51 protein-coding genes and 3 pseudogenes (1 of these 54 running past the window's edge) are annotated in these 55584 nt (G+C 64.7%); 37 read left to right on the forward strand and 17 right to left on the reverse strand.

Annotated features, from left to right (window positions below; translation table 11 throughout):
* The 3 genes in view from PSEEN_RS12610 to PSEEN_RS12620 are tightly spaced (each overlapping or abutting the next) and all read left to right on the forward strand, a layout consistent with a single transcriptional unit that may run on beyond the window.
* A protein-coding gene (locus PSEEN_RS12610) for a non-ribosomal peptide synthetase (protein ID WP_011533900.1) crosses the window boundary here: on the forward strand, window positions 1-7518 show its 3' portion. 1515 nt of this gene lie to the left of the window's left edge; the window shows 7518 of its 9033 coding nt (coding positions 1516-9033); its start codon lies beyond the left edge, outside the window; the stop codon is at window positions 7516-7518.
* Complete coding sequence (locus tag PSEEN_RS12615; RefSeq protein ID WP_158020252.1) at window positions 7508-8182, forward strand: hypothetical protein; 675 nt, start codon at window positions 7508-7510, stop codon at window positions 8180-8182. Before PSEEN_RS12610 ends, PSEEN_RS12615 begins: the two co-directional genes overlap by 11 nt.
* Window positions 8164-9033, forward strand: a complete 870-nt coding sequence (locus PSEEN_RS12620; protein WP_011533902.1) for a TauD/TfdA dioxygenase family protein — start codon at window positions 8164-8166, stop codon at window positions 9031-9033. The genes PSEEN_RS12615 and PSEEN_RS12620 overlap by 19 nt, the downstream gene beginning before the upstream one ends.
* A 141-nt stretch (window positions 9034-9174) precedes the next feature.
* Here the strand turns inward: PSEEN_RS12620 and PSEEN_RS12625 are convergent, their stop codons facing one another.
* The 3 genes from PSEEN_RS12625 to PSEEN_RS12635 are packed head-to-tail and all read right to left on the reverse strand — an operon-like array spanning window position 9175 to window position 11422.
* Window positions 9175-9897 (reverse strand): hypothetical protein, encoded by a 723-nt coding sequence (locus PSEEN_RS12625; protein WP_158020253.1) that lies wholly within the window; start codon window positions 9895-9897, stop codon window positions 9175-9177.
* Window positions 9866-10900, reverse strand: coding sequence for a GSCFA domain-containing protein (locus tag PSEEN_RS12630; protein WP_011533904.1), 1035 nt, complete (start codon window positions 10898-10900; stop codon window positions 9866-9868). The genes PSEEN_RS12625 and PSEEN_RS12630 overlap by 32 nt, the downstream gene beginning before the upstream one ends.
* Window positions 10901-10903: 3 nt before the next feature.
* Window positions 10904-11422 (reverse strand): GNAT family N-acetyltransferase, encoded by a 519-nt coding sequence (locus PSEEN_RS12635; protein ID WP_011533905.1) that lies wholly within the window; start codon window positions 11420-11422, stop codon window positions 10904-10906.
* A 265-nt stretch (window positions 11423-11687) separates the two neighbouring features.
* Here PSEEN_RS12635 and PSEEN_RS26645 point away from each other — a divergent pair, with 265 nt between their 5' ends.
* The 8 genes from PSEEN_RS26645 (at window position 11688) to PSEEN_RS12675 (ending at window position 19466) form a co-directional block, all read left to right on the forward strand.
* Entirely contained in the window at window positions 11688-12413 is a 726-nt protein-coding gene (locus PSEEN_RS26645; protein WP_011533906.1) for a hypothetical protein, read from the forward strand.
* Window positions 12414-12588: 175 nt separating this feature from the next.
* Complete coding sequence (locus PSEEN_RS12645) at window positions 12589-13791, forward strand: DUF3142 domain-containing protein (RefSeq protein WP_011533907.1); 1203 nt, start codon at window positions 12589-12591, stop codon at window positions 13789-13791.
* Window positions 13778-15925 carry a hypothetical protein gene (locus PSEEN_RS12650; protein WP_011533908.1) on the forward strand — a complete coding sequence of 716 codons (2148 nt, stop codon included), beginning with the start codon at window positions 13778-13780 and terminating at the stop codon, window positions 15923-15925. Before PSEEN_RS12645 ends, PSEEN_RS12650 begins: the two co-directional genes overlap by 14 nt.
* Window positions 15926-15971: 46 nt before the next feature.
* Window positions 15972-16394: a PA0061/PA0062 family lipoprotein gene (locus PSEEN_RS12655; protein WP_011533909.1), complete on the forward strand. Its 423-nt coding sequence runs from the start codon at window positions 15972-15974 to the stop codon at window positions 16392-16394.
* A gap of 146 nt (window positions 16395-16540) precedes the next feature.
* Window positions 16541-17149, forward strand: coding sequence for a dTMP kinase (locus PSEEN_RS12660; RefSeq protein ID WP_011533910.1), 609 nt, complete (start codon window positions 16541-16543; stop codon window positions 17147-17149).
* Between the two features lie 132 nt (window positions 17150-17281).
* A complete protein-coding gene (locus PSEEN_RS12665) occupies window positions 17282-18289 on the forward strand; it encodes a zinc-binding alcohol dehydrogenase family protein (protein WP_011533911.1) in 1008 nt (335 codons plus the stop codon).
* A gap of 65 nt (window positions 18290-18354) precedes the next feature.
* A complete protein-coding gene (locus PSEEN_RS12670; protein WP_011533912.1) occupies window positions 18355-18681 on the forward strand; it encodes a putative quinol monooxygenase in 327 nt (108 codons plus the stop codon).
* 176 nt (window positions 18682-18857) lie between these two features.
* Window positions 18858-19466, forward strand: a complete 609-nt coding sequence (locus PSEEN_RS12675) for a glutathione S-transferase (protein WP_011533913.1) — start codon at window positions 18858-18860, stop codon at window positions 19464-19466.
* A 78-nt stretch (window positions 19467-19544) separates the two neighbouring features.
* On the opposite strand, the gene PSEEN_RS12680 is transcribed toward PSEEN_RS12675, so the two are convergent.
* Complete coding sequence (locus tag PSEEN_RS12680; RefSeq protein ID WP_011533914.1) at window positions 19545-20183, reverse strand: DsbA family protein; 639 nt, start codon at window positions 20181-20183, stop codon at window positions 19545-19547.
* Window positions 20184-20294: 111 nt separating this feature from the next.
* Between PSEEN_RS12680 and PSEEN_RS12685 the strand changes: the two genes are divergently transcribed.
* Complete coding sequence (locus tag PSEEN_RS12685; RefSeq protein ID WP_197533007.1) at window positions 20295-21194, forward strand: LysR family transcriptional regulator; 900 nt, start codon at window positions 20295-20297, stop codon at window positions 21192-21194.
* Window positions 21195-21198: 4 nt separating this feature from the next.
* Here PSEEN_RS12685 and PSEEN_RS12690 read toward each other — a convergent pair whose 3' ends face one another.
* Entirely contained in the window at window positions 21199-21969 is a 771-nt protein-coding gene (locus tag PSEEN_RS12690) for an SDR family NAD(P)-dependent oxidoreductase (protein WP_011533916.1), read from the reverse strand.
* A gap of 109 nt (window positions 21970-22078) precedes the next feature.
* On the opposite strand from PSEEN_RS12690, the gene PSEEN_RS12695 reads away from it, so the two are divergent.
* The 6 genes from PSEEN_RS12695 to PSEEN_RS12715 all read left to right on the forward strand — a co-directional run bounded on the left by PSEEN_RS12695 (window position 22079) and on the right by PSEEN_RS12715 (window position 26772).
* The gene (locus PSEEN_RS12695) at window positions 22079-22621 is read left to right on the forward strand and encodes a chalcone isomerase family protein (RefSeq protein ID WP_011533917.1); all 543 of its coding nucleotides are present in this window, start codon (window positions 22079-22081) and stop codon (window positions 22619-22621) included.
* A 2-nt stretch (window positions 22622-22623) separates the two neighbouring features.
* Window positions 22624-23160 carry a DUF3833 domain-containing protein gene (locus tag PSEEN_RS12700; RefSeq protein ID WP_044488791.1) on the forward strand — a complete coding sequence of 179 codons (537 nt, stop codon included), beginning with the start codon at window positions 22624-22626 and terminating at the stop codon, window positions 23158-23160.
* A 55-nt stretch (window positions 23161-23215) separates the two neighbouring features.
* Window positions 23216-24742 carry a cryptochrome/photolyase family protein gene (locus PSEEN_RS12705; RefSeq protein ID WP_044488083.1) on the forward strand — a complete coding sequence of 509 codons (1527 nt, stop codon included), beginning with the start codon at window positions 23216-23218 and terminating at the stop codon, window positions 24740-24742.
* Window positions 24739-24894: a DUF2256 domain-containing protein gene (locus PSEEN_RS26150; protein WP_083789176.1), complete on the forward strand. Its 156-nt coding sequence runs from the start codon at window positions 24739-24741 to the stop codon at window positions 24892-24894. Before PSEEN_RS12705 ends, PSEEN_RS26150 begins: the two co-directional genes overlap by 4 nt.
* 170 nt (window positions 24895-25064) lie before the next feature.
* Window positions 25065-26198: a pyridoxal-phosphate-dependent aminotransferase family protein gene (locus PSEEN_RS12710; RefSeq protein ID WP_011533921.1), complete on the forward strand. Its 1134-nt coding sequence runs from the start codon at window positions 25065-25067 to the stop codon at window positions 26196-26198.
* A gap of 22 nt (window positions 26199-26220) precedes the next feature.
* The gene (locus PSEEN_RS12715; protein WP_011533922.1) at window positions 26221-26772 is read left to right on the forward strand and encodes a YdeI/OmpD-associated family protein; all 552 of its coding nucleotides are present in this window, start codon (window positions 26221-26223) and stop codon (window positions 26770-26772) included.
* A gap of 271 nt (window positions 26773-27043) precedes the next feature.
* On the opposite strand, the pseudogene PSEEN_RS26160 reads toward PSEEN_RS12715, so the two are convergent.
* A pseudogene (locus PSEEN_RS26160) lies at window positions 27044-27190 on the reverse strand (LysR family transcriptional regulator); the annotation flags it as partial.
* A 212-nt stretch (window positions 27191-27402) separates the two neighbouring features.
* Here PSEEN_RS26160 and PSEEN_RS12720 point away from each other — a divergent pair.
* The 3 genes from PSEEN_RS12720 (at window position 27403) to PSEEN_RS12730 (ending at window position 30031) form a co-directional block, all read left to right on the forward strand.
* Window positions 27403-28386: a DUF1852 domain-containing protein gene (locus PSEEN_RS12720; RefSeq protein WP_011533923.1), complete on the forward strand. Its 984-nt coding sequence runs from the start codon at window positions 27403-27405 to the stop codon at window positions 28384-28386.
* A gap of 27 nt (window positions 28387-28413) precedes the next feature.
* Window positions 28414-29442, forward strand: a complete 1029-nt coding sequence (locus PSEEN_RS12725; RefSeq protein ID WP_011533924.1) for a methionine synthase — start codon at window positions 28414-28416, stop codon at window positions 29440-29442.
* Between the two features lie 85 nt (window positions 29443-29527).
* Complete coding sequence (locus PSEEN_RS12730; protein WP_011533925.1) at window positions 29528-30031, forward strand: flavin reductase family protein; 504 nt, start codon at window positions 29528-29530, stop codon at window positions 30029-30031.
* Here the strand turns inward: PSEEN_RS12730 and PSEEN_RS12735 are convergent.
* The 3 genes from PSEEN_RS12735 to PSEEN_RS12745 all read right to left on the reverse strand — a co-directional run bounded on the left by PSEEN_RS12735 (window position 30023) and on the right by PSEEN_RS12745 (window position 34118).
* Window positions 30023-31498 carry a PepSY domain-containing protein gene (locus PSEEN_RS12735; RefSeq protein ID WP_044488792.1) on the reverse strand — a complete coding sequence of 492 codons (1476 nt, stop codon included), beginning with the start codon at window positions 31496-31498 and terminating at the stop codon, window positions 30023-30025. The genes PSEEN_RS12730 and PSEEN_RS12735 overlap by 9 nt on opposite strands.
* Window positions 31499-31503: 5 nt before the next feature.
* Entirely contained in the window at window positions 31504-33657 is a 2154-nt protein-coding gene (locus PSEEN_RS12740) for a TonB-dependent receptor (RefSeq protein WP_011533927.1), read from the reverse strand.
* Window positions 33658-33728: 71 nt separating this feature from the next.
* Window positions 33729-34118 carry a DUF2946 family protein gene (locus PSEEN_RS12745; RefSeq protein ID WP_011533928.1) on the reverse strand — a complete coding sequence of 130 codons (390 nt, stop codon included), beginning with the start codon at window positions 34116-34118 and terminating at the stop codon, window positions 33729-33731.
* 275 nt (window positions 34119-34393) lie between these two features.
* Between PSEEN_RS12745 and PSEEN_RS12750 the strand changes: the two genes are divergently transcribed.
* Genes PSEEN_RS12750 through PSEEN_RS12780 form a run of 7 tightly spaced genes read left to right on the forward strand, consistent with a single transcriptional unit; the run spans window position 34394 to window position 40670 of the window.
* Window positions 34394-35071, forward strand: coding sequence for a thermostable hemolysin (locus PSEEN_RS12750; RefSeq protein WP_011533929.1), 678 nt, complete (start codon window positions 34394-34396; stop codon window positions 35069-35071).
* Window positions 35061-36524 (forward strand): AMP-binding protein, encoded by a 1464-nt coding sequence (locus PSEEN_RS12755; RefSeq protein ID WP_011533930.1) that lies wholly within the window; start codon window positions 35061-35063, stop codon window positions 36522-36524. Before PSEEN_RS12750 ends, PSEEN_RS12755 begins: the two co-directional genes overlap by 11 nt.
* Window positions 36525-36532: 8 nt before the next feature.
* Window positions 36533-37213, forward strand: coding sequence for an iron-containing redox enzyme family protein (locus tag PSEEN_RS12760; protein WP_011533931.1), 681 nt, complete (start codon window positions 36533-36535; stop codon window positions 37211-37213).
* Window positions 37200-38006 carry an SDR family oxidoreductase gene (locus PSEEN_RS12765; protein ID WP_011533932.1) on the forward strand — a complete coding sequence of 269 codons (807 nt, stop codon included), beginning with the start codon at window positions 37200-37202 and terminating at the stop codon, window positions 38004-38006. The genes PSEEN_RS12760 and PSEEN_RS12765 overlap by 14 nt, the downstream gene beginning before the upstream one ends.
* Window positions 38003-38644, forward strand: a complete 642-nt coding sequence (locus tag PSEEN_RS12770) for a tetratricopeptide repeat protein (RefSeq protein ID WP_011533933.1) — start codon at window positions 38003-38005, stop codon at window positions 38642-38644. Before PSEEN_RS12765 ends, PSEEN_RS12770 begins: the two co-directional genes overlap by 4 nt.
* 2 nt (window positions 38645-38646) lie before the next feature.
* Window positions 38647-39309 carry a response regulator gene (locus PSEEN_RS12775; protein ID WP_011533934.1) on the forward strand — a complete coding sequence of 221 codons (663 nt, stop codon included), beginning with the start codon at window positions 38647-38649 and terminating at the stop codon, window positions 39307-39309.
* Window positions 39306-40670, forward strand: a complete 1365-nt coding sequence (locus tag PSEEN_RS12780) for a sensor histidine kinase (protein WP_011533935.1) — start codon at window positions 39306-39308, stop codon at window positions 40668-40670. Before PSEEN_RS12775 ends, PSEEN_RS12780 begins: the two co-directional genes overlap by 4 nt.
* Window positions 40671-40901: 231 nt before the next feature.
* On the opposite strand, the pseudogene PSEEN_RS26165 reads toward PSEEN_RS12780, so the two are convergent.
* Window positions 40902-41077, reverse strand: a pseudogene (locus tag PSEEN_RS26165) (potassium channel family protein); the annotation flags it as partial.
* A gap of 505 nt (window positions 41078-41582) precedes the next feature.
* On the opposite strand from PSEEN_RS26165, the gene PSEEN_RS12790 reads away from it, so the two are divergent.
* The 3 genes and pseudogenes from PSEEN_RS12790 (at window position 41583) to ku (ending at window position 43555) form a co-directional block, all read left to right on the forward strand.
* The gene (locus tag PSEEN_RS12790) at window positions 41583-42488 is read left to right on the forward strand and encodes an SDR family oxidoreductase (protein ID WP_011533937.1); all 906 of its coding nucleotides are present in this window, start codon (window positions 41583-41585) and stop codon (window positions 42486-42488) included.
* A gap of 83 nt (window positions 42489-42571) precedes the next feature.
* Window positions 42572-42709, forward strand: a pseudogene (locus PSEEN_RS27180) (PSPA7_2676 family Cys-rich small protein).
* 9 nt (window positions 42710-42718) lie between these two features.
* Window positions 42719-43555 carry a non-homologous end joining protein Ku gene (gene ku / locus PSEEN_RS12795; protein WP_011533938.1) on the forward strand — a complete coding sequence of 279 codons (837 nt, stop codon included), beginning with the start codon at window positions 42719-42721 and terminating at the stop codon, window positions 43553-43555.
* A gap of 12 nt (window positions 43556-43567) precedes the next feature.
* On the opposite strand, the gene PSEEN_RS12800 is transcribed toward ku, so the two are convergent.
* From PSEEN_RS12800 to ligD, 6 genes are read right to left on the reverse strand one after another with little or no spacing between them, the layout of a single operon-like run.
* On the reverse strand, window positions 43568-44233 hold the full coding sequence (locus PSEEN_RS12800; protein WP_011533939.1) for a glycosyltransferase: 666 nt from the start codon (window positions 44231-44233) through the stop codon (window positions 43568-43570).
* Window positions 44230-44829, reverse strand: coding sequence for a class I SAM-dependent methyltransferase (locus PSEEN_RS12805; RefSeq protein WP_011533940.1), 600 nt, complete (start codon window positions 44827-44829; stop codon window positions 44230-44232). The genes PSEEN_RS12800 and PSEEN_RS12805 overlap by 4 nt, the downstream gene beginning before the upstream one ends.
* Entirely contained in the window at window positions 44826-45596 is a 771-nt protein-coding gene (locus PSEEN_RS12810; protein ID WP_011533941.1) for a PIG-L deacetylase family protein, read from the reverse strand. Before PSEEN_RS12810 ends, PSEEN_RS12805 begins: the two co-directional genes overlap by 4 nt.
* Window positions 45593-46633, reverse strand: a complete 1041-nt coding sequence (locus tag PSEEN_RS12815; protein WP_011533942.1) for an acyl-CoA dehydrogenase family protein — start codon at window positions 46631-46633, stop codon at window positions 45593-45595. The genes PSEEN_RS12810 and PSEEN_RS12815 overlap by 4 nt, the downstream gene beginning before the upstream one ends.
* Window positions 46630-46878: a hypothetical protein gene (locus PSEEN_RS12820; RefSeq protein WP_011533943.1), complete on the reverse strand. Its 249-nt coding sequence runs from the start codon at window positions 46876-46878 to the stop codon at window positions 46630-46632. The genes PSEEN_RS12815 and PSEEN_RS12820 overlap by 4 nt, the downstream gene beginning before the upstream one ends.
* Window positions 46878-49340, reverse strand: a complete 2463-nt coding sequence (gene ligD / locus PSEEN_RS12825; RefSeq protein ID WP_011533944.1) for a DNA ligase D — start codon at window positions 49338-49340, stop codon at window positions 46878-46880. Before ligD ends, PSEEN_RS12820 begins: the two co-directional genes overlap by 1 nt.
* Window positions 49341-49493: 153 nt before the next feature.
* Here ligD and PSEEN_RS12830 point away from each other — a divergent pair, with 153 nt between their 5' ends.
* Both PSEEN_RS12830 and PSEEN_RS26170 read left to right on the forward strand, forming a co-directional pair.
* Window positions 49494-49955 carry a hypothetical protein gene (locus PSEEN_RS12830; RefSeq protein ID WP_044488087.1) on the forward strand — a complete coding sequence of 154 codons (462 nt, stop codon included), beginning with the start codon at window positions 49494-49496 and terminating at the stop codon, window positions 49953-49955.
* Window positions 49955-50185 (forward strand): metallothionein, encoded by a 231-nt coding sequence (locus tag PSEEN_RS26170; RefSeq protein WP_011533946.1) that lies wholly within the window; start codon window positions 49955-49957, stop codon window positions 50183-50185. The genes PSEEN_RS12830 and PSEEN_RS26170 overlap by 1 nt, the downstream gene beginning before the upstream one ends.
* Window positions 50186-50703: 518 nt before the next feature.
* Here the strand turns inward: PSEEN_RS26170 and PSEEN_RS12835 are convergent.
* Window positions 50704-51000: a hypothetical protein gene (locus tag PSEEN_RS12835; RefSeq protein ID WP_011533947.1), complete on the reverse strand. Its 297-nt coding sequence runs from the start codon at window positions 50998-51000 to the stop codon at window positions 50704-50706.
* Between the two features lie 288 nt (window positions 51001-51288).
* On the opposite strand from PSEEN_RS12835, the gene PSEEN_RS12840 reads away from it, so the two are divergent.
* The 4 genes from PSEEN_RS12840 (at window position 51289) to PSEEN_RS12855 (ending at window position 55522) form a co-directional block, all read left to right on the forward strand.
* Window positions 51289-52206 carry an AraC family transcriptional regulator gene (locus tag PSEEN_RS12840; protein ID WP_011533948.1) on the forward strand — a complete coding sequence of 306 codons (918 nt, stop codon included), beginning with the start codon at window positions 51289-51291 and terminating at the stop codon, window positions 52204-52206.
* A gap of 463 nt (window positions 52207-52669) precedes the next feature.
* Window positions 52670-53569, forward strand: a complete 900-nt coding sequence (locus PSEEN_RS12845; RefSeq protein ID WP_011533949.1) for an alpha/beta hydrolase — start codon at window positions 52670-52672, stop codon at window positions 53567-53569.
* A 43-nt stretch (window positions 53570-53612) separates the two neighbouring features.
* Entirely contained in the window at window positions 53613-54551 is a 939-nt protein-coding gene (locus PSEEN_RS12850; RefSeq protein ID WP_011533950.1) for an alpha/beta hydrolase, read from the forward strand.
* 56 nt (window positions 54552-54607) lie between these two features.
* Window positions 54608-55522, forward strand: coding sequence for an AraC family transcriptional regulator (locus PSEEN_RS12855; RefSeq protein ID WP_011533951.1), 915 nt, complete (start codon window positions 54608-54610; stop codon window positions 55520-55522).
* Window positions 55523-55584: the final 62 nt, after the last annotated feature.

Here is a 55584-nt window from a genome sequence, read left to right on the forward strand (position 1 = left end):
GTCGAAGAGGGTGGGTACTCGCCAGCCCTGGCCTGGCTGCTGGAGCAAGCGCGTACGCTGCTTGGGCAACCCGCGATCGGTGGCCAGGACGACTGGTTGGGCAGCGGCGGCGATTCGCTCCAGGCCATGCGCCTGCGTTCGGCGATCCGTGGCCGCTGGGAGCAAGAGATCAGCATCGCGACATTGCTCGCCGAGCCGTTCGCGGCGCTGGCCGAGCGTCTTGAACAGGGGCAGGGCGCAAGCCCGGACTATCCACCGGCTCCGGCGCCGTCGAGCGCATTGCGTGGGCCCGCCAGCGCCGAGCAGCGCCGCCTGTGGCTGGAGCAGCAGCGCGTCCCCGGCTCGACTGCCTACAACGTGCCCTTGGTGCTGCATCTGGCGGCCGGCGCGGAGCCACAGGCACTGGCCGAAGCACTGCGTCGCCTGGTGGCACGCCATCCCGCCTTGCGCACCGCCTTCGTGGCGGGCAACGACGGCCCGGAGCAGGTGGTTACCGAACAGGCGGCGGTATGCCGGGTACTGGCACCGGGGGCGTTGGGCCAGGACAACTGGCAGGCTTTCGCCAGCCTGGTGTTCGACGAGCCGTTCGACCTGGCCAGCCCGACCCTGTTGCGCGCCTGGGTCGCGCCGCATGCCGACGGTAGCTGCCGATTGCTGCTGAACCTGCACCATATCGTTACCGACGGCTGGTCGATGAACCTGCTGTTCGAAGACCTGGCCGGCCTGTATCAGGATGCCCTGCAAGGTTGTGACCGCGCCGCCCCGACGCAGGTGTTGAACACGTTGGATTTCGCCCAATGGCAGCGGCAATGGAGCGTCACCCCGCATTACCGGGAGCAGCGCCGCGCCCTGGCAGCACTGCACGCACGTCACGGTGAGGCGACGCCGGCCCGGCAGGCCATGGGGCCGGCCAGCAGCGAAGGGCGGTTGTACCGTCAGCCCTTGGGCGAGCGGCGCAGCGCCGCGCTCGAGCGCTTCTGCGCCCAGCAGCGCATGACCCGCTTCGAGGTGCTGTTCAGCGTCTTCGCCTGGAGCCTGCACGCCTTGGCCGGTTGTGATCGCCCGCGGATCGCCAGCCCCGTGGCCAACCGGCCGCTGGCTGAGTTCGAGGCCTGCGTGGGCATGTTCGCCAATACGGTACTGATCCCGACCGATGTGCGCGGCGCGCAATCACTCGGCGAGCAGCTGCGCCGGCAAACCGCCACCGTGCGTGAGGTGCTGGCCTTGCAGGACGTGGCCCTGGCCGACCTGGTCGAGGACCTGCGCCTGTCCACCGGCCAGGCGTTGTTCGACTACCTCTTCGTGCTGGAGAACACCGACTACGCCAGGCTCGCGGACGCACCGCTGCGGGCCACCCTGGCGCCGCACCCGGCACCCCAGGCCAAGTGCCCGCTGAGCCTGCTGGTGGTCGGCGGCGACGGGCCGCTCGAGTGCTGGTGGGAATACCAGTGCAGCCATTTCGACAGCCGGCAGGTGGCCGCGCTGGATGCCCTGGTGCACCGTGGCCTGGACCTGTTGCTGGAAAACCCGCAGGCGTCCCTGGACACACTGGTGGCGCCTTATCGCCTGGGCCTGCCGCCGGCCAGCGAAGGCGCCACGCTGCCATTGCCGTTCGCCACGGTGGCCGACTGGTTCGAGCACCAGGTGCACGAAACACCCGAGGCCACGGCGCTGGTGGCCGGCCAGCGGCGCTTGAGTTACGCCGAGCTGGATGCGCTGGCCGCGACCTTGGCCGCGACCTTGTCCAACCAACACACGGGCGATGGCGCGCCGAACATGGTGCTGTTCCTGGCGCCTTCGGTGGAGCATGTGGTCGCCTTGCTGGCCCTGGCCAAGCTCAATATCACCGCCGTGCCACTGGACCCGAACTATCCGGTGGCGGTGCAACGCCAGGTACTGGCCCAGGCCTGTCCGCGCTGCGTGTTGTTCAGCGGTGCCACCGAGGCCGCCCTGCAAGCGCTGGGCGTCGAGGCGTTGGCCCGCCATCGGGTCGACCTGCAGGCCGCGCCCCAGGATTTGCAACGGCCCCGGCACCATGGCGAGCGGCCGCTGTACACATTGTTCACTTCGGGTTCGACCGGTATTCCCAAAGGCGTGCAGGTGCCTGACCGGACGCTGTGCAACCTGCTGCACTGGCAGCGCAACGCCGGGCAGTTGCCGGCACGCTCGGTGACCTTGCAATTCTCCATGTTGTCATTCGACGTGGCGTTCCAGGAGCTGTTCGGCACCCTGTGCGGCGGCGGTTGCTACCACCTGATCGAACCCCGCTGGCGGCAGGACGCCCAGGCGCTGCTGGCCTACATCCAGCAAGCAGGCATCGAGCGGCTGTATCTGCCGTTCGTGGCCTTGCAACACCTGGCCCAGGCCGCCGTGGCCCAAGGCCGCTACCCCCAGACCCTGCGCGAGGTGGTCACGGCCGGCGAGCAACTGCTGTGCACCGAGGCACTGCGGACCTGGTTCGCCGGCCTGCCCAGGGCCAGTCTGTTCAACCACTACGGCCCGACCGAAACCCATGTGATCAGCGCCTGTCGGCTGCCGTCCCAGGTAGGTGACTGGCCGCTGCGCGCGCCCATCGGCCGGGCGATCGACAACGCCCGGTTGCTGCTGGTCGATGCCCAGGACCACCCCGTGCCCACGGGCACCCAAGGCTACCTGTTGGTGGCTGGCGCCATGGTCACGCGTTGCTATCTGGGGGAGACGGCGCTCAATACCGAACGTTTCGTCGAACTGCCACAGGCCGACGGCAGCCGCTGCCTGTACTACCGCACCGGCGACCTGGCCTGGGTCGATGCCCAGGGTTGCCTGCACTACGTGGGCCGTGACGACCAGCAGGTCAAGCTCAGCGGCCATCGCCTGGAGCTTGGGCAGGTCGAGGCGGCGTTGATGGGGCTGGAGGCGGTGGCCAACGCCGTGGTGACCGTGCAAGGGGAACCTGCGCGGCTGACGGCGTACCTGCAACTGTCCGGCACGGCACCGTCGGTACAGGACCTCGACCGCTTGGTGGCGCGGCAGTTGCCGGCCCATGTGCGCATCGACCAGTACCGACGCCTCGACGCCTGGCCACGCACCCCCAGCGGCAAGGTCGATCGCAAGGCGCTGGCCGGGCAGGGCGAGGTTCTGCAGCGCCAGCATCCGGTCGCGGCCCTGTCGAATCCGCTGGAACGCCAGCTGGCCACGCTGTTCCGCGAGGTGATCGGTCACGCCATCGAACCCGAGCAGACCTTCTTCGAAGCCGGCGCCACCAGTTTGGGCCTGATGCGCCTGCACACGCGCTACACCCAGGCCTTGCCCCGGGCGCCGAGCATGGCCGAGCTGTTCGAGCATGTGACGATCCGCCGGCTGGCGGCGCACCTGGGCCGTACCGAGGGCGCGCCAGTGCGCCGCGAGCAGCCTGGCGAGGCGGGCGAAGCCGCGATGGCGATCATCGGCATGGCGGTCAACGTGGCCGGCGCACGCAATCTGGGCGAGTTCTGGGCGATGGTCCAGGGCAACGCGCTGGGCATCGAGCATTTCGCGGCCGCCGAAGGCCTGGTCGGCGCCCGCAGCCAGTTGCAGGGCATGCTCGATTTCGACCCCGAGTACTTCGGCATCAGCCGCCAGGAGGCGCGGCTGATGGACCCGCAGCAACGCCACCTGCTGATGGCCTGCGTGCAGGCCCTGCAACACGCCGCCATCGTGCCTTCGGCCGACGGCCCGCGCATCGGCCTGGTGGCCAGCTGCGGCGAGACCACTTACTTCCAGCAGATGCTGCGTGAATGCGGCGAGGGTGAACTGCCGGACGGCTTCCAGCTGGCCCTGCACCACGACAAGGACTTCCTCGCCACCAAGGCCGCCTACCACCTGGACCTCACCGGCCCGGCGCTGAGCGTGCAGGCTGCCTGCGGCAGCTCGCTGATCGGCGTGCACCTGGCCTGCAACCTGCTGCGCCAGGGCGACAGCGAGGTGATGCTGGCGGCCGGCGTGCTGATCGACCCGACCCTCAGCGAGGGCTACCGCCATCGCTCGCAGCACATTTTCTCCCGCGACGGGCTGTGCCGGCCGTTCAGCGAGGACGCCAGCGGTACCCTCGGTGCCAGTGGCTACGGTGTGGTGGTGCTCAAGCCCCTGGCCCGAGCCCAGGCCGACGGCGACCGCATCTACGCCGTGGTGGAAGGTTCGGCGCTGAACAACGACGGCCACGGCAAGATGAGCTACACCGCGCCGTCGGTGGCCGGGCAGGGCGCGGTGATTGCCCGGGCCCTGGCCAAGGCCGGGGTGGCCGGTGCCGATATCGGCTATGTCGAGGCCCACGGCACCGGCACCTTGCTCGGCGACCCGATCGAGGTCGCCGCACTGGCCCAGGCCTTCGGCGAGGCACCGGCAGGCACCTGTGCCCTGGCTTCGGTCAAGAGCCAGGTCGGCCACCTGGGCGCGGCGGCGGGGGTGGTCGGGCTGATCCGCGCCACCCTGGCGGTGTACCACGGGGTGATCCCACCGAACCTGGGCTTCTCGCGTATCAACCCACAGATCGACCTGGCTCGCTCGCCTTTCCACATTCCGACCACGGCGCGCCCTTGGCCTTCAGGGCGTCGACGGATGGCCGGGGTCAGCAGTTTCGGCATCGGCGGCACCAACGCCCATGTGATCGTCGGCGCGGCGCAGGGCGAGGCACAAAACCGCGATGATGTCGTGCCGCTGTTGTTGCTGTCGGCGCACAGCCGCACGGCACTGGAGCGCGATGTGCTGGTGGTAGGGGGTTGGCTGCAGGCCAACCCCGAGCAGGTGCCCGCAGTGCTGGGCCACCTGCAGGCCGGACGCCGGCAGGCACGCTGGCGCTTTGCGGTGCCCTACCGGGCAGGTGACGATCTACCCCTGTCGGCGATTCGCGAGGTCGCTGCATCACAGGTGCGCCTCAAGGCCAGCGAGCATTCGCCTCAGGCGCTGCTCGAGGCCTGGTACGACGGTGCGCATATCGAGTGGGCGCAGCGTTTGGCACCGCCGCCCTGGGACTTGCCGCCTTCTTCCTTCGACCTTGAAACCTACCGCTTCCAGAGCCTCGGCGTGCCCGAGCGCAAACCGTTGGCCGACTGGTTCCACCAGCGGCAATGGCAGCGCATGTGGCGCATGGCTGGCCCCGCGCCGCAGGCAACTGTTCGCCAGACCTTGGTGGTGTGCAGCCATGCGGCGGCCGACGAAACGCTGCTCGGCACGCTGGGGGCTGCCTACCGGCGCGTGGTGCATGTGCGCGCAGGGGATGGTTATCGCCAGCTCGCCGCGAACCACTTCGAGCTCGATGTGCTGGATGCCCAGGCACTTACGCGCCTGCTCGCCGAACTGCCGGGCGACCTGGACTGGCTGCACGCCTTGCCGCTGTCGGTGGGCGGCGCGGTCGATGAGCGGAGCCTGGCGACCGCCCAGTGGGCCTGCCTGGACACACCCTGCAGCCTGATGCAGGCCTGGGGCCAGGCACCACGCGACGCCAACCTGCGCTTGTGGCTGTTGTCATGGCAGGCCTGCCCGGTGCAGGGTGCAGTGGCACGGCCGGAACTGACGGCGCTGGCCGGTGCGACCGAGGTGGTACCCCAGGAGTACCCGGTGCGCTGCCACTGGCTGGATTGCCCGAGTCCCTCTCTGCTGGAACACGCCAAGCCAGTCGCCGCGCTACTGGCCGAACCTGATGCCTTGCCCCGGCGCATGGCCCTGCGCGACGGCTACCTGTGGCAACCGCGGCTGGTGCCAAGCCCACTACCGTTGGCTGCACCGAACACCTTGCCAGACCACGGTACCTTCCTGATCCTTGGCGGCGGAGGCATCGGGCGCACCCTGTGCCAGCACCTGCTGCGCGCGCCGGGCCGGCGCGTGGTGCTGTTGTCGCGCTCGGCGACTTGGCCAGAGGCGTGGCAGGTGGACCGCGAGCGGGTCGAGTGGCTGCAGGCCGACCTCGCCGACCTGATGCGCTGGCCGCAGGTGCTCGAGCATCTGGCACAACGGTACGAGCGCTTCGATGGCGTGATCCATGCCGCAGGCGTCGGTGCCGGCAGCCTGATCCGACAGCGCGACGCCGAGCGGATGGCCAGCGCGATGGCCGCCAAGACCCGTGGCATGCTCGCCGTCGAGGCGCTGATCGCGCGGATGAACCCGGGCTTCGTGCTGTACTGCTCGTCCATGTCGGCGCTGTTCGGCGGGGCCGGCCACCTGGACTATGCCGCCGCCAGCGGCGTGCTCGACGGCTTCAGCCATTACCGCGCGCCGGGTGACCAGGGCTGCCTGCGCCTGGGCATCAACTGGGACATCTGGCGCGAGACCGGCATGGCCACCGAAGCCAGTGGCAATGATGCCGCGCACCAACAGCATCTGAAAGTCGGTCTGTCGACACAGGAAGGCTGCGAGGTGTTCGACCGGGCCATGACCGCGCAACTGCCCCAGGTGCTGGTTTCGACCACGGCACTGGCGCATGCCCGACGCTTCTATCCCGTGCGCCATGGCGCCGTGACAGCACCGGTCGAAGTACCGCCAAAGCAGGACGCACTGCCCGCACGCCTGCGCGACTGCCTGTGCCAATGGCTGGGCGTGGACGCACTGCAAGACGATGCGTCGCTGTATGACCTGGGCGCCGATTCGCTGACGCTGCTGGACCTGATTGATGAACTGCAGCGCGCCACGGGCGTGGTGGTGCAGCTGTCGCAGTTCAGTCCCACGGTCAGCTTGCGTGAGGTGCTGGCGTTGGTGGGCAATGACCCAGGCCAGGCCGAACGCGCTGGCGACCCTTGGCACAAGGCGCTGCGGATCGACCCATGGCACAAAGGCCGCGCACACCAGTGGCTGTATCTGATCCACCCGGTCGGCGGTGACGTCCAGGCCTACCGTGAGCTGGCTGCGGCGCTGCACCCGGACCTCGAGGTGCGGGTGATCGCCGACCCGGTGCTGCGTCAGCCCGAGCTGCCGAACATCTCCCTGGAAGCGCGCGCGGCGTTGTACCTGGACGCGATACAGGCCGAGCTGCCCGATGGTGCGAGCTGGCGGCTGGTCGGCTGGTCCTTCGGTGCCTGGGTGGCCCAGGCCATGTGCGCCCTGGCCCGCGACACCGGACTCGAGTTGCCGGCGCTGTACCTGATCGACCCACCTGCGCCGGACGCCGGGACCGAGTTGAAAGCGATCGACGAGGGGCAGATCCAGCGGGTATTTGAACGGGAGTTCGCCTTGCGCAACGGCGAGACGGACGGCGCACGCTACCTGGAGCGCCTGGTGGCCTGTTGTCGCAACAACCTGGCGAGCATGCTGGGGCATGTGCCTGGCGTACAGGCCGAGACGACCGGGCAGCTGTTCATCGCCACCCAGCCCAACCCCTACGGCATCGGCAGTGGCTGGCAGGCACAGGACCTGTGCCAGGCCTGGCAGGCGTTGCTGCCGGGCCTGCGCAACTGGGTGGCGCTGGATACCGACCACTACGGCATCGTCAGCGGCCCCTGGGCGCGCAAGATCGCCGAGGCGATCAATAGCGACCTGCTTGCGCGGGAGGAGGGTGTTCATGGCCGGTGAATATGCACAGGTGCCCGCGTGGCTGGGCCCTCTGCTGCGGGTGCTGGAAACCGGTCCCTTGCCCCGGCAGTTGGATTGCCAGGCGTACTGGCGGCTGTTGCACCGCTGGCAAGCCGAGGTGGTGCTGCCGTTGCTCGCCCGGGCGCTCCCCGAACATGACCACGCCGTGACCACGCTGCGGCGCCTACATCAACGCGCGAGTCTGGGCCTGCGGGGGCGGGTCGGTGAATGGCGGGCCGCACTCGGCCCAGTGCTGTTGGCGGTGTTTCGTCGGGCCTACGCCTTCGACTCGGCCTATGCCCAGGCCTATGACAGCGCCTTGGACTACGGCCTGGCAGCGTCCAACCAGGCGATGATTGCCGAGCAGTTTGGCGACGCCGAGGCCTTCGCCCGGCATTACGCGCAACTAAGCACCGACGCCAACGCCCAAGCGTTCGCCACGGCCAACGCGGCGGCCAGCAGCATGCTCGTCGCCCGCGCCTACGCCAGCGAGGACGAACAAGCCTGTGCCAGTGTCGTCGGCGCCTTGGCGAGGGCCTGCAACTGGGCCTGCGCGAACGCCGCGGAACAACGCGCAGCGGTGCGCGAACAACTGGCGGCCGGGTTGCAACACGTGGCCAGCCAACACCCATCAGGGAGGAACGTATGGATCAACAGGCACTGAAGGCCATCGAACGTATTGCCGGCGCTCAGCGCGCGCCGTATCGCAGCATCAGCGTGGATCGGCTCACGCCGGTAATCGGCGCCGAGATCGGCGGGGTCGACTTGTCGCGCCCCCTGGCCGCGGAGCAACTGGCAGAGATTCGCCGGGCCTTCCTGGAGAACCACGTGCTGGTGTTTCGCGACCAGCACCTCGACGTCGAGCAGCACAAGGCCTTCGGGCGCCTGTTCGGTGAGCTGCGGGCCTTGCCGCTGGATGACATCGACGGCGACGACCCCGAGCTGGTGGTGATCCGTGCCAACGCGCAGTCGCGCTTTGTCGCCGGTGAGACCTGGCACACCGACGGTACCGCCGACCTGGAGCCGTCCATGGGGTCGATGCTGTACGTGAAGGAAACCCCGGCCATTGGTACAGGTGGCGACACATTGTTTGCCAACATGCACCTGGCGCTGGAGATGCTGTCGCCGGCGATGCAGGCGTTTCTCGGGACGCTGACGGCGATCCATGACGGCGAGATGCCCTGGAAGGGCTACACGCCACCACCCGGCCTGCCGAAGACCGAGCACCCGGTGGTGGTGCGACATCCGCAGACTGGGCGGCCGTCGTTGTTCGTCAATTCGGGTTTCACCTCGCATATCGTGCAGTTGTCGGCGGGCGAGAGTCAGATGCTGTTGAACCTGTTGTTCGACCTGGTGGCGCGTGAGCCGGTGTTGAGCTGCCGGGTGCGCTGGGCACCGGGAACCCTGGTGTTCTGGGACAACCGGTGTACCCAGCACCATGCGGTTTGGGATTATTTCCCGCATTCGCGGTATGGGGAGCGGGTGACGATTCTTGGGGGGCGGCCGCAGGCTTGACGCGGGGTGGCGGGCAGGTGCTTGTTTCAGGGTATGCAGCGCTCTAGAGATCGAGCGCCGCCCGCGCGGCGCATCGCGGATGAATCCGCTCCTACAAACGGACAGGCGCTCTGTAGGAGCGGATTCATCCGCGATGCGGTCTCATGGGCTCCGCAACGCCAAAGCCGGGCCCTTCGAAGGGACTTGACGCAGCAACTGCCCCAGCACCAGCTCGCCAAACGCGAGGTTGCCATGCAACGGGTCGTCCACCTCGCAGAACTCGGCGCGTTGCCGACCTTGGTCGTCGTTGGCAGCCTCACGCACATCGACCAGCTCGACACCCAGGGCCGTCAGGCGCTCGATCAAATGTGTCTGCGCCGCCATGAACACCCGGGCATCGGCCATCGGCGGCACCCGCTGCGGCGGTAGCACGGCGTACACCTTCAGGCCCAGGCCAAGCGCCTGCTCATAAAACGCCAGGGCGGGACGCGACAGGGTGTCGATGATCGCGGCGAACAACGGACCTTCGAGAAACCCGGGGTCGAACTCGCCCTCCAGGCCCTGGTAGCACAGCCAGTTCTGCCGGGTGGCCAGGTAGTGCAGGCTCAGGCCGATGCTGCTGACCAGCGGACCGGGAATCCTGCCGAGGCTGGGGGCATCGAGCTGGGCGAGGGCCTGGCGGTACAGCCGCTCGAGTTCGGTGTCGCGGAACACCACGTCATCCGGCGCCAGGGTGAAGAAGTCCACCCCGAAATCCCGCCCGGCACCCAGTGGCCCACCGCTGAACGACAGCTGCCTGGCCCTGGCGGCCTGGCCGACGACGCCTAGGTGTGAGTCGCCCAACAGCAGGAAGCTAGGCGTAGTAATCGAGAATGGCGTCTTCACAGACAAGGTCCTCGCAGGCCAGGGAAGGGGTGGTGGCGGGCGCTGCTGGCGCAGCCTCGGCATCGAGGCCGGCAAAGAACTGGCGCATCACGAAGGCCACGCCTCCAGGCGTGACTTCGCGCCGGTTCGGTTGGTAGAAGGCGCCCTTGAACGGCGTGCCGGTGATGATTTCGTAGGACGGGAAGTAGTCTACCTGGGGCAGGTCCTGGCACAGCTGACCGGCCACGGCGCGCAGCACCGACTTGGAGTAGGTGGTGGCGCTGAGCACGTGCTCGCCGGTGGCGCTGGCGGTGAGGGGAACCGGCGAGACGGTGAGCAGCAGGCGCAGTTCGGGGTTTACCGTGCGCATCAGCGCGATGGCTTCGGTCATGGCCTGGCAGGTGTCGTTGAAGCCGAAATTGCGAAACTCATGCACCCGAGGATCGAATTCGCCACGCACGGTGCCCGGGCACACCGGGTACACGACACCGCTCTCGCGGTTGGCCCAGGCTTCCGTCAGCCCCAGGGTAAAGACGAACACCTTGGCACGGTGCACGGCCAGACGGATCGCCGCGAGGGTTTGCTCCCGCGAATCGAAGAGTGCCTGTTCGCTGTCGAAGCCTGCCGTTTCCACCGCGGGGCGGAAGGGGTCGAAGAAGCGCCCCTCGTGCTGCCAGGTCTCGTGCGACTGCGGTTGCGTGCCCAGGGCCCACGTCAGCCATTGGCGCAGCATCGCCGCGGTATAGAGGTTGCCGGCGCGGAACGAGAACACGCCGTACTGGCGCGCCTTGCGTTCGTCCTCAAGCATCTCGGCCGGCGCCGGCTCGGCATCGAGCCAGTTCATCCCGCGTGCCACCAGGGCCCGGCCGATGTGCTGGGCGAAACAGGACCCGGCGGTGACGATGGCGTCCTTGGCGTCGATCGTGAACGCGGGCGACCACAGCTCAGCGATCTGCTCGGTGGGCCTGGCGGCAATCGCCGTGCGCCAGAACGCACGCGGCGGCAGGTATTGGTAGGGGTTCATGGGCTATCCGTGCAGGTCGAGGCGGTAGATGAGGTCGTCGCGCCAGGTGCCGCCGAGCAGGTAGGCGTCGGGTTCCCGGCGTTCGAAGGTGAAACCGCATTTGTCCATCACCCGGCAGGAGGCGACGTTGCCATCGGTGATGGTGGCTTCCAGTGTGCCGAGGCCAATGGCCGTGGCGTGGCCGATCACTGCCCGAAGGGACTCGGTGCCGAAGCCAAGGCCTTGATGCTCCGGCAGCAGCAGGTAACCGACCTCGGCATGGCCCGGGCGCAGGATGCGCAAGCCGGTGACCCCCAGGTCTTGCTGGGTTGCCTTGTCGGTCATCACCAGGCAAAGCCAGTGTTCGGCTTTAGCTGTCCAGGCGGGTAGACGGTGCTCGAAGCCGCGTCGGATTTCGCTTTCCGGCAGCTCGTCGAACACGTGGCGCATGGTTTCAGGCTCACGATGGAGCGTGAGGAACAGGGGCCAATCGGTTTCGACCAGGGCGCGCAGGTACAGCCGATCGGTGTGCAGCTCCAGCATCCGGTGCTCCTAGCGAGAGTGGAGGGCAAGGTGTTCTTGTACGCGTAGTAAGCAGGATGTTCAAGCGCCTGGGAATCGACTCGATCTTCTGCAAGTGAAGAGTTCCGTTGCTCAAGAGTGCATCATGTACAAGGCGCGCGGTCTTTCGACGGTTCAATCACGCGACCTAGACGGCACCCGGTTTTACCAGTGCTTGCCGGTCGTCAATGTCTTATATAGGGTATCGCCGGATTGACATGGAATTCCAACGCTGAGGAGTGGCACGTTGAGTAAGGCTGAAAATAAAGTTCAGACAGCTATAATGCTTGCGTTACATGATTACTGTAATCAAGAGGGCATGCCTCGCCTGGAGTTATTTCCTCCTTACGCCAACCAGCAGGGGGATACACTGAATAAATTTTGTGCTGACCTCGTAGGTCGGCTCGGTAATGCCAAACTCATACTGCTGGAGGTCAAAGAGCTCGATGTGAACACTGGAGAGTTTCCTGCGTTCAGACACTCTCAACATGACGATAATTTGCGATTTGAGAATGTCGGGGTCCCCTTGGCGTACGCCTACAACACAACCGAAATTTTGGCATATCACAAAAATCCCCGTCCATCGGATTGGGTGAGCTGCACGCTCTCAACAATAAACCGCAGCGTGCCCAGCCTGCTTCCTGGGCAATCGCCTGAAATGGCCGCGCACTCCTCTCTGCTCACCTGGTTAAAGGGGACCCGCGGCGAGAATGTTTCAGATGGCCTCGGCAGGGTGTTCGGCGCCTTTAAAAGTGTGGATCAGTTTAGAAACGGCATGCTGGTCTTGCTGCATAGCATTGATGAAAACATCCTGACCCGTTTAGATGAGGATGAACTGAGAAAGGTAATAAATCATCTTGAAAATAAACCGTCCCTATCATCGAAAGGCCAAGAAAACCTAACCCGATTGTTAGGTGAGTCTGCTCGTGTATTCAAAATGTTTTCGCCCGGCAAGAAAAAGCTCACGCCTTGATCGGCGGGCATCCGGGTGAGTGCCGGTGGCGCGCGGTACCTGTGGGAGCCGGCTTTGCCGGCGAACACCAGCCCACCGGAGCTGCGGTGGCGTGGGCTACGTGTTCGTGAGGGGGTGGTTTGAGTTAATATCGCCACCTCGCAACGGCGTCCGAGCGCGCCAGACAAAGGACTGTATGCCCGCTACCGCTTTCCTGCGCCGCCTGTTTGCCTGTGCCGTTCTCGGAGCACTGGTCGGCTGCCAGCCTGAACCCCCATTGCCCCTCGACCAGCAGCTCTATATCTGGCAACGCCAATGGCGGCCAGTCCACGCACAGGCCCTGGCCGAAAGCCGGGCGGATTTCTCGACCTTGCGGGTATTGGCGCTGCAAGCCCAGCCCAATGCCGGGTGGAGCAGGGCGCTGGTCGACCTGGAGCAATTGAAGGCCGATGGTCGGCCGGCCATCGCGGTCGTGCGCCTGGACGGTCAACTCCCTGCGCTGGACCTGGAGGCGGCACGCACCCAGATCGCGCAACTGCTGGCCGACTGGCAGGCTTTCGGTGTGCCCCTGGGCGGGCTCGAAATCGACCACGACAGTGGCAACGTCCGCCTGCCAGGCTACGCCGACTTTCTCCTGAAACTGCGCGAACAACTGCCGCCCGGCCTGAAACTGAGCATCACCGCCTTGCCCGCCTGGCTTGACAGCCCGCATCTGCCAGCGCTGCTGCAAGCTGTGGACAGCAGCGTGTTGCAAGTGCATGCGGTGAGCGACCCTCGGCGGGGTCTGTTCGATCCACTACTGGCCAGGCAATGGGCCGAACAATGGAGCCGCGTCAGCGAAAAGCCGTTCTACATCGCCTTGCCCGCCTATGGCGTCGCACTGCTGCCAGATGCCGGCGGTGCACCCGTGGTGGAAAGCGAAGTGCCCTTGGACCTTGCCGGCGAGCGTCGAGAGCTGCTGGCCGATCCGCAACAACTACTGGACCTTGGACGGCAACTGCGCAACCAGCCGCCCACGCACCTGGCCGGGCTGATCTGGTTCCGCCTGCCGTTGCCCGGTGACCGCCGCGCCTGGAGCCTGGCCACCCTGAAGGCGGTGGCGCGCGGCGATGAGCTGGCCAGCCAGTGGCAGGTCGAGACGGCTGGGCGCGACGGGCTTTACGACATCACGTTGGCCAACGTCGGCAATCTCGACCTGCCACTACCTGCGCGCGTGGAACTGAAGACCGACGCTTGCGACGCCGCGGACGGGCTCAACGGTTACCGCTTGCAGCAATCACCTCAACATCTCGTTTTCAACCGCCAGTCCAGCGCGCGTGTCGCGGCTGGCGGCCGGCGCGTGCTCGGCTGGGCACGCTGTCCTGGAATCGACCAAGGAGCATGGAATGTCTACCCGTAACTGGCCTCGGCACCTGTTGTGCCTGTCGCTGAGCGTGCCCTTTGGCCCGGCGCTGGCCTGTGGCCCCGATTTCCCGATGCAGTTGCTCAGGGACCGGGCACAGGCACTGGCCGAGCTGCCGGAAGGTAATTTCGCTTTCGAAGTGAACCGCCTCGGCCAGCAATTGGCAGGCCTGAAGCCCACCACGGAAGTCACCCTCATGCCTTACTGGGACGGTGACGACAACGACCGCCCTTACCGTGCGCAACGCAGCCAGGTCGAAGCCAGCGAGCTGCCGCAAAACCTGCGGGAGAAGGTCGCGCGGCTGCGCACCTTGCAGGATCCGCAACAGGTGGAGGCGCAGGGCGCCGACCTGCCGGATGAACTGCGCCTCTACATCGCTGGCGCGGTGGCATTCGACGCCGGCGACCATGCCCAGGCGGTGGATTACTTCAACAAGGTGCTGGCGCTGCCCGCCGAACAACGCAAGCTGCGCAGCACCTGGGCGGCCTACTCCCTGGGACGGGCCCTGGCGGCCCAGAGCCTTGAAGCCGGCGACGATGCGCAGGCAGTACCCGAGCCGTTGCGGGCCCAGGCACGACAGGCTTTTCAGCAGGCTCGTGCCCTCAGCGCCGAAGGCTTCAGCGACCCGCTCGAACTGGGGGTGGCCAGCCTAGGCGAGGAGGCCCGCCTGGCCAAGCTCGCCGGCGATTGGGACAGCGCCGTACAGCTGTACGCCAGCCAGAGCCGCCTGGGCTCGGGCAATGGCTACAGCTCGCTCAGGCAACTCGCCGACGAGCTGGTGGCCATGCCGGACGAGCCACTGAAAACCCTGTTGCAACAACCCATGGCACGCAAGCTGCTCACCGCCTACCTGCTGAGCCATATCGGCTGGGACTACGACAGGCAGCAGCCGGTTGAAGAACGGCGCCTGCCTCGGCTGCTGCAGGCCAGTGTCGGCGACAAGCTCGATGATGCCGACCGCTTGGCTGCGCTGAGTTATCAAGCGGGCGACTTCGCCGCTGCCGAAGGCTATCTGCGCCATGCCGGCGACACCGGTCTTGCATGGTGGCTGCGCGCCAAGCTGGCCCTGCGCGAGGGTGACAAGGCCCAGGCGGCGACTGCCTACGCCAAGGCCGCCGCCGCGTTTCCCCGCGACGAATCCTGGGGGGCGCGGCAAACGCCGGATTGGGACTACGAAAGCGTGAAACCCGGCTGCCGGGTCGAAGGCGAGGGCGCGATCCTGGCCCTGGAGCGCGGCGATTACCTGCAGGCGTTCGACCAGCTGTATCGCAGTCAGGAAATCTATTGGCAGGATGCGGCGAACGTGGCCGAGCGGGTGCTGACCCTCGATGAGCTCAAGGGGTATGTCGATGCCCATGTGCCCGCGCCAGCGGCCGCCAAGGCAGAGGAAGGCAGCTACGTGCCGCGACCGGTGGCGACGCAGTTGCGTGAGCTGCTCGGCCGTCGCCTGCTACGTGAAGGGCGTTACGACGAGGCACCCAGCTATTTCGACACGCCACAACTGCAAGCCGACGCCAAGGCCTACGTACAGAACCGCAAGGACGCTGTCTCGCGCTGGACGGCCACCGGCCGGGCCGAGGCACTGTATGCCGCAGCGACATTGGCGCGCACTTCCGGCATGGAGATCCTGGGCTACGAGATGGCGCCGGACTATGCCTGGCTGGGTGGCGGCTTCAGCCTGGGAAGCGCCGAAATACAACCGGGGCCGTTGATCGGTGCCGGCGAGCTGCAGCGTCAGCAGGCAACCGAAGCCAAGCCCGACCTGCGCTATCACTACCGCTATGTCGCCGCCGACCTGGCCAACCAGGCCGCGGACAACCTGCCGCACAGCAGCCAGGCCTTCGCTGCGGTGCTGTGCACGGCGGCCGGCTGGGTGCCTGGTAGCGATCAGGAACGTGCCCTGTACAAGCGCTATGTCGGGCAAGGGCCTTTCGTCGAGTGGGCAGAGGATTTCGGCAAACAGTGCGAAGCGCCGCGGTTCGACCAGGCCAACAAGCGCTATGTGACTGAGGCGTTGGATACCGCGCGTGACGTGCTGCGACCGTACAAGGCGCAGATCTTGCCGCTGGGGCTGGTGGCATTGGCTGGCGTTGCCTGGCTGTGGATCAGACGGCGCAAGACGAAGGCCTGAACGAGGGGTAATGTGTTGTCAAATGACTGTCGTCGAGGCTTCTATCATGCGTAGCTTGACGTTGTTGTTGGCAATCACCACCCTCGCGGGTTGCCAGGCCCCCATGCCGGCCGCCAACCCGCAGATGGCCTGGGTCGATTTCTCGATGCCATTCCCCAATGACCGCGTGCTGCTGGCCGAGCGCCTGGACAAACAGCGCCTGAGCGACGGCCGGTTCTTCCAGGTCAACCCCGGCAGCCATGAGCTGGTGGTCCGGTTCGACTATGAAGTGAATGGTGGGGGAGGGATGAGCATGATGGGTGGCCCCACCGTGCGGCAGTGCTATCTGACCGTGAATTACGCGCACTTCAAGGCGGGGCAGCGCTATGTGCTGGAAGCGCGCTCCATGGCCATGACACCGGAGGCGAGGCTGTATGATGCTGGGGGGAGGATCGTGGCAGAGGTCAGCGAGTTCTACTGCCTGATGTAACGACGCCACCTTCGTGGCAAAACTGTAACTGTAGGAGCGGCTTCAGCCGCGATCACCCGCGAAGCGGGTGCCTGCCAGCGCGGTGCCTTCATCGCGGCTGAAGCCGCTCCTACAGAGGCCATAAAAATCCATGAGTTGTCTGAAGCATGAATCGTTCGCTGTTCATTTCCCTGGATGGGCCCAAGGGTACCGGCAAGACCACGTTGCTGGAGTCCGTCACCAGAGCCCTCAGGGCGGACAACAGGAAGGTGATCCGCCTGTGCGAGAAGAAAAGCGATCCCTACCGGGGTGAAACCATGGCCCTGGTCAACCAGTTCGTCAGGAACCCCTGCCGGGATCTTGAACTGAGCATTTGCAAGCGTTTTGCACAAAGCCGTCATTGGATGTCCCAGCATGTACTGGCCAAGCAGCCACCGGGCAGCATCATCCTGATTGATCGCTGGTACCCCTCCGATGCCGCGTTTCGCCGGCTGGTGTCGTTTGCAGAGATTCTGCGCTTGAACATCGAGCGTAACGTGCGGGTACCAGACCTGCACATCGGGGTAGTCACCAAGCCTGAGATTTCCTGGGCGAGGGCAGCGGCACGCGCGCGCGGGCTGAGCAGTACGGTGATGCATGAACTGGAAGAGCATGTCGCAAGCACCGAGGCATTCCAGCGGGCAGTTGCAGACAACGGCTGGGTCATGTGCCGAAATGAAGGAACGCTCGAAGATGCGACGTTTCAAGTGGTTTCAGAGATCCATAGTTTGCTCTGATGCGCGCTGACGGCTGATCGACGCCTCATTTTCACTCCTGAAGTGAAAGTGTTCGCGGGTACAGCCCGTTTTTCCCAGGCGCCAGGCACGCCAGACTGAATGGCGAATCAAACCTTTCAGCAGCGAGCAACCATGAAAGCCATCGGTTTCATCCACAACGCCTTGCCCATCGAAGACCCAGCGTCTCTTCAGGACATCGAAATCCCCAGGCCTGGCCCAGGGCCCAAGGACCTTCTGGTCGAGGTCAAGGCCGTGTCGGTCAACCCCGTCGACACCAAGGTGCGCGCCGGCACCGTCACGCGTGAGCCGAAAATACTCGGCTGGGACGCGGCTGGCATCGTCCGTGAAGTCGGGCCCCAGGTGACCCTGTTCAAACCAGGTGACCAGGTGTACTACGCCGGGTCCATCGCCAGGCCCGGCAGCAACAGCGAGTATCACCTGGTCGACGAACGCATCGTCGGGCACCAGCCTCGCAGCCTGGATGCCGCGCAGGCCGCGGCACTGCCGCTGACCGCCATCACCGCCTGGGAGCTGCTGTTCGATCGCTTAGGGTTAGTCGAAGGCGGCGGGGAGGGCGATAGCTTGCTGATCGTCGGCGCCGCCGGTGGCGTCGGCTCGATGCTGGTACAACTGGCCCGACAACTGACCCGCCTGACGGTCATCGGCACGGCCTCCCGCGCCGAGACCGCCGACTGGGTGCGTGAACTGGGTGCCCATCACGTCATCGATCACAGCGCGCCGTTGCAAGGCCAGCTTCAGGCGTTGGGAATCGAATCCGTCAGCCATGTCGCCAGTCTTACCCACACCGACCAGCACTTCGCGCAACTGGTCGAGGTGCTGCGGCCACAAGGTCGGCTGGGGGTGATCGACGACCCGCAGACACTGGATGTCATGCCGCTCAAACGCAAGTCGCTGTCACTGCACTGGGAGTTGATGTTCACCCGCTCGCTGTACGAAACCCGCGACATGATCCAGCAGCATCGTTTGCTCGAGCGGGTGGCCGAGCTGATCGACCAGGGCATCCTGCGCACGACCCTGGGCGAGCATTTCGGTGCCATCAATGCCGCCAACCTGCGTCGCGCCCATGCGTTGGTGGAAAGCGGCAAGGCGCGCGGCAAGATTGTCCTGGAAGGCTTCTGAAACCCATTACCCCTCTGGGGCAGGCGGTACCGCGCCTGCCTCATGCCACTGAACAGGAGTCAGATGTGAACCGACAGGATAACCCCCTCGTTTCCCTTGCCATCCTCAAGGCCAGGCCCGGCCAGGCCCAGGCACTGAAAGCGGCTTTGCTGGCCTTGATCGAACCAACCCGAGCGGAGCCCGGCAACCGCGACTACATGCTGTTCGAGCGTAGCGACGAGCCGGGCACGTTCTACATGCGCGAAGCATTCGACCATCAACAGGCCCTGGACGCCCACATGGCCACTGCACACTTTCACCACTTTGCCGAGCAGGCCGACGGTCTGCTGGCGGAGCCTTTGCAACTGATCTTCCTCGACCCGGTGTCCACCGCCGTTGCTCCTCACCCCTGATGAGCGCCCGCGGCTCACCAGGAAATAAACTTTTTGCCGTTTTGGCTGCAGGAAGGCCAATGTGTGGAAAGGTGGTAGGCTTCAGCCGTGCTCCACAAGCGTGCGGCCGCTTCAAGCGTCCACTCAAGCGCCGGGAAACGGCGTCGCAGATCAATATCAACCAAGGAGGGTAGTAAATGAAACTTGTTGGCATGCTGGATTCACCTTATGTGCGCCGGGTGGCGATTTCCCTGGACCTGATGGGCGTCGAGTTCGAGCACGATCCGTTGTCGGTATTCCGCACGTTCGAGGCGTTCTCCCGGATCAACCCGGTGGTCAAGGCGCCGACGCTGGTGCTGGATGATGGTTCGGTGCTCATGGACTCGACGCTGATCATCGATTACTTCGAGGCCTTCAGCGCCCCCGAGCGCAAGTTGTTGCCGCAGCAGCCACAGGCCCTGGCCAAGGCTTTGCGTACGCTGGGCCTGGCGCTGGCGGCCTGCGAGAAGGCCGTCCAGATCGTCTATGAGCGCAACCTGCGGCCGGAGGAAAAACGCCATTCGCCCTGGATCGAGCGCGTCAGCCACCAGCTGTTGGCCGCGTGCACCGAACTGGACGGGCAATGCGCCGCACAACCGTCGCCAGGCGAACGGCCAGACCAGGCCGCGCTCAGCACTGCCGTGGCCTGGTCGTTCATGCAACTGATGTTGCCCGATGTGGTCAAGGCCGACGACTTCCCGGCCCTCCAGGCCCATGCAGCGCGCCTGGAGCAGACTGACCTGTTCAAGCGATATCCGATCGCCTGATGCCGGGTGCGGCTCGAGCGTTGCTCGACCGCACCCGTTTACTGAATAACCAGGTTGAATAGGGGAGAGATGCAGTCCCTATTCGTTCAACTCACGGGCGAACGCGTCAGGGTCCGAGAAAATAGCACTGGCGTGCAGCAAGCGCGGGGCAGCGTTCGCTTGTTGCAGGACGAATGTCGGCACGCCTCGGGCGCCAAACCTGTGCATCATGGCGCGGCCCGCGGCGACACGGTCTCGGTTGGACTGGAACAGGGCATCGTCCGGATACGCGAGACGCTCGGCGGCGGCATCCAGGCCGAGGTGACCCAGCACCTGTACCAGGGTGTCCAGACGGGTCACATCCAGACCATCGACATAACGCGCCGCCTGGATCGCCTTGAGCGCGTCGAACTCGCGCTCGGGTGCCGTCAGGTTCACGGCGGACAGTGCCAAGGTGAAGGGGCCGCTATCAAACGCCTGGCTCCGGTCGGCGAGCACATGATCACGGTAGCGTTCGCTGAAAACCTGCCCAGTCAAACGCGCAATACGTTGGTCGTTGCTCCAGGCATACGCCGCGAAACCATCGTCCATGGGGCGGGCGCCGTCTCCTGCGAACAACCCGGTCGGTATCAAGTGCAAGGGGATACCTGTGGACGCCAGGATCCGCGGCAAAGGCCCACCAGCGCCATAGCACCATCCGCACAGCGGATCGAAGAGGTAAACGAGGGTCTTGCTCATGAGGGAACTCCGTCAGCGATATGGCCGAAATTCTATCGTGTGCTTATTGATGCTTAAATGAATACAAAGCAAACGTATTGTGTTTTATAAGCATACAATTAAGAGGTCATGATGACGGGCACTTCCAACCTCAACCGGCTTGCCTACTTTACGGCGGTGGTCGAGACCGGCTCTTTCACCGCGGCCGCCGAGCGACTCGGTATCACAAAGGCCGTGGTCAGCCAACAGGTCGCGCGGCTGGAGCGAGAGTTTCGCACCACGTTGCTGGTGCGCAGCACGCGGCGAGTCCGCACCACAGAGGCGGGTCAATCGTTCTACTACCGCTGTGCATCGATCCTCAAGGAGGCCGAAGAAGCCTTTGAGGAACTGTCGGCATCGGCCAGCGAGCCTACGGGAACCCTGCGCCTGACCGCGCCTTTCGATTACGGCATCGGTGTTGTGGTCCCCGTGATAACCGAGTTCTCCCAGCGCTATCCGCAATGCAAGGTCGAGGTGCATTTCAGCGATCAGACACTGGACCTGGGCACTCACGACCTGGACCTTTCCATTCGCGTGGGGTGGATCACCGAGCAGCATCTGCAAGCCCGCCGTATAGGTGACTTCGAGCAGCGACTGGTGGCCGCGCCCCAGTGGCGAGCGCGTATGGACGCATTGCAGCACCCAACAGAGTTGGCTGAGCTGCCGCTGGTGGCGAACACGGCGCTGCGGGAGCCGACCAGGTGGGCGTTTGCCAGAGGTGAATCAGAGCGGGTGGTGGTGGAGATGAAATCCAGTGTGTCACTTAACGCGACCTTGGCCGTGCGTGAGGCGACCTTGCAGGGGGCCGGTCTATCGGTTCTGCCTGACTACGTGGCGGCGCCGGATTTGGAGGCGGGCCGGCTAATCGAAGTGTTGCCGGGATGGGCGTTGCCGCGTGGGGAAATTCATGTGGTGTTTCCGACGGCGCGCTTTCGGCCGGTCAACGTGAGGGTGTTTACCGAGTTGTTGGCGAGGAAAACCCTTCAGGCATGATCAGTCACCAGGGCACCGACTGGCCGTCCCAGGCCCAGAACGTACCTGTCTGTAACGGCCCATGCCAGCCGACAAGTTCGAGGATGCAGTCGGCGGCGAACGCAGGTGAGAACAGCTTGCCAACTGGCACGTTGCCCTGGAACGGACGTGAAAGCCGGGTATCGGTGGTCCCGGGGTGCAAGGCAAGGACTGTCGAGGCGGGGTTGAGTCGCTTGAGTTCGATGCTGGCCGTTCGCAACAACTGGTTGAGTGCGGCCTTGCTGGCGCGATAGCTGTACCAGCCGCCCAGGTGGTTGTCACCGATCGACCCGACCCGTGCCGACAACGCTGCGAAGGTGACGGGCTGCTGGCGCAGCAACGGCAACAGGTGCTTGAGCAGCAGGACAGGGGCGAAGCAGTTGGTGGCGAAACTCGCCTGCAATCCCGCTAGGTCCAGTTGCATCAGCGACTTCTCGGCGCGCGCCGGCGCTTCTTGCAGAATGCCAAGGGTGCACAAAACCAGGTTCAGTTGATCGCAGCAGGCACGGGCCTGGCCTGCCAGAGCCTGGAGTGCCTGTTCGTCCCGGGCGTCGCAGTCGAGGCAAATCAGCCGGTGGCCGTGCTCCCGGGCCAGGGCATCCAGGGCCGGGCTGCGGGTTGCCCGTCGCGAGACAGCAAGCAACAGCCCGACGTCCTCGCGTGCCAGCAGCTGCGAGCACAGGGCAAGGCCGATCCCCTGGCTGGCGCCACAGACCAGCACGTTGGCGGGTGTGTGAAGGTTGGGGATGAGGCTCATCGGACGATCTACCTGGTATCTGCAGCCGGCCTTCAAATCTATACCTGATTTGATTAAACCTGTACAAGAACCTAGTCTTGTACAGGTTATGGCTCCTTGCAGATTCGTCATGGCACTCCTTGCTCGCTGGGCCTGCTTCTGCCTGCTGCTGACGGCGCTGCCAGCGGCCGTTGCGGACTTGCGTGTGGCGCTGCCAGCGGCCCACCCGTTGGGTGGCGGTGATTTCACCTGGTTCGGCCTGAGGCTGTACACCGCACGTTTATGGACTGAAGGCCCGCGTCATGACTGGAACCAGCCTTTCGCCCTGGAACTGACCTACCACCGCGCCTTGTCCCGGGACACGCTGGTGCAAGCCAGCCTCGAAGAGATGCGTCGCCTGGGGGCCGACCGCGTGACGCCGCAACAACTCGAAGCCTGGGCCAAGGTACTGCAGGAGGCGTTCGCGGATGTGCGCCCCGGCATGCGCATCACGGGGGTGTACCTGCCGCAGCAGGGCTGCCGTTTCTACGTCGATGACAAGCCCAGCCGTGACAGTGCCGACCCGGCCTTTGCCCGGGCGTTCTTTGCCATCTGGCTGGACCCACGGGCCCGGGATCCGCAGTTGCGCCAGCAACTGCTCGGCCTGGCCGACAAGCACCGAGGAGGCACATGACCCTGTACAGAGCACTGTTGCTGGTGGCCTGCCTGGTTCTGGGCAGTTGTGGCAATGTCGAAGTCGAGCGCTATGCCGCGGAGCAACCCCGTTTCGACCTGGCAGCCTTCTTCTCGCGCCCGGTGCAGGCCTGGGGCATGTTCCAGAAGCGTTCCGGTGAAGTGGTAAAGCGCTTCAACGTTCGCATCGACAGCCGTCGGGAGGGCGAGCGGCTGATCCTCGACGAGCATTTTCTCTACAGCGACGGCACTCGGCAGCGGCGCACCTGGACGCTGGTGCCGGACGGGCCCGGCCACTGGCGGGGCACCGCCGGGGATGTGATCGGCGAGGCTCACGGTGAACTGGCTGGTAATGCGCTGCACTGGCGATACCAGTTGGATCTGCCCGTGGACGGGCGCCACTGGCAGGTGGACCTGGACGACTGGATGTACCTGATGGATGAGGACACCCTGATCAACCGATCGAAGATGACCAAGCTGGGCGTGGAAATCGGCCAGATCACCCTGTTCTTCCGCCGCCTTCCGGAGCGGGCGCCGTGACCCTGAATACAGCGCCAGAACTGTTGTCGGTGGCCCGCCAATGGTAACTCGAGCGATGCGCCTGGGCTTGGTGTTGGGCGACCAGTTAGCGTTCGACCTGGCAAGCCTCGCGGCACTGGACCCTGCCCGCGACGCGATCCTGATGGCGGAAGTGGAGGGCGAGGCCCGCTACGTGCCGCATCATCCGCAAAAGATCGTGCTCATCTTCAGCGCCATGCGCCATTTCGCCCGCGCACTGCGTGAGCGAGGCTGGACGGTGCACTATGTCCAGCTTGATGAGGACGGCAACAGCGGCAGCATTGCCGGTGAACTGCGGCGCTGGCGGCAGGCACTGGGCGCCAGTGAGATCCACCTCACCGAGTGCGGCGAGTGGCGCCTGGAGCAGGCGCTGCGCGATGCCGGCCTGCCGCTGGTGTGGCACCGCGACACACGTTTCCTGTGCTCACGCGAGGCATTCGCCCGCTGGGCCCAAGGGCGCGGCCACCTGCGCATGGAGCACTTCTACCGCGGCATGCGCAAGCGTTGTGGCTTGCTGCTCGAGCCCGACGGCAGCCCGGCTGGGGGCGCCTGGAATTTCGACAGCGACAACCGCAAACCCTTGCCACGCGGCCTGCGCGGGCCGTTTCCCGCACATTTCGAGCAGGACACGCTCACGGCGACAGTGGTGGCGCTGGTGCGTCAGCGCTTCAGCGACCACTACGGGGACGTTGACGGTTTCGACTACCCCGTGACCCATGCCGAGGCGCAACAACTGTGGCAGCATTTTCTCGACTTCGGCCTGGCGGCGTTCGGTGACTACCAGGACGCCATGGCCGAAGGCGAGCCGTACCTGTTCCATGCGCGCATCAGCGCGGCGCTGAACATCGGGCTGCTGGATGTGCGGCGCCTGTGCGAGGACGTGGACACGGCCTGGCGCGAGGGGCGGGTACCGCTCAACGCCGCCGAGGGTTTCATCCGCCAATTGATCGGCTGGCGCGAGTATGTGCGCGGCATCTACTGGCTGCGCATGCCCGAGTACGCCGGGCTCAACCACCTGGGCAACCACCGCGCCCTGCCGGCGTTCTACTGGACCGGGCAGACCCGCATGCGCTGTATGGCGCAGGCCATCGGGCAGACCCTGCGCCTGGGCTACGCGCACCATATCCAGCGCCTGATGGTCACGGGCAACTTTGCCCTGCTGGCCGGCATCGCGCCTGCGGCGATCTGCGAGTGGTACCTGGCGGTCTACATCGACGCGTTCGACTGGGTCGAGCTGCCCAACACCCTGGGCATGGTGATGCATGCCGACGGCGGCTACCTGGGGTCGAAACCTTACTGTGCCAGTGGCCGCTACATCCAGCGCATGTCCGATCATTGCAAGGCCTGCAGCTACAGGGTCGACAAGGTGGTCGAGGACGATGCCTGCCCGTTCAATGCGCTGTACTGGCACTTTCTCATCCGCCATCGCACCGCGCTGTCGGGCAACCCGCGGCTGGCATTGGTGTATCGCAGCCTGGATGGGATGGCGCCTGAGCGGCGTGATGCGGCATGGCGGCGTGGCCAGGCTCTGTTGGCGCAGCTCGATGCCGAGCAGGACTTATGAAGAAGGGCCAGTTGCCGAGCAAGATCTGCGCGGTTTGCGCAAGGCCGTTCACCTGGCGCAAGCGCTGGGCGCGGTGTTGGGAGCAGGTGAAGTATTGTTCGCAGCGCTGCCGCCGCCTGGCGGCACGTCGCGGGACACAGGCTCGCGGATGATTTGAGCTCCGTGCGCAACGCTCCCCTGATGTAGATGTGGCCCATTCGATGGAAGAAGTCGGGCAGGGGTGGCAAGGCTGGCGATTGCGGTGTGCCAGATGCATCTTGTCATTTGCAATGGCTTAGGGCAGGGTCGATGCCATGGACATCTCTGCCAAAGGAGCCACACCATGTCGAAGATATATCCCGGTATCGATCCCGAGGGGCTGGTCGAGTACTCGGTGGTCTACACGGACCGCTCGCTCAACCACATGTCCCAGTCGTTTCAAGGTGTGATGAAGAACATTTCAACCACCTTGAAGCAGGTCTACAACGCCCAGGCGGTTGCGGTGGTTCCGGGCAGTGGCACGTTCGGCATGGAAGCGGTGGCACGGCAGTTTGCCACCGGCCAGCAATGCCTGGTGATACGCAACGGCTGGTTCAGTTATCGCTGGAGCCAGATCCTCGAGATGGGCAACATCCCGGCGGCCACGACGGTGCTCAAAGCCCGGCCGGTTGAAACGGGGCGCCAGGCGGCCTACGCCCCGGCCCCTCTGGACGAAGTGTTGGCAGCCATTGCGTCGCAGAAGCCGCAGATTGTCTTCGCCCCCCACGTCGAAACGTCATCAGGGATCATCCTGCCCGACGAGTACCTGCGGGCCGTGGGCGACGCCGTGCATGCGGTGGGCGGCCTGTTCGTGCTGGACTGCATCGCCTCAGGCGCGATCTGGGTGGATATGCACAAATGCGCGGTCGACCTGCTGATCAGCGCACCGCAGAAAGGCTGGAGCGCCTCACCTTGCTGCGCCCTGGTGATGCTCAGCACTTTGGCCCTCGAGCGCATTGAATCGACGCAAAGCACCAGCTTCGCCTGCGACTTGAAGAAGTGGCTTCAGATCATGCTGGCCTATGAGCAGGGGGGCCACGCCTACCATGCGACCATGCCCAGCGATGCCCTCGCACGGTTCAACGAAGTAATGAAAGAGACACAAGCCTACGGTTTCGACAAGGTCTGCGACGAACAACAGGCCCTGGGTGATCGGGTGCGCGCAATGATGGCCCGCAAAGGTATCAAGAGCGTGGCCGCAGCGGGCTTTCAGGCCCCTGGCGTGGTAGTGAGCTACACCGATGATGCCGATATCAAGAGTGGCAAGAAGTTTGTCAGCCACGGCCTGCAGATTGCCGCCGGGGTGCCGTTGCAATGCGACGAGCCGGCCGACTTCCAGACCTTCCGCATCGGCCTGTTCGGGCTCGAAAAGCTGCACAATCTCGAGCGCACGGTCAGCACCCTGGAGCAGGCACTGGACGAGGTGATGGTTAACTGAACGGTCGGTTGGAGGACTTGCAATGGCAACGAACGATGCGAGGTCACGATTTGAGGCCAAGCTTTTTCGTCCGGCAAAGCCCGGTGATGACGGGCCATGGGCGTTTGCAGTTCTTCCAAGGGAGGCGAGTGAACGGCTTCCAAGGCGGGGAAGGACGACCGTTGAAGGCACAATCAATGGGCATCCTTTCCAGGCAACCCTGGAACCCGATGGTCAGCTGAGCCATTGGCTGAAGGTCGGTCGCGATTTACTCGACGCGGCAGGTGTGGCCGTTGGCGATATCGTTACCCTCGAACTCATCCCGGTGAAGCAGGAGCCCGAACCTGACATCCCGGCAGATTTCGAGGAAGCCCTGGCAGCCACGCCTGAAGCTCAAAAGGTTTGGAACACTACGACGACCCTGGCGCGGGTGGACTGGATTCACTGGATCACTTCAGCGAAGCAACTCAAGACGCGCGAAAAGCGAATGGGGGATGCCTGCGATATGCTTGCAGCCGGCAAGAAGCAGGTTTGCTGTTTCGACCCGTCGGGCTATTACAGCAAAGCCTTCCGGGCGCCCGAGGCAGAAAATTAACCTCGGGCTGGCCATATCCAGCGCCTGATGGTCGCGGGCAGCTTTGCCCCGCTGGCCGGCATCGTGCCTGCGGCGATCTGCGAGTGGGTCGAGCTGCCCAACACCCTGGGCAGGGTGATGCATGTCGAAGCGGCTAGCTGGGGTCGAAACATTCACACTCCCAGCCCCGAAAAAGCGTTGACGCCTTCCAGGGTGGCGAAGGAGGTGTCCTTGGCGGTCAGAAGGAAGTCGCTGACATAAGGCACCTCCAGCATGTCGCTGCTATTGCCGCGAACAGTTGCACGCCAATGTGCTCCTCCAGCTCCCGGAACGGGGGCAAAAACGCCGACTGTGTCAGGTGCAGGCGCTCGGCGGCTTCATGCAGGCTGTCCGTTTCGCGCAGGGCATGGACCGTGCGCAGGTGTCTCAGGTCGATCATGAGTAAAACTAAATTTGTATGCAAAAAAAATGAGTTTGTCTCATTGCTGCCTGGTCCCTGACAATCCCTTTCATTGAATTCTCCAGTAGGGCAAGGCACTTGGCACGGGTACATCATCTACCTCGCGCTGGGTGACATTCAGTCAGGTATTTTGGCGGCCGCTAGGGAACGTGAGCCCAGCGCTAGCCTCGGGATAAGGGTGCCAGAGCAAAATGAGTAAAGATTTCACGTTCGCCATCAAACGTGTTCGCTTCGATGAACATTATCACCCTGCAGACAACACGCGGATCACCACCAACTTTGCCAACCTGGCCAGGGGCGAAAGCCGTCAGCAGAACCTGCGTAACACGCTGGCGATGATCGACAATCGCTTCAATGCCCTGGCGCATTGGGACAACCCCAAGGGTGACCGTTATTCCGTAGAGCTCGATATCATTTCCGTCGAGATGAGTATCGTCGGTGAACAGGCGGGGGATGCCCTGCCGTTAATTGAAATTCTGAAAACCAACATTGTCGATCGCCAAACCAACGAGCACATTGAGGGCATTGTCGGGAACAACTTCTCGTCGTATGTGCGGGACTATGACTTCAGCGTGCTGTTGCTGGAGCACAATAAAGGACAGTCGGGTTTCAGCACGCCGAAAGCGTTTGGCGAACTGCATGGGAAACTGTTCAAGTGCTTCGTCAACTCAAGCGCGTTCAAGGCGCACTTCGGCAAGCCGCCGGTCATCTGCCTGAGCGTTTCGAGCAGCAAGACCTACCACCGCACTGAAAACCAGCACCCGGTCCTCGGTCATGAATACCAGCAGGATGAATACTCATTGACCGATGAGTACTTCGCCAAGATGGGCCTGAAGGTGCGCTATTTCATGCCGTCGAACAGTGTCGCGCCGCTGGCCTTCTACTTTGCCGGCGACTTGCTGGGCGACTACACCAACCTCGAGCTGATCAGCACCATCAGCACGATGGACACCTTCCAGAAGATTTACCGCCCCGAGATCTACAACGCGAACTCCGCAGCCGGCAAATCCTATCAGCCAAGCCTGAAGCACCAGGATTACTCGCTGACTCGAATTGTCTACGACCGCGAAGAGCGCAGCCGTCTGGCCATTGAACAGGGCAAGTACGCTGAAGCGCAATTCATCAAACCGTTCCACGCTGTGCTGCAGCAGTGGTCCGCTAATTACGCTGTTTGATTGATCGAATACACAAGGCCTTGCGTGATGAAAAAACTACTCCCCACTTCGACTGCCGGCAGCCTGCCCAAACCTTCCTGGCTGGCACAGCCGGAAACCCTCTGGTCGCCCTGGAAGCTGCAAGACGAGGCGCTGATCGAGGGCAAGCAGGATGCGTTGCGTCTGTCGTTGCACGAGCAACAAGTCGCCGGTATCGATATCGTCAGTGACGGTGAGCAAACCCGTCAGCACTTTGTGACGACCTTCATCGAACACCTCAGCGGCGTTGATTTTGAAAAGCGCGAAACCGTGCGGATTCGCGACCGCTACGATGCCAGCGTGCCGACGGTGGTCGGTGCGGTTTCTCGTCAGAAGCCCGTGTTCGTCGAAGATGCCAAGTTCCTGCGTCAGCAGACCCGGCAACCGATCAAGTGGGCGCTGCCAGGTCCCATGACCATGATCGACACCCTGTACGACAGCCACTACAAGAGCCGCGAAAAGCTGGCCTGGGAATTCGCCAGGATTCTCAACGAGGAAGCTCGCGAGCTGGAGGCAGCCGGTGTCGACATCATCCAGTTCGATGAACCGGCCTTCAACGTGTTCTTCGACGAGGTGAACGACTGGGGCGTTGCCACTCTGGAGCGGGCCATTGAAGGCCTCAAGTGCGAAACGGCCGTGCATATCTGCTATGGCTATGGCATCAAGGCCAATACCGACTGGAAAAAGACCCTGGGTTCGGAGTGGCGCCAGTATGAGGAGGCGTTCCCCAAACTACAGAAATCCAAGATCGACATCGTCTCGCTGGAGTGCCACAACTCCCACGTTCCGATGGACCTGATCGAGCTGATCCGCGGCAAGAAGGTGATGGTCGGGGCCATCGACGTGGCCAACCACGCCATCGAAACCCCGGAAGAAGTGGCCAACACCCTGCGCAAGGCCCTTCAGTTCGTGGATGCCGACAAGCTCTATCCGTGCACCAACTGCGGCATGGCACCGTTGCCGCGCGCCGTGGCACGCGGCAAGCTCACTGCATTGAGTGCAGGTGCCCAGATCGTGCGCCGAGAACTCGCGAAGTAAGACCGAGCGCGATGTGGGAGGGCGGGGCGTGCAGCTTCGCCCTTTCATACCGTTCGCGGGTTGCACCTAACTTTCAGGATCTTCCATGTCGCTTTCCAGTACTGCGATCGAGCCGTTGCGCTTTCGCGAGGCGCTCGGGCACTACGCCTCCGGCATCACGGTGATTACCTCGCACAGTGATGGCGAGCCCCTTGGCTTTACCTGCCAATCGTTCTACAGCGTGTCGATGAATCCGCCATTGGTGTCGTTCAGCGTCATGTCCAGTTCGGCCAGCTATCCCGGGATTCGCCAGGCCGGCCGTTTCGCGGTCAACATCCTGTCAGGCGAGCAAGTCGGCATTTCCAACCAGTTCGCCCGACGAGGCACGGACAAGTGGCAGGGCGTCGACTGGCAGGCTTCGCCTTTGGGTAACCCGATCATCGCCGGCAGCCTGCACTGGCTCGATTGCGAGATTCACGCCGAACACGCCGCAGGCGATCACCTGATCGTGATTGGCGAGGTGAAAGCGCTGAACCTGCAACAAGCTGCTGCCACACAGCCACTGCTCTATTACAAGGGGCAGTATTGCAACCTCGTGCAATCAGCGTAACGGTTGCCTACAAGCCCTGCGCAAACGCCGCCAGCCCAGCACGACACCGCTAAGGGCGATCACCAGGCCACCGACGCTCATGGCGATGAGCAGGCTTTCGCGCAGCAGCGGCCTGGCCAGCAGGGGTTGCCAATCCCAGCTGTGCAGCAGGTTGAACAACCAGCGGCCAACCCGTTGCGTGCGGTCGAAGCTGGCCACCACCTCGCCGCTGGCCGGGTCCAGGTACACCCACGTGCGCGCAGGGTCATCGAAGTGCAGGCCCAGCACGGGCAGTGGGCGCGCCTGGAAGCCGTACATGCTTTGCGGATCACGGGCAAAGTAGTGGAAGTCGTAGGCGGTCTGCCAGTGATCCTCGACCGCGCCTCCCGGCGCGATGGCCTGGGCGGCGGCCAGCAGCCGCTGCCTGGACAAGGCTCGCATCGGTGCCATGCCGGCTTCGACCAGGCGGCTGTCGCCGCTGGCGTTGCGTGCGACCACGAAGGTGACGCCAGCGAGCCGCTGCCATTGCAGCTCCACCGGGACGAATCCATCCTCCTCGGCCAGGCGCGCCATGACCTGGCGCAGCGGCATGGCGAAATCGTCGGGGCGCAATGGCCCTTGGCGCAGGGCCGACAGGTCGAGGCGCGAATGGCTGTCGGTCAGGCCCCAGGGGCGCATGGACATCAGCCCACTGAACACCCACAGCACCAGCACCACGCCGAACAACAGCCCGCCAATGTGATGCCAGCGCAACCAGCCAGCGGGGTAGGGGCTGCAGGAGCCGCTGCGATAGCGTTTGCGCAGCCGCAGGCGCAGGACCCCCACCGCCATGCCCAGGACCGCCATGAGCGTACCGAGCAGGGAGAGACCCATCACCAGCGTGCGCCAGCCATTGTCGAAGCCGAACCCCCCGCGCAGGGGATACAGCCAGTGAAGCCAGGCACCGACCCAGTTCCAGGCGCGTTCCTGGGCGGTGGCGTCGCGCACCACCTCGCCGGTGCGCCCGGACAGGTACAGCCAGGTACCGGCAGCATCCGCTACCCGCACCTTGTGCAAGGGCCGGTCGCTGTCCAGGGCGCGCGAGTGGGTCCACATGTCCTCATCCACGGCCCCCAGATAAGCCAATGCCGCGTCACCGGCATACTGCCGAGCATTGGCCAGCGCCCAAGCGGCATCGCTGCTGGCCAGCGGCTCACCGCTGGCAGCCTCGAGGGTGACGCGGCGGCCGTCGGCCAGTTCCAGTAGATAATGAGGTCGCCCGCCCAGGCTGGTCAGGCGCAGGGTTTTCATTGGCTGCTGCGCCCAACTGGCCGGCAACTCGGCGCAGCAGCCTGCCGGCAACACCGGCAGGTGGCCCAGGCGCTCGCCTGGGGTCAGCTTGGGGTAGCCGACATACAGCATGACCACCCCGGAGACGAACCACAGTGCCATGAACAGGCAGGCGACGATGCCCAGCCAGCGGTGCCAGAGGTACAGCTGGCGCTTCAGGCCCATCAGTAGCGCCACTGCACAGCGACTTCCAGGCTGCGCGGCTCACCCAGGTAGTACTGGGTGTTGGTCTGGTGGATGAAACGTGCGTAGACCTCGTCGGTGAGGTTGCGCAGGCGCGCGCTGACTTGCACGTGCTTGTCCAGGTCGTGGGTCATGGACAGCCCGTACACGGTATACGACGGCACCCAGGCGGTGTTGGCGGTGTTGGCGTAGACCGACGATACATAGCGGGCGTCGGCGCCGACCTGCCAGCCCGGCGCCAGGTCGTAGGTCAGCCACAGGTTGGCCAACCGGTCGGGGATGTTCACCGGGTTCTTGCCCTTGCGCGAGTACACCACGCCGCCGATGGTTTCGTTGAACTCGTCATACTCGGCGTTGACCCAGCTGAAGTTGCCCGCCGCCAGCAGCTTGGGCGTGACCTTGTACGAGGCTGCCAGCTCGATGCCGGTGGAGGTCTGCTGGCCCGCCTGCTCGGTGGTATTGGGCACGGTCGAGGAGGGCACCGAGATGTTCTTGCGCACGATGCGGTAGGCCGCAGCGGTGGCGGTGCCGCGTCCGTCGAGGAAGTCGAGCTTGCTGCCCACTTCGACCTGCCGGCCGGTGCTCAGGTCAAAGTCGCCAACCTGGCTGAGCGAGGCGCCGGTGAGCGAGCCTCCCGGCGGTTCGGCCGAGGTGCTGTACTGGGTGTACAGGCTGACGTTGGGCGTCAGGTCGTAGACCAGGCCCAGGCGGCCGGTGAAGGCGTCCCAGCGTCGGTCCAGCTTGGCCCGGGTCACGTAATCGACCACGTCGAAGTCGATATGGTCGTAACGCAGCGCGGTGATCAACGACAGCTGGTCGGTCAGGCGGGTGCGGTTCTCGACAAAGCCCGCAGTGGTGTCGGTGGTGGTGCTGCGGCCTTTGGCGCGCGGCGCGTCCATGCCGGGGATGTCGAGGAAGTGGCCGGGCTGGAAACCGTTCGGGTCGAGGGTGTCGAAGGCACCTTTGGACAGCGGGTAGGCCGTCTGCTGGTTGCGGCTGTAGTCCACGCCGAACGCCCAGTCGCTGGCCAGGCCGAACAGCTGGCCTTGATGGGTCAGTTCGGTGCGGTTGCCGTTGACCTCCTGGTCGTGGCGCTGGCGGTAGCCGCCGGAGCGGGCGATGCTGGTGTTGCCGGCGTTGTAGCGGTACACCTCGAGGTTGCGGTAATCGCGCTGGCCGTTGTAGTGGTAGAAGGTATTGCGCAGCTGGTTGCTGTCGTCGATGCGGTAGTCGGTGATCGAGCGCAGCCAGCGGGTGCGCTGCTCGTAGCGACCGTCCTCGACGTTGTAGTTGTTGAAACGGTTGTGCTTGTCGATGTGCAAGGTGCCCACCAGGGGTTGCAACACTGGCGTGCCCCAGTACGGGCTGTCTTCTTTTTCTTCCAGGTATTCGATGGCCAGGGTGTGGGAGAGCTGGTCGTTGATATCGCTGAGCAGCGAGAAGGCCAGGTTGCCGGCACCGTTCTCCTGACGGTCGATGTAGCCGTTGCTGCTGGTGCGGCTGTAGTCGAGCCGCGCGTAGTGGCGTGGGCCGTCGCCGCTGTTGAGCGCCTTGTTGAAACCGACCGAGGTTTCCATCGTATCGTAGCGCCCGTAGCTGACGCGGCCTTCGAAGGTGTCTTCGTCGCGGTTGGCCAGCTTGGTGATCATGTTAAGGCTGCCGCCGACGGCGCCGCTGCCGTTGAGGAACGACGAGGGGCCGCCGAGCAGTTCGACGCGGTCGTAGATCCAGGCGCCAACCGGGCGCGCCGTGGCGCCGTATTGCAGGTTGATGCCGTTGAACAGCTGGCTGACCTGGGCGCCGTTGAAGCCGCGGTACGCGACGTAGCCGCCCCAGCCGGGCGGCGCTGAGGCGTTGACCCCGGGCAGGGCGTTGGCGGCGTCCTGGAAGTTGCGCGCGCCGATGCGCTCCATGGTATTGCGGTCGGCGACGCTGACCGAGGCGGGGTTTTCGCGGGCGCTGAGGTTGAGCCGCGAGCCGCTTTCGATAGGGCGGTCGAGGTCCAGAGTGGTGGCTTCTTTGGGTTGGTCGGCGGTGGCCGTGACGTTACTGGCGGGCAGGGTCAGGGTGTCATCCTGCGCCCAGGCGCAGGTCGCGCTGCCAACGAGCAGCGCCAAAGTGGTCATGCGGAACATGCAAGGCTTCCTGGCTGAAATCGGTGGGCGCACGCCCGCTGCCGATCAGGCGGCACTCGGGCGTGGCGATGTCAGAACGCGAGAAGCAAAGCGGGGGAAGCGCGGGGATTGACCAGTGGCCAGCGCTGCTTGGGCAGGCGTGGCGTGGGTTGTCTGGGTAAGGGTTTGCTCGACTCCCTGGCGAGCAGGGCCAGCAGGCCGAAGAACACCGCCAGCAGGGTGGCGCTGAACAGGCTGGCGATCACGCAGTCGCCGCCGGCGGGCAGCACCGGGTCGGTGACGTCCTGGTCGCCCTTGAACACGCCGCTGCTGTCGGCCGCGCACCAGGCGGCATCGTCCAGGCCGGCCAGGCGCAGCCCGGCCATCTGCCCATGGCCCATGGCGCACAGCAACGCGCCGAACAGGATGCTGAAGTACAGCAGCCAGGCAAGGTGCGCTCTTTGGTGGCGGGCCAGCGTCATGGGCAAAGCTCGGGCGAAGGATAGGGTTGATGGGCGACGGATTCTACAGGTTTTGCGGTATCTGAAAAGCAGCTTGGCGCGCCATCGCTCACGCGCATGGATACATGGGGAGGAGCGTGTTGATTGGGCTGCGCACGCACAGCCTGGTTTGGAGGGGGAAGCGTATGGGCGGTCTTCCCTGCCCAGGCCCATTGTCCGATGGCGTGCGCTGACTTCAGATTCCATTCAGATTCGCGCCTGATAATTCCCCCGTCGAGCCCAATCGGGGGAGTTTCATGAGCCAGATTCAGTGGAGCAGCCTGCTCCCTTTAGCGATCGGTAGCCATACCGACCACCATGCGCACCTGTCGCTTCACCGCGCAGGCGACGCCTCCCGCGCAGACCTGGAGCACTTCATCCACCAGCGCTTTGCCACGGCACACCATGCCGATGTGCAACATTACTTGCCGGAACTGCTGGCGCTCAATGACAGCCGCGGGCGTCTGGTCGCAGCGGCTGGTGTGCGCCTGGCGAACGAGGGGCCGCTGTTCCTCGAGCGTTATCTGGACCAGCCGCTGGAAAGGGAAGTGTCGCGGATAGCCGGCACTGACCTTGAGCGTACCTGTATGGTCGAGGTCGGCAACCTGGCATCACTTAGCGCCGGTAGCGCGCGCATCATGATCATCGCCGTCACGTGGTTGCTGGCTGCGCGCGGCCTGCAATGGGTAGCGTTTACCGGGGCTGCGACATTGATCAACAGCTTCCAGCGGCTGGGACTGGTGCCCACGGTACTGGCGCCGGCCAGTCCCGAGCGCCTTCAAGGCCACGTCGATCAATGGGGGACTTACTACGACCAGCGACCCCAGGTGTATGCCGGGAACATCGGCTACGGTTTCGACGCCCTGACCCAGGCGGGCGTGTTCCAGCGGCTGGGCTTTCCTGTGCTCGTCGAGGAGGCCGGACATGCCGCGTGAACTGGATCGTTTCCATGAACGGTTGTCAGCCTATGCACGTGATCATGCTGAAGCCGTGGCGGTGCAGGGGCAGACTCGACGCTACACCTATCAGCAATTGCTCGGTGAGATAGGCCTGCGGGCCCATGCCTTGCGTCGGCAACCGGCAGGTACATTGGTACTGGCCCTGGACAACGGCCCTGAGCTGTTGTTCTGGGATTTGGCCGCCCTGTTCGCTGAACGCCCCTGCGTGATCGTGCCGCTGTTCTTCAGTGCAGCGCAGTTCGATCACTGTATTGCCCAGAGTGGTGCATCAACCGTGCTGTGCTCGGCGCAGTGGGCAGCGCAGTTGGCGCGGACGGGATTTGCCCAGGAAGGTGAGTTCTGGGTGCGCGAGAGGCCGACTGGCCCTCGATTGCCAGAGGGCACGGCCAAGATCACTTACACCTCTGGCAGCACCGGGAACCCTAAAGGTGTATGCCTGAGCGCTGAAGCCATGCTGCGTGTGGCACGTGAACTGGAGATCGCCAGCCGGCCCACCGAGCCACAGCGGTACCTGGCGGTACTGCCTGTAGGGGTATTGCTGGAGAACCTGGGCGTATACGCCGCGCTGATGGCGGGTGCCTGCGTACAGCTTTATCCGCAGCAACAACTGGGCATGGGCGGCGCCAGCCAGGTGGATTTCAAGCGTTTGCTGGGCGCGATTGCCCTCAGCGGCGCCCAGAGCCTGATCCTCGTGCCGCAACTGTTGATGGGGCTGGTCACGGCCATCGAGCGCGGGTTGATGCGCGTTGGCCCGTTGCGTTTCGTGGCGGTGGGCGGTGCCCGGGTGGCGCCCAGCCTGCTGGCACGGGCCGAGGCGCTCGGTCTGCCTGTGTTCGAAGGCTACGGTCTGTCCGAGTGTGCTTCGGTGGTGGCCTTGAATCGCCCGGGGGCCATACGCCGTGGAAGCGTCGGGAAACCATTGCCCCATGTGCAAGTACGCATTGCCGAGGACGGCGAGGTACTGGTAGCTGGCTCGACGTTGCTGGGTTACCTGGAAGACACGCCTGTCATGGACGAGTGGTGGGCGACGGGCGATCTCGGTCACCTCGACGAAGAGGGCTACCTGTACCTCGATGGACGCAAGAAACACCAGTTCATCACCAGCTTCGGGCGCAACGTCAACCCGGAGTGGGTAGAAGCCGAACTCACCCAGAGCGGTGTCATCGCCCAGGCATTCGTGCATGGCGAAGCCTTGCCGCACAACCTGGCACTGCTTTGGCCTCTTGACCCTGCCGCCAGCAACGAGGCCATCGAGCAGGCTGTGCAGCAGTGCAACGCGCAGCTGCCTGATTACGCCCGGGTACATGCCTGGCGGCGTTTGCCGGCGCCCTTCAGCACCCGTGACGAAACCCTGACCGCCAACGGCCGCCCGCGACGCGAGGCGATCTTGCAGCTCTACCAAACCCTGTTATCCGACATCTCGTTGTGAGGTTCCCCATGTCCTTTTTCGACACCCTGCAACTTCAAACGGCCCAAGAGCGTCAGGCGTTGTTCGCCGTACCGGTGATCCGTGAAGCTTTGGCCGGCCAGGTCAGCCTGGACAGTTACATTGCCTTCCTGACCCAGGCCTACCACCATGTCCGCCATACGGTTCCGCTGATGATGGCCTGTGGCGCGCGCTTGCCGTCGCGCCTGGAGTGGCTGCGCGGCGCGGTGTGCGAGTACATCGATGAGGAGTACGGCCACGAGCAGTGGATCCTCAACGACATCAACGCCTGTGGGGGGGATTGGGAGGCGGTGCGCGATGGTCGGCCGGCGCGGTCGATCGAGCTGATGGTCGCCTACCTCTACGATCTGATCGCCCGTGGCAACCCGGTCGGGCTCTTCGGCATGGTCAACGTGCTCGAAGGCACCAGCATCGCCCTGGCCACCCAAGCGGCGGGCACCATCAAAACCACACTGAACCTGCCTGACAAGGCGTTCAGCTACCTGAGCTCCCATGGTGCGCTCGACCAGGACCACATGGTGACCTACAAGCAACTGATGGACCGCCTCGACGATGGCGCAGACCAGCAGGCCGTCATCCATGCGGCAAAGGTTGTCTACCACTTGTACACCGAAATGTTCCAAGGTTTGCCGCGCGCGGGCCAGCTAGAGGTGCATCATGCGCTTGCCTGAGTCCGTGGTGATCCTCACCGGTGCCAGTGGTGGCATCGGCCTGGAACTGGCCGAACAGTTGTGCGCTGCCGGTGCCCAGGTACTGGCGGTCAGTCGGCACATGGGCAAGCTGGCAGGCTTGATGAATCGCTACCCGGATCGCCTGCGTTGGCAGGAAGCCGACTTGCGCAGCCAGGCGGGGCGCGAACAGGTCGTAAGCCGAGCCCGCGAGATGGGCAATGTCAACGTGCTGATCAACGCGGCCGGCGTGAATCGCTTCGCCTTGCTCGACCAGTTGGACGAGCACGCGCTCGACGAGCTGCTGGACATCAACCTGAAGGCTCCTTTGCAACTGACACGCGCCTGCCTGCCGCTGCTGCGTGCTCAGCCCAGGGCACTGGTGGTCAATGTCGGCTCCACCTATGGCTCGATCGGCTACCCAGGCTATGCCACCTACTGCGCCAGCAAGTTCGCCCTGCGCGGTTTCTCCGAAGCGCTGCGGCGCGAGCTGGCCGATACCACGGTCAATGTCCTGTATGCCGCCCCCCGCGCAACCCGCACCGCGATGAACAGCACGGCCGCGACAGCGCTCAACCAAGCGCTGAAAGTCGGCATGGACGACCCGGCGGATGTCGCCCGCGCAGTGCTCGAGGCGGTGCAGTCCGAGCGCAGCGAGCTTTATCTCGGCTGGCCGGAAAAACTCTTCGTGCGGATCAACGGCATGTTGCCGGGCGTGGTCGACCGCGCACTGCGCAAGCAACTGCCTGTCATTCGCCGCTACATCGGCAGCCACTCCAAGGAGTCGATCAAATGAAACGCCTGCTCATTACCAGCTTGCTGGCATTCGCCCCCTGCACCTGGGCATTGGACCCGGCAGGCACTCAGCACCTGAGCGAGCTGCAGCAGCGCTGGGCGCAGATCCAGTATCAACTGCCCAAGGATAAACGTGCCGACGCCTTTGAAAAGCTGTCCGGCGACGCGGCCGCATTCGTTCACCAGTACCCCGGCACACCTGAGCCGTTGATCTGGGAGGGCATCATCAACAGCAGTTGGGCGGGAGCCACCGGTGGCCTTGGAGCACTGGGCAAGGTCAAGGCGGCGAAAGCCAGCCTGGAGCAGGCCATGAAACTGGACCCCGACGCGCTGCAGGGGTCGGCCTACACCAGCCTGGGCACGCTGTACGACCAGGTTCCCGGCTGGCCAATCGGTTTCGGCGACGCCGACAAGGCTGACGTTCTGCTGCGCAAGGCCTTGCAGATCAACCCCAACGGTATCGACAGCAACTATTTCTGGGCCGATCATCTGTACCGGCAAAAGCGCTACCCGGAGGCTACCGCGGCGTTGCACAAAGCCCTGCAAGCCCCGCCCCGGCCAGGGCGTGAACTGGCAGACCAGGGTCGGCGTACCGATATCGATGCTTTACTCAAGGCGATCAAGGACAAACAGGACTGAACATGCGGCTGCTGCTGGTTGAGGACGACATCGCACTGGGTGAAGGGATCTGTGACGGCTTGCGCCAGGAGGGCTACACCCTCGACTGGCTGCGCGATGGTGTCAGCGGCTTGCATGCGCTGCAGCATGAAGCCTTCGATCTGGTGATTCTGGACCTTGGCTTGCCGCGCATGGACGGCATCGAACTGCTACGGCGGGTACGTGCCGGCGGCGACAGCCTGCCGGTGCTGATTTTAACCGCACGGGACGCGCTGGACGACCGCATCAGCGGCCTCGATGCCGGCGCCGACGATTACTTGGTCAAGCCCTTCGACCTCAACGAGCTCAAGGCACGCTTGCGCGCCTTGCTGCGGCGCAGCGCGGGACGCGCCAAGGTGCTGATCGAACATGCCGGGGTCAGCCTCGACCCTGCTACCCAGCAAGTGCACTACAACGGCATGGAAATCGTGCTGACCCCGAAGGAGTACAGGCTGTTGCACGAGTTGTTGGCGCAACCCGGCAAGGTATTCACCCGTGAGCGCCTGACCCAGCTGCTGTACGGCTGGGACGAAGAGCCCGAGAGCAATACGCTGGAGGTGAACATCTACCACCTGCGCAAGAAACTGTTCAACGGCTTGATCCGCACGGTGCGCGGCATCGGCTACCTGGTAGAGGCCAAGGCATGAGTTCGCTGCGCCAACGCACACTGTGGCGCGTGATGCTGTTGCTGCTGCTCGGCACGGGCCTGCTGGTGCTTTACAACTACCACGACAGCCGCCACGAAATTAACGAGGTGTATGACGCCCACCTCGCCCAGAATGCCCGCCTGCTCCAGGGCGTCATGAGCCTGCCGGTACAGGACGGCTCGCGCGAGGCGCTGTACCAGGCCTTCAACGAGGCCTTGGGGAGGGCAGGGCGACATCAGGTGGGGCACCCCTACGAAAGCAAGCTGGCGTTTCAGGTCTGGCAGGATGGCGGGGCGCTCCTGGTGCATACACCCAGTGCGCCGACCCTCGACCCGCTACCGACGGCGCCAGGCTTCTACGATTTCACCAGCGCCGGCGAACAATGGCGTGGTTTCGTCCTGCCGGTGCCGGAAAAGCACTGGATGATCTGGGTCGGCGAACGGGATGATGTGCGCTACGACCTGATCGACCGCATTGTTCGCCATACCCTGTTTCCGTTCCTGCTCGGCAGCCTGGCGTTGGCGCTGCTGGTCTGGGCCGCGATCGGTTGGGGGCTGCGGCCGTTGCAGAACATGGCCAATGTCATCCGCGGGCGCCACGCCGACTCCCTTGAGCCGTTGCAACTGGTGCCGCTTCCCTCGGAGCTTGAGCCGATGCAGGCCGCCATCAATCGCCTGTTGGCACAGATCGACGACCTGCTACGGCGTGAGCACCGGTTCATTGCCGATGCCGCTCACGAAATGCGCACGCCGCTGGCCGTCCTGCGCCTGCATGCACAGAACGCCCTGGCTGCCAGCAACGACATGGAGCGGCAAAAAGCGTTGGGGTTCCTGATGGACGGGGTCGACCGGCTGACCCGGGTGGTCAACCAGTTGCTGACCCTGGCCCGCGTCGAGCCACGACTGGGGCAGCGCGGCAGTACCCTCGTCGATTTGGCTGAAGTGGTCACCGACACCCTGGCCGACCTGACACCGTGGATACTTGCCCGTGGCCTGGAGCCCTCGCTGGACATCGACGAGGGGGACCATCACCTGGCGATCAATGCCGGCACCCTGGGCATCGCACTCCAGAACCTGGTGTCCAACGCGGTTGAGCATTCACCGCCTGCAGGCCGCATAACGGTGTCACTCCGGCGTCTGGACAATGCTTTCGAGCTGGTGGTAGAGGACGAGGGGCCGGGCATCGCTGAAGCAAGCCTTTCCCGTGTGTTCGAACGCTTCTACAGCCGCAATAACCCCAATGGTGCGGGCCTTGGGCTGTCGATCGTTGCAACCATTATCGATCGTCTTGGCGGGCAGGTGCGCCTGGCTAATCGAGCAGACGGGGGGCTGGCCGCCACCTTGGTGCTACCAATGGACTGAGTCCAGCGGCCGCGAAGCACCTTGCAGACAGTCAGTCGTGCTCTGGCTGGCACCTGAATATCTACCAGAGTGATCCCAGCCATACCACACCCACCCTTTCGCGCACTGACGGCGTAACGCGCAGGCTGCATTTGAGAGGGCTGAGCTGGTGCTGAGGGTATACGCACAAGAAACGGCGCCAAGGTGATGGTGAAGGGGAGGGATGGCGACTTGCCCTGCAAAGCGGCTTGATTTTGCTTTCCAGTACTTCTGCATTTCCAGGCTAGGCCGGTCAATCCCTGCAGGCCGGTGAGGTACTTGAGGTGCCCGCTAGGGGCGATATCGCCGAAGCCGATGGTGGTGTAGGTGGTGAAGGAAAAGTACACGCAGTCGAGCAGACTCCCATCGAAATTGCCGCTGAGCGTGCCTGGAAGTTGCGCGCGCCGATGCGCGCCATCGTCGTGCGGTCGGCGACGCTGACCGAGGCGGGGTTTTCACGGGCGCTGAGGTTGAGCCGCGAGCCGCTTTCGATAGGGCGGTCGAGGTCCAGGGTGATCTTCGTCGTCTATGCCCCGTTCCCCGGCTTGCTGGCATGGGCCTGGTTGGGCCCCAGGGCAGTGAAGGGGCGGGCGGTGCTGCAGGAGAAGTGAACCGAACGGCACCGTCAAGAGGGCCCAGCGTGAGTACAAGGTGCTGGTCATGACGAGGGTGTCCGCTGGAAACTGCGCGAACCCCGTCGCCGCTGTCGAGCACACGCGTCAACATCGTGCGTCACTACTTACCGTGGGTAGCCTCTGCGATTGATGCGACGCGGCGGGGGGATGGCTGACTTCGTCCCACCACTCATCTGTGGCGCCGGAATCAAAACGAATCCTTTACGGCGTGTTGGACTCGTTTGTTGCAGGACCTTGACAAAAAACAGCGAGAAACCTCATGCCCAGCAAGCCCCAGGACCAATTCACCCGGCAAAATCCCCTGACCCAGTACCCTCATCCGCCTTTTCCGGCGCAAGGCCAATCCGCCCCTGGCCTGGATGCCCACATGCAGCCCAAGCCCGACCACGGTGAAACCACCTATAAAGGCTTCGGCCGCCTGGCAGGACGTCGCGCCCTGATCACTGGCGCCGACTCGGGTATCGGGCGCGCCGTGGCCATCGCCTTCGCCCGCGAGGGCGCCGACATCGCCCTCAACTACCTGCCCACGGAGGAGCGTGATGCCCGTGAAGTGGTCCGGCTGATCGAGACCGAAGGCCGCAAGGCCGTGGCGCTTCCCGGCGACCTCAAGGACCCGCGCTTCTGCGGCCAGTTGGTGGACCAGGCCCACGAACAGCTCGGTGGCCTGGATATCCTGGTCAACGTTGCCGGAAAGCAGGTGGCGCGCAAGGACATTGGCCAGATCACCCACGAGCAGTTCGATCACACCCTCAAGACCAACGTCTACGCACTGTTCTGGTTGTGCCAGGCGGCCGTGCCGCTGATGCCGGCCGGGGCGACCATCATCAACACCGCCTCGATCCAGTCCTACCAGCCATCGGCGACGCTGCTCGACTACGCCACCACCAAGGCCGCCATCGTTGCCTTCACCAAGGCGCTGGCCAAGCAGGTGATCGAACGCGGCATCCGCGTCAACGCGGTGGCCCCGGGCCCGATCTGGACCGTGCTGCAGCCCAGTGGCGGTCAGCCGCCGGAAAAGATCCCCGACTTCGGTGGGCATACACCGATGAAACGCCCGGGCCAGCCCGCCGAGTGCGCCCCGTTGTACGTGCTGCTGGCCAGCCAGGAGTCGAGCTATATCACCGGGGAGGTGTTCGGCGTCACCGGGGGTAATCCACTGCCATAGGGCAAAGTCGAATAAACCTTGGCCACGCCGCGCAGTCAGTCCTTGTAAGAGCCCCAAATATAGGCGGGCCAGGGAGGTGACTGATGAAACTCGTCTGCCTGCTGCGTGGCTGCCAGTGACGTAGCCTGCTGGCCCGGGAAATCGCCGGGCTTCACTGCCAGTGCTGCGAACGCTGCGGCGCGCTGCGCTATAGCCAGCCTGGCCAACCGTTCGACGCGTAGGAGCCGACCATGGCCCGGGCAATCTGGAAAGGCGCGATCAGCTTCGGCCTCGTGCACATCCCCGTCTCCCTCAACACTGCCGTGCGCACCGAGCGTGTGGATTTCGACTGGCTCGACAAGCGCAGCATGGAGCCGGTGGGCTACAAGCGGGTGAACAAGGTGACCGGCAACGAGATCGACAAGGAGCACATCGTCAAAGGCGTGGAGTTCGAGAAGGGCCGCTATGTGGTGATCAGCGAGGAGGAAATTCGCAAGGCGCGGCCCGAGGCGACCCAGACCATCGATATCTTCTCGTTCGTCGAGGCCGGGGAGATCCCGCTGCAACAGTTCGACACGCCTTATTACCTGAGCCCCGACCGGCGTGGCGGCAAAGTGTACGCCTTGCTGCGCGAGACCTTGCATAGCACTGGCAAGGTGGCCCTGGCCACAGTCGTACTGCACACCCGCCAGCACTTGGCCCTGCTGCGCCCGCTGGAGGACGCGCTGGTGATGATCACCCTGCGCTGGCCCGAGGAGGTGCGTGGCCTGGAGTCGCTGGAACTGGACAAGAGCGTGACCGACAGCAAGCTGGACAAGCGCGAACTGGACATGGCCAGGAAGCTGGTGCAAGACATGAGCGGGCCATGGACACCCGACGAGTACCATGACGCGTTTCGCCAGACCATCCTCGACCTGGTGCAAGAGAAGGCCAGCAAGGGCAAGATCGAGACCGTGGACAAAGGCGAGGGTGCGCCAGCGGAGAAGGGCGCGGACATCATCGACCTTACCGAATTGCTCAAGCGCAGCCTTGGTGGCAAGGCCAAGGCGAAGAAACCGGCGGCCAAGCGACCGCGCAAAGCGTCATAGTGTATTGCCCTGTCATGACGGCAATTGCCCCTCCAGTCCCCTCAGGTAATCCCCGAAGCCCTGGCGAACCCGGCTGTCCCGGCGACTGCTGGTGGCCACGCTGTGCGCCGCGGTCCAGACGATCTGCGCGCCACTGGCCTCGAGGGCCAGCACCAGTTGTACATCTTCGTGGGCCGGCAGTGGCTGGAAGCCGCCGACGCGCTCATAGGCCTTGGCGCACACGCCCAGGTTGGCGCCGTGGATATGCCGGTGCCCCTCCTGAGCCTGGTATCGGCTACGGTACAACCGGCGCAGGGCGGCGCCCTGCCAGGGCTGCCAGCGCTCGATGTGCACGGTGCCGCAGACCGCGTCGGCGTGCCATTGCAGCTGCGACACCAGCCAGTGTACGGGCACGCGACTGTCGGCGTCGGTGAAGGCCAGCCACTGGGCGCCGCGCTCGATCATCCACGCCGCGCCCAGGCGTCGGGCAATGCCGACGTTGCCAGCCTGCAGTTCCAGGGTGTGCACGCCATGACGGCGAGCGATGCGCGCGCTGGCGTCGACACAGCGATCGAGCACCACCAGCACCTCGACCACCAGGCCCGCCGCCTCGGCCCGTGCCACCGCCAGCTTGAGGGCGGCCAGGCAGTGCCCGAGGCGGCGGGCTTCGTTGTGGGCAGGAATGATGACGGCGATCATGGGCAGGTCTCGTCCAGGTCCACGACGCGGGGTTGGCACGACCAGTACTCGAGCAGGAAGTCCGCCTCCTCGTGGCGCAGCAGCGGGTACAGCGGTAGGTGTCGGGCCAGCAGCGCGTGGACCTCGCGACCCTCCTGCGGGCAACCGGCGATGGGATGAAGCCAGTGACAGGCCAGCAGACCGCCGTCATGGCTCAGGCAGGCCACCGATTGCTCGATCACCTGCAGCCACTCGGTGGGGTCCAGGTAGTAGCCGATCTCGCTCAGCACGATCAGGTCGAACTGTCCGCCCGGCCAGTCGCCCGGCAGGTGCCCCTGTTCGACGTGTGCATGGCTCACACCCGCCAGCCGCTGGCGGGCCAGGGCCACGGCGGTGGCGTCGATGTCCTGGCACACCAGGTCGGCGCAGCGCTCGGCCAGCAGGACGCTCAGTTCACCGTTGGCGCAGCCCGGCTCGAACACACGTTCATAGCCTTGGCGAGGCAGGCTGGCCAGGGCCAGGTCGCGTTTGCGTCGTTCGTACCAGCGAGTACGAAAGGCCCACGGGTCATCGTTGCCGGCATACAGATCGGCGAAATACTGCGCGTCGAGGCTCATGGCGACTCCGTTGACAGGAAGACCAGTTCGAAGGGTTGCAGCAAGCAGGCCTGCAGCTGTTCGGGCAGTACCGGCGGATGATCGCCATCAGGCTGCAATTGGCTGGCATGGGCGGCCAGGGCCTCACGCTTGCGCGCCAGGCGCGCTTCGTCGAGCGGCAGGCGATGGGCACGGGACCAAGGCAGGCGCGCATCGTCGGGAGCGGCCCAGTGCCAAGCCCATACCGGCACCTCGGCCAGCTGCGCGCGGCGCGACTGGGCCGCCCTGGCGCAGGCGCGGCCGGCCGCTTCATGATCGCAGTGCCCATCCCCGCGCCAGGTGCTCAGCAGCAGGTCATCGGGCTGGAGCAACTGCTCCAGGTGCGTGACCAGGAAGGCTTCATCGCGGGGCAGGGCGCCGTCCTTGAGGTTGAGTCGTCGCCACTTGACCCGGTTGAGGTCCAGCTCCAGCTTTTGCAGGGCATGGCGGCTCTCCAAAGGGCGCTGATGGCGCAGACGGTGCTCTGTCCATTGGCTGGAATGCGGATGGCTGGCCTCGCCGTTGGTGGCGGAAATCAGCACCAGGTCCTGTTCCCGGCCGTGGAAGCTGGCCAACAGGCCGCCGGCCATGAGGATTTCATCGTCCGGGTGCGGGGCCAACAGCACCAGCCGCCTGCCGGGCGGGCACAGCCGAGCGGGCGTCAGCCAGGTGGCACGGGCCAGATGCGCGGACTGCTGCCAGGCGCTCCATGGTGTGCCGGTGGCGGCCTGTATCAGGTTCTGGCTCATAGCTGCCATGCTCCTGCCGGCCTGTCGGTCAGTTGCCGGCCCAGCTCGGCCAGGTCGCGCTCAGCGTGACTTTGCCGCAGGTACACCGGCAGGTCGGCGCTGAGCCGGGCGAAATGGCTGCTGCGGCAGAACGGCGTGGCGCCCAGCGCGTGGCCGACATGCTGGATGACCAACTCGACCGCCTGCTCGACCTGGGCGCGGGTGCGGCGTACCTCGAAACTGGCATCATCGTGAGGGTGCTGGTCGATCCAGGCGGCGCACTCACGCAGGGCGGCGCGGGCCCCGAGCAGGGCGGCATCGACGGCGCCCAGGTGGGCATCGGCGTGCGGGTCGGGCCGGGGTTTGCGGCAGTGTTCGCGCAAGTAGTCCGCCAGGGCTTCGGCCGCGCCATACCAACAGGCGGCAATGCCCGCGCCACCGTGCCAGAAGCCCGGGCGGGACAGGTACTGCCGGGGCTCGCCGATGACCAGCCCCGGCGAGTCGTCGAACGCGATGGCGACACTGGCGGTGGCGGCCATGCCAACGGCCTGCCAGTGGTCGGTCTGGATGCGCTGGCTGGGATGGGGCAGCTCGATGGCCACCAGTTGAGGCTGTTCGTCGTCCCAGGCGGTCAGCAGCGCACGGTCGATCTGCAACGCCCCCGAACACCAGGCCTTGCGGCCTTGCAGGCGGACCTGCTCGCCGTCCCGGGCGACGATGCGGGTGCGGGCATCCGGTGGCTCCGCAGCCCACACGCCCCAGATTCCTTCGCCGGCATGATGGGCGGCGCCGCATTCGGCGAGGATCGCCAGGGCGTCGGTATGACCTTCATAGAGTTTGGCCAGGCTGAGATCGCAACCGGCGACCCGCGCCAGGGCCCGCCAGCGTTCGAGGGTGCGGCCCTGGCCCGGCAGGGGCAGCAGGTCGAGGTGATCGGCGTGCAGCGCATGCAGTAATTCCGGCAGCAGGGTGTCGAGGTTAATGGTCAGCGGCCGCGCGCCGAAACGGCGCAACAGGCGGTCGAGGTGGGTAAGGTCGAAGTCCTGGGCGATGCTCATGGGCTAGGCGCTCCTTGGGTATTCTTCTTCCAGCCACGCAGGTTCATGGCGCACAGGCAGAACTGCAGGACGATCAGTGCCCAGGCCTGCACCTGCCAGCCCCAGGCCACCCACAACACGTTGCTGCCGATGAAGCAGCAGAAGCCGATGCGTCTTCGCCGCGGGAGGCGCGAGCCGATACACCATGCAGCCGCGACGGTCAGCAGCATGGCGGGCCATTGCAGCAGATCCACCACGCGTTCCATCAGTCAATCCCCAGCTGCTTGCGCATGCGCACGGTGATCGATTGGCGGGTTCCGGCCATGTCAGCCCACGGATCATCCACCTCGGCAAGCCGCGTCAGTAGATTGCCAATGTTCCATTGGTTGGCGCCTTTGAGCTGGGTCAGTTCCTCGCGCCAGATCGGCACCGACACCGGCAGGCCCTCGCGGGCGCGCAGCGAGTAGGCAGCGACGGTGGTGGCACCCCTACCGTTGCGCAGGTAGTCGATGAAGATCCGCCCGACCCGGTTCTTCGGCCCGGACACGGCACTGAGGCGATCGGGGAACAGCCCGGCCATGTGCTCGACCAAGGCATGGCTGAAGTCCTTCACCTCGTCCCAGCCGGCGCGCCGGGTCAACGGCACGACGAGGTGCATGCCCTTGCCGCCGCTGGTCTTGAGAAACACCTTCAGGCCCAGCTCGTCTAGCAGCGTGAGGGTCAGCTGGGTGGCCTCGAGCATGGCTTTCCACGGCAGCGCCGGATCAGGGTCGAGGTCGAGGACGAAACGGTCGGGCCTGTCAAAGTCCTTGTCGGTGGCATTCCAAGTGTGCAGTTCGAGCATGTTCATCTGCACCGCGCCCAGCAGGCTGTCGGCGCGGTTGAGCACCATGGCTGCCTGGCCTGCCTGAGCCTTGCTGTAGTTGAGTACGTGGGGGATATGCAGCTGGCCGGGGTTTTTCTGGAAGAACAGTTCGCCGCCCAGGCCATCCGGCGCCCGGACCAGGGCTACAGGCCGATCCTTGAGCTGTGGCAGCAGCCAGTCGGCAACCTGGGCGTAGTACTGTGCGACCTCGCGCTTGGTGGTGCCGGTGGTTGCGTCGATCACGCGGTCGGGGTGGGTCAGGCGCAGGGGGGGCAGGCCCTCGGGGCGTGCCTGTGCTGCGCGCTTGGCGGGCATCGCTTGCTCCAGATCGATGTCGGTGGCGGGTTTGTCGTCGCGCAGGCCGTGGAACACCGAGTGGCGCACGATGCCTTCGCGGGTCATCTGGGCATAGGCGACTTCCGCCAGCAGGTGCGGCTTGAGCCAGTGCACGCCGCGGACATCAGCCCCGGTAGGGGGGCTTACCAAGGGAGGCTTGGCGGCCTGCAGCGGCTTCAGGCGGGCGAGGATGCTGTCCAGCGTGGTGGCGCTGAAGCCGGTGCCGACCTTGCCGGCGTAGCGCAGCTGGCCGCTGTCGTGATCGTGCAGGGCCAGCAGCAGGGCGCCGAAACCATGACGGCTGCCCTTGGGGTCGGTGTAACCGACGATCACGAATTCCTGGCGCTGCTTGCACTTGAGCTTGATCCAGTCGCTACTGCGCCGGCCGATATAGGGGCTGTCGGCGCGTTTGCCGATCAGCCCCTCGAGTTCCAGCCGGCAGGCGCTTTCGAGCAGCGAGTCGACCGGCTCCGTGAAGTCGGCGGAATAGCTCAGCAGCGGCGAAGCGTTGTCTTCCAGCAACTTGGCCAGGGTGGCGCGACGTGCCTGTAGCGGCAGCTCGCGCAAGTCCTCGTCTCCCAGCCAGGGCAAGTCGAACAGGTAATAGGTGATGCGTTCGTCGTGCTCGGTGTCGAAGGCGTTCTGCAAGGCCTGGAAGTCGGCCACACCGTTATCGCCGACTACCACCATTTCGCCGTCCAGCCATGCCGCATCGAGCCCCAGTGCCCTGAGCGCCTTGACCTGACGGGGCATCTTCGCGCTCCAGTCGTGGCCATTGCGGGTGAACAGGCGCACGTCGTCACCGTCGATGCGCGCCAGGACCCGGTAGCCATCGAACTTGACTTCGTAGCGCCAGTCGCCGCTGGGCGGGGAGTCGACCAACGTGGCCAGTTGCGGCTGCAGCAGCTCCGGCAGGGGCTTGCGGCCGGCCTTGCGCGTGGCGGCGGGTGCCTTGGCCGGGCGCCGTGGCGGCAGGGTACGCTCGCTCAGCACGCTGTCCGGCAGGGCCTCGACGACGCTGTAGTCAGTTTCACTGCGTGCTTGTCCGTCATGGGACTTGACCAGCATCCATTGCTCTTTCTTGCCGGCCAGGTGGGTGCGGAACAGGTTCCAGACCCCCGATAGTTTCTCGCCCTGCAGGCGAAAGCGCAGTTTGCCCTTGGCATAGGCTTCGCGCGGGTCGCCTTCGGGTTCCCAGACACCCCGGTCCCAGACGATGACATCGCCGGCGCCGTAATGGCCTTCGGGGATGTGCCCTTCGAAGTTGGCGTAATCCAGCGGGTGATCCTCCACATGCACCGCCAGGCGCCGGACCTTGGGATCGAGCGAGGGCCCCTTGGGGATCGCCCAGCTCTTGAGGGTGCCGTCGAGTTCCAGCCGGAAGTCGTAGTGCAGGTGGCTGGCATCGTGCTTCTGGATGCAGTACTGCAGCGCATGGGCCGAGCGGGGGCGGGCGCGCTTGCCGGCCGGCTCGGGCGTGGCGTTGAAATCGCGCTTGCGCTGGTACTCCTGCAGGGGCTTGGCCATGGCGGGCTCCGGGAGGGTTCGCGGGTCTCAAGATTGGGAGGCGGCGGTGCTGCGCGGAGTTCAAAAAAAGGCGGGGCGGGGGCTGAAAGAAACTCTGAATCATTTCGCACTGGGGGGAGTCGACCGATTGAAGCCCACTGACGGAGAACGTTCATGCCCACACCCGATGACCCAAGACCGCAGGTTGATATCGACGACACCGAGGACCGCATGGGCACTGTCCGCGAGCTGGATTTCAGCGAACGCCACGATGAGCGCCAGGGCCGTGTCGGCGACGAACGTCCAGCGCGCGAGCTCGCCCAGGACTACCCGCCCCGGCGTGTCGCCGAAAGCGGCATGACCGGTGGCGAGGCCCTGAGCGACAGCCTGCATGAGGACAACGTGACCCTCGACGACCTGAGCCCTGACACGCTGTTTGATGAAACCGGTGCTCGCGATCCACATGAGCCTGGTACAGGCAGCGGCCCTGCCGACCAGACCCTGCGCGAGGTGCAAGCCCATGAAATCGGTGGCGGCTTCGGCCTGGACGAGGCCGAACTGGCCCGCTCGGCGCCGTTGGACGGCGAGCCATGGACCGACGACGTGGCCTCTGAAGACGACGGGAGAGAACCCTGATGAACGAGCAACGCTGTGCCTGCAACCACTGCTCCTGCACCGTGGATGCCAATGCCGTGGTCCAGGATGGCAAGGCTTATTGCTGCGAAGCCTGCGCGACAGGGCATCGCAATGGTGAGCCTTGCCGTATGGCGGACTGTAAATGTGGCGAGCTGACCCAACCGAAGGAGAGCACTGTCGATAACGCATTGGATGAAACGTTCCCGGCGAGTGATCCCATTTCGCCGTGATGACCAGGTGCTTGAGGATGTGAGACGGGAGAGCCAGCGCATCGTCGAGATCAAGTCGTAACTCGCCCGTGATGCATTCTTTTGCGACCAACCTCATTCCCTGACCGACCTTGTCGTCGTAGATGATGAGAGTTTCCAGGAGGATTTCGTGATACGCCATGGGCCACATGTACCCATTCTAAGGGTGCAAACCAGCGGCATTCGACTATTTCCCCGGCCGCTTGCGGTGTTACCGGGGGTTCAAAGCGCGCTCCCATTGTGATTGGCACGACTGGGCCAAGACGTGGATCAGCAACATTCAACCCGCCAGTGTCTTGATCAACTGCTCATTGAAGGCCGGGATATCTTTTCGCCGGGATCGTGCGGCACTTCATCGATATAGGGGGCCGTGTGGTTGGGGTCGATCATGGGCTGTTACCTCGTCGGAGAATTCGCGGCCTTGTATCCCGCCAGTACCGGAACTGTTCAATACGATCCCCAGGGCGAACGCTGTCGCCCTGGTTGGACTCCCGTCGTAATTAACGTTCCTTATCCATGCCCTGGTCTTGGTCGCGTTGATGACCACCGACTTTTCCCGTATCGGAAAGGTTATCCCTGTCGTCAGGCTGCTCCATCGATTGCCCACCTTGCCGCCCGGTGTCCTGAGACTGTGCCCAGTCCTTGTCGGTCTTGTCTTCAGGGCGCTGGCCGCTCTGCTGACCGCCTTTCTGCCGATCGGTCATGTCGCCTGCCGAGCCGTGGCCCCCTTGCTGGCCGGCGTTGCCCACGTTGGTATCGGCGTTACGGTCGCCGCCCTTGTCTTGATTGTTAGCCATGATGGCTTACCTCTGGTCGAACACAGGAAGGTCTGTGTTCAGTTGTGACCGGGCCGTCAGTCATCGCAGTGCAAAGATTCTCGGATTTTCGGACCAGTTGCCTGAAGGTCCGCGGGGCAAACATTTAGTGGGTGAACAACAGCAGCGCAGAGTGTGGCTTGTGCGGCCGTACCTGGGGGCCGCCTTACTCAATAAGGCATGAGCCGGGGGAAGTCGGCACAGTGGTTGATTGGTGCAATAACCTTCATCATTGCCCAGAGCATGAAGGCAATGACGATGGAGAAACGCATGACCCGCCTCGAGTCCCCCCGCGACCCCGTTGAGTCTGGCCTTCCAGGCTTGAGCGCCTTGATCGCCCGGCACCTCCCCAGCACAGGGGACCTGGTCACCCGGCTACCGGCCCTGAGCCTGCACCGTCGCGCCTCACCCACCGAGCCGATGCCCTGCATCTACGGCCTGGGCCTGGGCGTAGTGGCGCAGGGCAGCAAGCAAGTCATGCAGCAGCGCGCCGTGCTGCATTACCAGGCGGGGCAGGGCATGTTGACCAGCATCGACCAGCCCGTGGTGTCCCAAGTCGCGCTGGCGTCACCTGCCAAGCCCTTCCTGGGGCTGATGCTGACCCTCGACCCCAGCCAGGTCATGCGCACGGTTGAAGACCTGCAACTGCCAGCGCCTCCTAAGGCCGGCACTCACCAGGCCATTGTCATCGCCGAACTCGACAGCGGCGTGGTGCGTGCGCTGGAGCGCCTGCTCGGGCTGCTGGACGAGCCTGCGTTGTTCGACCATCTCGCCCCGCTGGTACAGCAGGAGATCATCGTCAGGCTGCTGGTCGGCGAGCAGGGTGTCGCCCTGCGTCACCTGGTTACCGCCGGCTCGCCGATGCAGCAGATCGCCAAGGTGGTCGCCTGGCTGAAGCAACACCTGGCCGAGCCGATGCGTATCGACGACCTGGCCGAGTGGGTGCATATGAGCCCCTCGACCTTCCGCCAGCATTTCCGCGAACTGACCGGCGTCAGCCCGTTGCAGTTCCACAAGCAATTGCGCTTGCAGGAGGCCCGGCAATTGATGTTCAACCAGCATCTGGACGCAGGCCAGGCGGCGGGACGGGTGGGCTACGAGAGTGCCTCGCAGTTCAGTCGCGAGTACAGCCGAGCCTTTGGCGCACCGCCGCAGCGGGATGTGCGGCGCATGCGCCAGCAAGGTTGAATGCCCCGGTGCGCCTAATGCTGGGGCGCGATGCCTATTCGACCTGGGAGTCGGCCCTCGCCAGGCGGGGCTGGCCAGTTGGCGCGGGTGGCGCAGACACCGCATTCGAGGGTGGAGACCCTGCGTTGATGAGCGCGTGAGGGCTGCAAGGTGTTCGCCGCAACCCTTATAGCGCCTATCCGATCGAGCGCCGCCCGCGCGACGCTCAATCTCACAGGCGCTGCAGGACCATCGTAGCCCTACGTAATAGGCAATGTGTCGAGGGCGTTGGCGTAAGTCTTTCAGCATATTGATGGCACTAGAATTATTGTTGTACGCGGTCTGGCGGGGACGGTTGCTGGTCCTTGTTAGTTTCAACTCTCCTTGAAACGTGCAAGCAAGGAGTTGGATTAGGCAAAAATCCCCGCCACCACATTCCTATACTGGCCTCCAACGAACGGCAAACCCTCGTGGAGGCAACACCATGCAAGACGTCCAGTTCAACAACCGCAACATCGTGATGGCCGGCCACCTTTACCTGCCGAGCGCATTCGATGAAAGCCAGCAGTACCCTGCGATCGTTACCGTCCACCCAGGTGGTGGCGTCAAGGAGCAGACCGCCGGCACCTACGCCCGGCTGCTGGCTGAACAGGGCTTCGTCACCTTGGCCTTCGATGCCTCCTACCAGGGCGCCAGCGGCGGCGAACCGCACTTCCTCGATGAGCCGATGAACCGCGTGGCCGATGTGTACAGCGCCGTCGACTACCTGACCACCCTCGGTTTCGTCGACGCCCAGCGCATCGGTGTGCTGGGGATCTGCGCCGGTGGCGGTTTCGCGGCCAAGGCGGCTTCGGTCGACCGCCGCATCAAGGCGCTGGCCACCGCCAGCGCGGTCAACGTCGGCACCGCCACCCGCCAAGGCTGGGAGGGCAAGGGCTCGATCAACGACCTGCTGCCGGTGCTCGACGCCCTGGCCGGCCAGCGCACGGCCGAAGCGGCCGGTGCCGCGCCGGTCTACGCGCCTTATGTGCCGCAACTGGGCGACACCAGCGCGCCGCGTGATCTGCAGGAAGCCGCCGACTACTACCTGACGCCCCGCGCCCAGCACCCCAACGCGCAGAACAAGATGCTGATGAACGGCCTGGGCGCCTGGGTCGCCTTCGATGCCTTCGACCTGGTCGAGCAGTTGTTGACCCAGCCCACGCTGGTCATCGCCGGCAGCGAGGCCGGTTCGCTGTGGCACAGCCAGGAGCTGCACGCCAAGGCGCAGGGCAAGAAAGAGCTGGTGGTGCTGGACGGCCTGGCGCACATGGACCTGTACGACGGCCCTGGGGTCAGTACGGCCATGGAACACCTTGTGCCGTTCTTCCAGGCCAACCTCTGATCACTCGCTACGCCCTGTGCATACGATCTATCTGGAGAAACCCATGAGCGATATCACCATCAAGCACGTCCGCTACCAGAACCTGGGCTGGGAGACCGCTGCAGACCTGTACCTGCCGCCAGGCTTCGACCCTGCCAAACAGTACCCGGCCATCGTCAGCACTCATCCGATCGGCAGCTGCAAGGAGCAGACCTCGGGCAATGTCTACGGCGCAGGCCTGGCCAGGGAGGGCTTCGTGGTGATCGCCTTCGATGCCAGCTTCCAGGGCGCCAGCGGCGGTGAGCCGCGCTTCATGGAAGACCCGTCGATCCGCGTGTCCGACATCCGTTACGCCATCGACTACCTGGTGACGCTGCCCTATGTCGACCCGGCACGCATCGGCGCGATCGGCATCTGTGGCGGTGGTGCCTACACCGTGCATGCCGCCATCACCGACCACCGCATCAAGGCGCTGGTCTCGATCACCGGGGTCAACTTCGGCCGCCTGATCCGCGAAGGCTTCAGCCATTTCCAGCCGGTTGCGGCGCTGCAGGCCATGGCCGCCCAGCGCATCGCCGAAGCCCAGGGCGGCGCGCGCAACGTGATCAACTACCTGCCGAACTCGGTCGAGGAGGGGCGCCAGGCGGGCATCACCGATATCGACGTGCTCGAAGCGACCGACTACTACAAGACGCCGCGCGGGCAGCAGCCCAACGGTGCCACCAGCGGCCTGTTCTCGTTCAACAGCGCGGCGTTCGGCTGGGATGCCTTCCTCAACGCCGAATCGCTGCTGACCCAGCCGCTGCTGGTGGTCATCGGCGACAAGCCAGGCGCTTTCGGCGCGTACCGCGATGGCTGGGAAATCTATGGCCGGGCGGCCTCCACCGACAAGCAGATCTACGTGGCCGAAGGCTGGTCGCACTACGACCTGTACGACAAGCCCGAACCCGTCGCGTTGGCCATGGCGCAAGCCGTACCTTTCCTGCGCAAGCATCTGCAGTGATCCCCTCGGCTGACCAGCGCTCCCTGCGCTGGTTCGCCCGTCTAGCGAGTTAGCCCATGAACGCGCCTTTCGAACCGTTGCGGCCGTCTTTTGCCGACAGCCGCGCACTGGCCCAGGCCATCGCCCGCATCGCGCCCTCGGACGGCGACTACGAGACGGCCATACCCGGCCTGACCCTGCACCGCCGCCGCGCCGTCACCCAACCCATGCACTGCATCTACGGCCTGGGGTTGGGGATCACCGCCCAGGGTCAGAAACAGGTCGTGCTTGGCGAGCAGGTCCTGCGTTTCGGGCCGGGCCAGTCATTGCTGAGCGCCGTCGACCTGCCCGTGGTGTCCACGGTGGTGGAGGGCAGCCATACCGAGCCGTTTCTTGGCTTGATGCTGCACCTGGCGCCCCAGGAGATCCTGCACCTGGCCACCGAACTGCGCCTGCCATCGCCCACCCGCGACTGCGGCTTCTGCTCGCTGGCCGTGGAGCCCGTGACCGAGGGGTTGCTGGATGCCGTGCTGCGCCTGGTGCAGTTGCTGCCCGACCCGGTGCTGCTGCCGTACCTGGCCCCGCTGATCCAGCGCGAGATCGCCTACCGCCTGCTGACCGGGCCCCATGGCGCGCAGCTGCGCCACCTGACCAACCAGGGCGCGCCCAGCCAGCAGATCGCCGGCGCCATCAACTGGCTCAAGCGCCACTTTGCCGAGCCGCTGAACATCGAGCAGCTGGCCGCCAGTTGCCACATGAGCCCTTCGACCTTCCGCCAGCACTTTCGCACGATCACAGGCTCCAGCCCGCTGCAGTACCAGAAGCAACTGCGTCTGCAGGAAGCCCGCCAGCTGATGCTCACGCAGAACCTCGATGCCAGCGTGACCGCCGCGCGGGTCGGCTACGAAAGCGCCTCGCAGTTCAGCCGTGAATACGCCCGGCTGTTTGGCGAGCCACCCCAGCGGGATATCCGCCGCCTGCGCCTGAACTGAACCACCGCCTTTGTCACCGGCTGGCACGCACACGCCGGCCCCGTCTGGAAAGCACCATGCAT

Origin of the sequence: Pseudomonas entomophila L48, from assembly GCF_000026105.1 — a bacterium.
GTDB lineage: Bacteria > Pseudomonadota > Gammaproteobacteria > Pseudomonadales > Pseudomonadaceae > Aquipseudomonas > Aquipseudomonas entomophila.

What these genes read in the sequence shown, in the direction of transcription:
- PSEEN_RS12615 (WP_158020252.1), top strand. Translation starts at nt 7,508, where the DNA reads ATGGCCGGTGAATATGCACAGGTGCCCGCGTGGCTGGGCCCTCTGCTG.
- PSEEN_RS12620 (WP_011533902.1), top strand. Translation starts at nt 8,164, where the DNA reads ATGGATCAACAGGCACTGAAGGCCATCGAACGTATTGCCGGCGCTCAG.
- PSEEN_RS12630 (WP_011533904.1), bottom strand. Translation starts at nt 10,900, where the DNA reads ATGAACCCCTACCAATACCTGCCGCCGCGTGCGTTCTGGCGCACGGCG.
- PSEEN_RS12635 (WP_011533905.1), bottom strand. Translation starts at nt 11,422, where the DNA reads ATGCTGGAGCTGCACACCGATCGGCTGTACCTGCGCGCCCTGGTCGAA.
- PSEEN_RS12645 (WP_011533907.1), top strand. Translation starts at nt 12,589, where the DNA reads ATGCCCGCTACCGCTTTCCTGCGCCGCCTGTTTGCCTGTGCCGTTCTC.
- PSEEN_RS12650 (WP_011533908.1), top strand. Translation starts at nt 13,778, where the DNA reads ATGTCTACCCGTAACTGGCCTCGGCACCTGTTGTGCCTGTCGCTGAGC.
- PSEEN_RS12655 (WP_011533909.1), top strand. Translation starts at nt 15,972, where the DNA reads ATGCGTAGCTTGACGTTGTTGTTGGCAATCACCACCCTCGCGGGTTGC.
- PSEEN_RS12660 (WP_011533910.1), top strand. Translation starts at nt 16,541, where the DNA reads ATGAATCGTTCGCTGTTCATTTCCCTGGATGGGCCCAAGGGTACCGGC.
- PSEEN_RS12665 (WP_011533911.1), top strand. Translation starts at nt 17,282, where the DNA reads ATGAAAGCCATCGGTTTCATCCACAACGCCTTGCCCATCGAAGACCCA.
- PSEEN_RS12675 (WP_011533913.1), top strand. Translation starts at nt 18,858, where the DNA reads ATGAAACTTGTTGGCATGCTGGATTCACCTTATGTGCGCCGGGTGGCG.
- PSEEN_RS12680 (WP_011533914.1), bottom strand. Translation starts at nt 20,183, where the DNA reads ATGAGCAAGACCCTCGTTTACCTCTTCGATCCGCTGTGCGGATGGTGC.
- PSEEN_RS12685 (WP_197533007.1), top strand. Translation starts at nt 20,295, where the DNA reads ATGACGGGCACTTCCAACCTCAACCGGCTTGCCTACTTTACGGCGGTG.
- PSEEN_RS12690 (WP_011533916.1), bottom strand. Translation starts at nt 21,969, where the DNA reads ATGAGCCTCATCCCCAACCTTCACACACCCGCCAACGTGCTGGTCTGT.
- PSEEN_RS12695 (WP_011533917.1), top strand. Translation starts at nt 22,079, where the DNA reads ATGGCACTCCTTGCTCGCTGGGCCTGCTTCTGCCTGCTGCTGACGGCG.
- PSEEN_RS12705 (WP_044488083.1), top strand. Translation starts at nt 23,216, where the DNA reads ATGCGCCTGGGCTTGGTGTTGGGCGACCAGTTAGCGTTCGACCTGGCA.
- PSEEN_RS26150 (WP_083789176.1), top strand. Translation starts at nt 24,739, where the DNA reads ATGAAGAAGGGCCAGTTGCCGAGCAAGATCTGCGCGGTTTGCGCAAGG.
- PSEEN_RS12710 (WP_011533921.1), top strand. Translation starts at nt 25,065, where the DNA reads ATGTCGAAGATATATCCCGGTATCGATCCCGAGGGGCTGGTCGAGTAC.
- PSEEN_RS12715 (WP_011533922.1), top strand. Translation starts at nt 26,221, where the DNA reads ATGGCAACGAACGATGCGAGGTCACGATTTGAGGCCAAGCTTTTTCGT.
- PSEEN_RS12720 (WP_011533923.1), top strand. Translation starts at nt 27,403, where the DNA reads ATGAGTAAAGATTTCACGTTCGCCATCAAACGTGTTCGCTTCGATGAA.
- PSEEN_RS12725 (WP_011533924.1), top strand. Translation starts at nt 28,414, where the DNA reads ATGAAAAAACTACTCCCCACTTCGACTGCCGGCAGCCTGCCCAAACCT.
- PSEEN_RS12730 (WP_011533925.1), top strand. Translation starts at nt 29,528, where the DNA reads ATGTCGCTTTCCAGTACTGCGATCGAGCCGTTGCGCTTTCGCGAGGCG.
- PSEEN_RS12740 (WP_011533927.1), bottom strand. Translation starts at nt 33,657, where the DNA reads ATGTTCCGCATGACCACTTTGGCGCTGCTCGTTGGCAGCGCGACCTGC.
- PSEEN_RS12745 (WP_011533928.1), bottom strand. Translation starts at nt 34,118, where the DNA reads ATGACGCTGGCCCGCCACCAAAGAGCGCACCTTGCCTGGCTGCTGTAC.
- PSEEN_RS12750 (WP_011533929.1), top strand. Translation starts at nt 34,394, where the DNA reads ATGAGCCAGATTCAGTGGAGCAGCCTGCTCCCTTTAGCGATCGGTAGC.
- PSEEN_RS12755 (WP_011533930.1), top strand. Translation starts at nt 35,061, where the DNA reads ATGCCGCGTGAACTGGATCGTTTCCATGAACGGTTGTCAGCCTATGCA.
- PSEEN_RS12760 (WP_011533931.1), top strand. Translation starts at nt 36,533, where the DNA reads ATGTCCTTTTTCGACACCCTGCAACTTCAAACGGCCCAAGAGCGTCAG.
- PSEEN_RS12765 (WP_011533932.1), top strand. Translation starts at nt 37,200, where the DNA reads ATGCGCTTGCCTGAGTCCGTGGTGATCCTCACCGGTGCCAGTGGTGGC.
- PSEEN_RS12770 (WP_011533933.1), top strand. Translation starts at nt 38,003, where the DNA reads ATGAAACGCCTGCTCATTACCAGCTTGCTGGCATTCGCCCCCTGCACC.
- PSEEN_RS12775 (WP_011533934.1), top strand. Translation starts at nt 38,647, where the DNA reads ATGCGGCTGCTGCTGGTTGAGGACGACATCGCACTGGGTGAAGGGATC.
- PSEEN_RS12780 (WP_011533935.1), top strand. Translation starts at nt 39,306, where the DNA reads ATGAGTTCGCTGCGCCAACGCACACTGTGGCGCGTGATGCTGTTGCTG.
- PSEEN_RS12790 (WP_011533937.1), top strand. Translation starts at nt 41,583, where the DNA reads ATGCCCAGCAAGCCCCAGGACCAATTCACCCGGCAAAATCCCCTGACC.
- ku (WP_011533938.1), top strand. Translation starts at nt 42,719, where the DNA reads ATGGCCCGGGCAATCTGGAAAGGCGCGATCAGCTTCGGCCTCGTGCAC.
- PSEEN_RS12800 (WP_011533939.1), bottom strand. Translation starts at nt 44,233, where the DNA reads ATGATCGCCGTCATCATTCCTGCCCACAACGAAGCCCGCCGCCTCGGG.
- PSEEN_RS12805 (WP_011533940.1), bottom strand. Translation starts at nt 44,829, where the DNA reads ATGAGCCTCGACGCGCAGTATTTCGCCGATCTGTATGCCGGCAACGAT.
- PSEEN_RS12810 (WP_011533941.1), bottom strand. Translation starts at nt 45,596, where the DNA reads ATGAGCCAGAACCTGATACAGGCCGCCACCGGCACACCATGGAGCGCC.
- PSEEN_RS12815 (WP_011533942.1), bottom strand. Translation starts at nt 46,633, where the DNA reads ATGAGCATCGCCCAGGACTTCGACCTTACCCACCTCGACCGCCTGTTG.
- PSEEN_RS12820 (WP_011533943.1), bottom strand. Translation starts at nt 46,878, where the DNA reads ATGGAACGCGTGGTGGATCTGCTGCAATGGCCCGCCATGCTGCTGACC.
- ligD (WP_011533944.1), bottom strand. Translation starts at nt 49,340, where the DNA reads ATGGCCAAGCCCCTGCAGGAGTACCAGCGCAAGCGCGATTTCAACGCC.
- PSEEN_RS12830 (WP_044488087.1), top strand. Translation starts at nt 49,494, where the DNA reads ATGCCCACACCCGATGACCCAAGACCGCAGGTTGATATCGACGACACC.
- PSEEN_RS26170 (WP_011533946.1), top strand. Translation starts at nt 49,955, where the DNA reads ATGAACGAGCAACGCTGTGCCTGCAACCACTGCTCCTGCACCGTGGAT.
- PSEEN_RS12835 (WP_011533947.1), bottom strand. Translation starts at nt 51,000, where the DNA reads ATGGCTAACAATCAAGACAAGGGCGGCGACCGTAACGCCGATACCAAC.
- PSEEN_RS12840 (WP_011533948.1), top strand. Translation starts at nt 51,289, where the DNA reads ATGACCCGCCTCGAGTCCCCCCGCGACCCCGTTGAGTCTGGCCTTCCA.
- PSEEN_RS12845 (WP_011533949.1), top strand. Translation starts at nt 52,670, where the DNA reads ATGCAAGACGTCCAGTTCAACAACCGCAACATCGTGATGGCCGGCCAC.
- PSEEN_RS12850 (WP_011533950.1), top strand. Translation starts at nt 53,613, where the DNA reads ATGAGCGATATCACCATCAAGCACGTCCGCTACCAGAACCTGGGCTGG.
- PSEEN_RS12855 (WP_011533951.1), top strand. Translation starts at nt 54,608, where the DNA reads ATGAACGCGCCTTTCGAACCGTTGCGGCCGTCTTTTGCCGACAGCCGC.